Annotated in this window: 64 protein-coding genes and 3 pseudogenes (1 of these 67 running past the window's edge); 41 read left to right on the forward strand and 26 right to left on the reverse strand. The window is 55.2% G+C overall.

Annotated features, from left to right (window positions below):
* The first annotated feature begins 408 nt into the window (after window positions 1-408).
* Complete coding sequence (locus AC3CHX_RS31385) at window positions 409-696, forward strand: hypothetical protein (RefSeq protein WP_488645110.1); 288 nt, start codon at window positions 409-411, stop codon at window positions 694-696.
* Between the two features lie 117 nt (window positions 697-813).
* Window positions 814-1,320: a hypothetical protein gene (locus AC3CHX_RS31390; RefSeq protein ID WP_488645111.1), complete on the forward strand. Its 507-nt coding sequence runs from the start codon at window positions 814-816 to the stop codon at window positions 1,318-1,320.
* A gap of 221 nt (window positions 1,321-1,541) precedes the next feature.
* Here the strand turns inward: AC3CHX_RS31390 and AC3CHX_RS31395 are convergent, their stop codons facing one another.
* Entirely contained in the window at window positions 1,542-2,699 is a 1,158-nt protein-coding gene (locus tag AC3CHX_RS31395) for a hypothetical protein (protein WP_488645112.1), read from the reverse strand.
* Between the two features lie 59 nt (window positions 2,700-2,758).
* On the reverse strand, window positions 2,759-2,947 hold the full coding sequence (locus tag AC3CHX_RS31400; RefSeq protein WP_488645113.1) for a hypothetical protein: 189 nt from the start codon (window positions 2,945-2,947) through the stop codon (window positions 2,759-2,761).
* Window positions 2,948-3,229: 282 nt separating this feature from the next.
* On the opposite strand from AC3CHX_RS31400, the gene AC3CHX_RS31405 reads away from it, so the two are divergent.
* On the forward strand, window positions 3,230-3,400 hold the full coding sequence (locus tag AC3CHX_RS31405) for a hypothetical protein (RefSeq protein ID WP_488645114.1): 171 nt from the start codon (window positions 3,230-3,232) through the stop codon (window positions 3,398-3,400).
* Between the two features lie 5 nt (window positions 3,401-3,405).
* A complete protein-coding gene (locus tag AC3CHX_RS31410) occupies window positions 3,406-4,377 on the forward strand; it encodes a tyrosine-type recombinase/integrase (RefSeq protein WP_488645416.1) in 972 nt (323 codons plus the stop codon).
* A 242-nt stretch (window positions 4,378-4,619) separates the two neighbouring features.
* Here AC3CHX_RS31410 and AC3CHX_RS31415 read toward each other — a convergent pair whose 3' ends face one another.
* Entirely contained in the window at window positions 4,620-5,522 is a 903-nt protein-coding gene (locus AC3CHX_RS31415; protein ID WP_488645115.1) for a competence protein CoiA family protein, read from the reverse strand.
* A 26-nt stretch (window positions 5,523-5,548) separates the two neighbouring features.
* Here AC3CHX_RS31415 and AC3CHX_RS31420 point away from each other — a divergent pair, with 26 nt between their 5' ends.
* On the forward strand, window positions 5,549-6,613 hold the full coding sequence (locus AC3CHX_RS31420; RefSeq protein WP_488645116.1) for a hypothetical protein: 1,065 nt from the start codon (window positions 5,549-5,551) through the stop codon (window positions 6,611-6,613).
* Between the two features lie 54 nt (window positions 6,614-6,667).
* Here the strand turns inward: AC3CHX_RS31420 and AC3CHX_RS31425 are convergent, their stop codons facing one another.
* Window positions 6,668-7,369, reverse strand: a complete 702-nt coding sequence (locus tag AC3CHX_RS31425; RefSeq protein WP_488645117.1) for a hypothetical protein — start codon at window positions 7,367-7,369, stop codon at window positions 6,668-6,670.
* Window positions 7,370-7,631: 262 nt separating this feature from the next.
* Here AC3CHX_RS31425 and AC3CHX_RS31430 point away from each other — a divergent pair, with 262 nt between their 5' ends.
* From AC3CHX_RS31430 to AC3CHX_RS31440, 3 genes are all read left to right on the forward strand, one after another.
* On the forward strand, window positions 7,632-7,970 hold the full coding sequence (locus AC3CHX_RS31430) for a plasmid mobilization protein (RefSeq protein ID WP_488645118.1): 339 nt from the start codon (window positions 7,632-7,634) through the stop codon (window positions 7,968-7,970).
* A 62-nt stretch (window positions 7,971-8,032) separates the two neighbouring features.
* A complete protein-coding gene (locus AC3CHX_RS31435; RefSeq protein ID WP_488645119.1) occupies window positions 8,033-8,458 on the forward strand; it encodes a relaxase/mobilization nuclease domain-containing protein in 426 nt (141 codons plus the stop codon).
* A gap of 193 nt (window positions 8,459-8,651) precedes the next feature.
* Window positions 8,652-9,836, forward strand: coding sequence for an AAA family ATPase (locus AC3CHX_RS31440; protein WP_488645120.1), 1,185 nt, complete (start codon window positions 8,652-8,654; stop codon window positions 9,834-9,836).
* Window positions 9,837-10,301: 465 nt separating this feature from the next.
* Here the strand turns inward: AC3CHX_RS31440 and AC3CHX_RS31445 are convergent, their stop codons facing one another.
* Window positions 10,302-11,192 (reverse strand): LysR family transcriptional regulator, encoded by an 891-nt coding sequence (locus AC3CHX_RS31445; RefSeq protein ID WP_488645121.1) that lies wholly within the window; start codon window positions 11,190-11,192, stop codon window positions 10,302-10,304.
* Window positions 11,193-11,292: 100 nt separating this feature from the next.
* Between AC3CHX_RS31445 and AC3CHX_RS31450 the strand changes: the two genes are divergently transcribed.
* The 9 genes from AC3CHX_RS31450 to AC3CHX_RS31490 all read left to right on the forward strand — a co-directional run bounded on the left by AC3CHX_RS31450 (window position 11,293) and on the right by AC3CHX_RS31490 (window position 19,567).
* Window positions 11,293-12,285, forward strand: a complete 993-nt coding sequence (locus tag AC3CHX_RS31450; protein WP_488645122.1) for an aldo/keto reductase — start codon at window positions 11,293-11,295, stop codon at window positions 12,283-12,285.
* A gap of 9 nt (window positions 12,286-12,294) precedes the next feature.
* Window positions 12,295-12,876 carry an NAD(P)H-binding protein gene (locus AC3CHX_RS31455; protein WP_488645123.1) on the forward strand — a complete coding sequence of 194 codons (582 nt, stop codon included), beginning with the start codon at window positions 12,295-12,297 and terminating at the stop codon, window positions 12,874-12,876.
* Window positions 12,877-12,910: 34 nt separating this feature from the next.
* A complete protein-coding gene (locus AC3CHX_RS31460) occupies window positions 12,911-13,894 on the forward strand; it encodes an aldo/keto reductase (protein ID WP_488645124.1) in 984 nt (327 codons plus the stop codon).
* A gap of 46 nt (window positions 13,895-13,940) precedes the next feature.
* Window positions 13,941-14,768: an SDR family oxidoreductase gene (locus AC3CHX_RS31465; protein WP_488645125.1), complete on the forward strand. Its 828-nt coding sequence runs from the start codon at window positions 13,941-13,943 to the stop codon at window positions 14,766-14,768.
* Window positions 14,769-14,842: 74 nt separating this feature from the next.
* The gene (locus AC3CHX_RS31470; protein ID WP_488645126.1) at window positions 14,843-15,268 is read left to right on the forward strand and encodes a (R)-mandelonitrile lyase; all 426 of its coding nucleotides are present in this window, start codon (window positions 14,843-14,845) and stop codon (window positions 15,266-15,268) included.
* Window positions 15,269-15,401: 133 nt separating this feature from the next.
* A complete protein-coding gene (locus tag AC3CHX_RS31475; RefSeq protein ID WP_488645127.1) occupies window positions 15,402-16,253 on the forward strand; it encodes an aldo/keto reductase in 852 nt (283 codons plus the stop codon).
* A 37-nt stretch (window positions 16,254-16,290) separates the two neighbouring features.
* Window positions 16,291-17,448, forward strand: a complete 1,158-nt coding sequence (locus tag AC3CHX_RS31480) for an aldo/keto reductase (RefSeq protein ID WP_488645128.1) — start codon at window positions 16,291-16,293, stop codon at window positions 17,446-17,448.
* Window positions 17,449-17,639: 191 nt separating this feature from the next.
* Complete coding sequence (locus tag AC3CHX_RS31485) at window positions 17,640-19,205, forward strand: cation:proton antiporter (protein WP_488645417.1); 1,566 nt, start codon at window positions 17,640-17,642, stop codon at window positions 19,203-19,205.
* A gap of 80 nt (window positions 19,206-19,285) precedes the next feature.
* Window positions 19,286-19,567, forward strand: coding sequence for a hypothetical protein (locus AC3CHX_RS31490; RefSeq protein WP_488645129.1), 282 nt, complete (start codon window positions 19,286-19,288; stop codon window positions 19,565-19,567).
* Window positions 19,568-19,778: 211 nt separating this feature from the next.
* Here the strand turns inward: AC3CHX_RS31490 and AC3CHX_RS31495 are convergent, their stop codons facing one another.
* Together AC3CHX_RS31495 and AC3CHX_RS31500 are read right to left on the reverse strand one after the other, a co-directional pair.
* A complete protein-coding gene (locus AC3CHX_RS31495) occupies window positions 19,779-20,096 on the reverse strand; it encodes a hypothetical protein (RefSeq protein WP_488645130.1) in 318 nt (105 codons plus the stop codon).
* Window positions 20,097-20,239: 143 nt separating this feature from the next.
* Window positions 20,240-20,476, reverse strand: coding sequence for a hypothetical protein (locus AC3CHX_RS31500; RefSeq protein ID WP_488645131.1), 237 nt, complete (start codon window positions 20,474-20,476; stop codon window positions 20,240-20,242).
* Between the two features lie 88 nt (window positions 20,477-20,564).
* Between AC3CHX_RS31500 and AC3CHX_RS31505 the strand changes: the two genes are divergently transcribed.
* The 4 genes from AC3CHX_RS31505 to AC3CHX_RS31520 all read left to right on the forward strand — a co-directional run bounded on the left by AC3CHX_RS31505 (window position 20,565) and on the right by AC3CHX_RS31520 (window position 23,118).
* Entirely contained in the window at window positions 20,565-20,774 is a 210-nt protein-coding gene (locus AC3CHX_RS31505; RefSeq protein WP_488645132.1) for a hypothetical protein, read from the forward strand.
* A gap of 351 nt (window positions 20,775-21,125) precedes the next feature.
* Complete coding sequence (abiEi, locus tag AC3CHX_RS31510) at window positions 21,126-21,659, forward strand: type IV toxin-antitoxin system AbiEi family antitoxin (protein WP_488645133.1); 534 nt, start codon at window positions 21,126-21,128, stop codon at window positions 21,657-21,659.
* Window positions 21,659-22,579, forward strand: coding sequence for a nucleotidyl transferase AbiEii/AbiGii toxin family protein (locus AC3CHX_RS31515; protein ID WP_488645134.1), 921 nt, complete (start codon window positions 21,659-21,661; stop codon window positions 22,577-22,579). Before abiEi ends, AC3CHX_RS31515 begins: the two co-directional genes overlap by 1 nt.
* A 62-nt stretch (window positions 22,580-22,641) precedes the next feature.
* Window positions 22,642-23,118: a hypothetical protein gene (locus AC3CHX_RS31520; protein ID WP_488645135.1), complete on the forward strand. Its 477-nt coding sequence runs from the start codon at window positions 22,642-22,644 to the stop codon at window positions 23,116-23,118.
* 399 nt (window positions 23,119-23,517) lie between these two features.
* On the opposite strand, the gene ltrA (AC3CHX_RS31525) is transcribed toward AC3CHX_RS31520, so the two are convergent.
* Entirely contained in the window at window positions 23,518-24,909 is a 1,392-nt protein-coding gene (ltrA, locus tag AC3CHX_RS31525; protein WP_488645136.1) for a group II intron reverse transcriptase/maturase, read from the reverse strand.
* A 482-nt stretch (window positions 24,910-25,391) separates the two neighbouring features.
* Entirely contained in the window at window positions 25,392-25,775 is a 384-nt protein-coding gene (locus tag AC3CHX_RS31530; RefSeq protein WP_488645137.1) for a recombinase family protein, read from the reverse strand.
* A gap of 412 nt (window positions 25,776-26,187) precedes the next feature.
* Between AC3CHX_RS31530 and AC3CHX_RS31535 the strand changes: the two genes are divergently transcribed.
* Together AC3CHX_RS31535 and AC3CHX_RS31540 are read left to right on the forward strand one after the other, a co-directional pair.
* Entirely contained in the window at window positions 26,188-26,391 is a 204-nt protein-coding gene (locus AC3CHX_RS31535; protein WP_488645138.1) for a hypothetical protein, read from the forward strand.
* Window positions 26,388-27,173, forward strand: a complete 786-nt coding sequence (locus AC3CHX_RS31540) for a metallophosphoesterase family protein (protein WP_488645139.1) — start codon at window positions 26,388-26,390, stop codon at window positions 27,171-27,173. The genes AC3CHX_RS31535 and AC3CHX_RS31540 overlap by 4 nt, the downstream gene beginning before the upstream one ends.
* 303 nt (window positions 27,174-27,476) lie before the next feature.
* Here AC3CHX_RS31540 and AC3CHX_RS31545 read toward each other — a convergent pair whose 3' ends face one another.
* A complete protein-coding gene (locus tag AC3CHX_RS31545; protein WP_488645140.1) occupies window positions 27,477-27,605 on the reverse strand; it encodes a hypothetical protein in 129 nt (42 codons plus the stop codon).
* 143 nt (window positions 27,606-27,748) lie between these two features.
* Here AC3CHX_RS31545 and AC3CHX_RS31550 point away from each other — a divergent pair, with 143 nt between their 5' ends.
* Window positions 27,749-28,726, forward strand: a complete 978-nt coding sequence (locus AC3CHX_RS31550) for an IS481 family transposase (RefSeq protein ID WP_488645141.1) — start codon at window positions 27,749-27,751, stop codon at window positions 28,724-28,726.
* Here the strand turns inward: AC3CHX_RS31550 and AC3CHX_RS31555 are convergent.
* On the reverse strand, window positions 28,689-29,093 hold the full coding sequence (locus AC3CHX_RS31555; RefSeq protein ID WP_488645142.1) for an RES family NAD+ phosphorylase: 405 nt from the start codon (window positions 29,091-29,093) through the stop codon (window positions 28,689-28,691). The genes AC3CHX_RS31550 and AC3CHX_RS31555 overlap by 38 nt on opposite strands.
* Window positions 29,038-29,508, reverse strand: a complete 471-nt coding sequence (gene parS, locus AC3CHX_RS31560; protein WP_488645143.1) for a type II RES/Xre toxin-antitoxin system antitoxin — start codon at window positions 29,506-29,508, stop codon at window positions 29,038-29,040. Before parS ends, AC3CHX_RS31555 begins: the two co-directional genes overlap by 56 nt.
* A gap of 233 nt (window positions 29,509-29,741) precedes the next feature.
* On the opposite strand from parS, the gene AC3CHX_RS31565 reads away from it, so the two are divergent.
* The 5 genes and pseudogenes from AC3CHX_RS31565 to AC3CHX_RS31585 all read left to right on the forward strand — a co-directional run.
* A complete protein-coding gene (locus AC3CHX_RS31565) occupies window positions 29,742-30,461 on the forward strand; it encodes a phosphoribosyltransferase (protein ID WP_488645144.1) in 720 nt (239 codons plus the stop codon).
* Between the two features lie 564 nt (window positions 30,462-31,025).
* The gene (locus tag AC3CHX_RS31570) at window positions 31,026-32,048 is read left to right on the forward strand and encodes an IS110 family RNA-guided transposase (protein WP_488642509.1); all 1,023 of its coding nucleotides are present in this window, start codon (window positions 31,026-31,028) and stop codon (window positions 32,046-32,048) included.
* A 452-nt stretch (window positions 32,049-32,500) separates the two neighbouring features.
* Window positions 32,501-33,058 (forward strand): annotated as a pseudogene (locus AC3CHX_RS31575) (reverse transcriptase domain-containing protein); the annotation flags it as partial.
* Window positions 33,059-33,568: 510 nt separating this feature from the next.
* A complete protein-coding gene (gene ltrA, locus AC3CHX_RS31580) occupies window positions 33,569-34,867 on the forward strand; it encodes a group II intron reverse transcriptase/maturase (protein ID WP_488645145.1) in 1,299 nt (432 codons plus the stop codon).
* A gap of 115 nt (window positions 34,868-34,982) precedes the next feature.
* Window positions 34,983-35,813, forward strand: a pseudogene (locus AC3CHX_RS31585) (group II intron maturase-specific domain-containing protein); the annotation flags it as partial.
* A gap of 184 nt (window positions 35,814-35,997) precedes the next feature.
* Here the strand turns inward: AC3CHX_RS31585 and AC3CHX_RS31590 are convergent.
* A pseudogene (locus tag AC3CHX_RS31590) lies at window positions 35,998-36,278 on the reverse strand (aldo/keto reductase); the annotation flags it as partial.
* A 198-nt stretch (window positions 36,279-36,476) separates the two neighbouring features.
* On the opposite strand from AC3CHX_RS31590, the gene AC3CHX_RS31595 reads away from it, so the two are divergent.
* On the forward strand, window positions 36,477-37,070 hold the full coding sequence (locus tag AC3CHX_RS31595; RefSeq protein WP_488645146.1) for a hypothetical protein: 594 nt from the start codon (window positions 36,477-36,479) through the stop codon (window positions 37,068-37,070).
* 2 nt (window positions 37,071-37,072) lie between these two features.
* Here the strand turns inward: AC3CHX_RS31595 and AC3CHX_RS31600 are convergent, their stop codons facing one another.
* Window positions 37,073-38,233, reverse strand: coding sequence for a tyrosine-type recombinase/integrase (locus tag AC3CHX_RS31600; protein ID WP_488645147.1), 1,161 nt, complete (start codon window positions 38,231-38,233; stop codon window positions 37,073-37,075).
* A gap of 171 nt (window positions 38,234-38,404) precedes the next feature.
* On the opposite strand from AC3CHX_RS31600, the gene AC3CHX_RS31605 reads away from it, so the two are divergent.
* The 3 genes from AC3CHX_RS31605 to AC3CHX_RS31615 all read left to right on the forward strand — a co-directional run bounded on the left by AC3CHX_RS31605 (window position 38,405) and on the right by AC3CHX_RS31615 (window position 40,191).
* Entirely contained in the window at window positions 38,405-39,328 is a 924-nt protein-coding gene (locus tag AC3CHX_RS31605; protein ID WP_488645148.1) for a DNA-binding protein, read from the forward strand.
* A gap of 84 nt (window positions 39,329-39,412) precedes the next feature.
* Complete coding sequence (locus AC3CHX_RS31610; protein ID WP_488645149.1) at window positions 39,413-39,697, forward strand: nucleotidyltransferase domain-containing protein; 285 nt, start codon at window positions 39,413-39,415, stop codon at window positions 39,695-39,697.
* Complete coding sequence (locus AC3CHX_RS31615) at window positions 39,697-40,191, forward strand: hypothetical protein (RefSeq protein WP_488645150.1); 495 nt, start codon at window positions 39,697-39,699, stop codon at window positions 40,189-40,191. Before AC3CHX_RS31610 ends, AC3CHX_RS31615 begins: the two co-directional genes overlap by 1 nt.
* A gap of 278 nt (window positions 40,192-40,469) precedes the next feature.
* On the opposite strand, the gene AC3CHX_RS31620 is transcribed toward AC3CHX_RS31615, so the two are convergent.
* The 3 genes from AC3CHX_RS31620 to AC3CHX_RS31630 are packed head-to-tail and all read right to left on the reverse strand — an operon-like array spanning window position 40,470 to window position 41,330.
* Complete coding sequence (locus AC3CHX_RS31620; RefSeq protein WP_488645151.1) at window positions 40,470-40,712, reverse strand: hypothetical protein; 243 nt, start codon at window positions 40,710-40,712, stop codon at window positions 40,470-40,472.
* Window positions 40,713-40,728: 16 nt separating this feature from the next.
* Window positions 40,729-41,124 (reverse strand): type II toxin-antitoxin system VapC family toxin, encoded by a 396-nt coding sequence (locus tag AC3CHX_RS31625; RefSeq protein WP_488645152.1) that lies wholly within the window; start codon window positions 41,122-41,124, stop codon window positions 40,729-40,731.
* The gene (locus tag AC3CHX_RS31630; RefSeq protein WP_488645153.1) at window positions 41,121-41,330 is read right to left on the reverse strand and encodes an AbrB/MazE/SpoVT family DNA-binding domain-containing protein; all 210 of its coding nucleotides are present in this window, start codon (window positions 41,328-41,330) and stop codon (window positions 41,121-41,123) included. Before AC3CHX_RS31630 ends, AC3CHX_RS31625 begins: the two co-directional genes overlap by 4 nt.
* A gap of 177 nt (window positions 41,331-41,507) precedes the next feature.
* Here AC3CHX_RS31630 and AC3CHX_RS31635 point away from each other — a divergent pair, with 177 nt between their 5' ends.
* From AC3CHX_RS31635 to AC3CHX_RS31650, 4 genes are all read left to right on the forward strand, one after another.
* Window positions 41,508-42,911 (forward strand): ISKra4 family transposase, encoded by a 1,404-nt coding sequence (locus AC3CHX_RS31635; RefSeq protein ID WP_488645154.1) that lies wholly within the window; start codon window positions 41,508-41,510, stop codon window positions 42,909-42,911.
* A gap of 53 nt (window positions 42,912-42,964) precedes the next feature.
* The gene (locus tag AC3CHX_RS31640; protein WP_488645155.1) at window positions 42,965-43,378 is read left to right on the forward strand and encodes an MmcQ/YjbR family DNA-binding protein; all 414 of its coding nucleotides are present in this window, start codon (window positions 42,965-42,967) and stop codon (window positions 43,376-43,378) included.
* A gap of 15 nt (window positions 43,379-43,393) precedes the next feature.
* Complete coding sequence (locus tag AC3CHX_RS31645; RefSeq protein ID WP_488645156.1) at window positions 43,394-43,579, forward strand: hypothetical protein; 186 nt, start codon at window positions 43,394-43,396, stop codon at window positions 43,577-43,579.
* A gap of 111 nt (window positions 43,580-43,690) precedes the next feature.
* Complete coding sequence (locus tag AC3CHX_RS31650; protein ID WP_488645157.1) at window positions 43,691-44,041, forward strand: TfoX/Sxy family protein; 351 nt, start codon at window positions 43,691-43,693, stop codon at window positions 44,039-44,041.
* A gap of 157 nt (window positions 44,042-44,198) precedes the next feature.
* Here AC3CHX_RS31650 and AC3CHX_RS31655 read toward each other — a convergent pair whose 3' ends face one another.
* Window positions 44,199-45,107, reverse strand: a complete 909-nt coding sequence (locus AC3CHX_RS31655) for a LysR family transcriptional regulator (protein WP_488645158.1) — start codon at window positions 45,105-45,107, stop codon at window positions 44,199-44,201.
* A gap of 144 nt (window positions 45,108-45,251) precedes the next feature.
* On the opposite strand from AC3CHX_RS31655, the gene AC3CHX_RS31660 reads away from it, so the two are divergent.
* Window positions 45,252-46,004, forward strand: coding sequence for an SDR family oxidoreductase (locus AC3CHX_RS31660; protein ID WP_488645159.1), 753 nt, complete (start codon window positions 45,252-45,254; stop codon window positions 46,002-46,004).
* Between the two features lie 190 nt (window positions 46,005-46,194).
* On the opposite strand, the gene AC3CHX_RS31665 is transcribed toward AC3CHX_RS31660, so the two are convergent.
* The 7 genes from AC3CHX_RS31665 to AC3CHX_RS31695 all read right to left on the reverse strand — a co-directional run bounded on the left by AC3CHX_RS31665 (window position 46,195) and on the right by AC3CHX_RS31695 (window position 50,380).
* Window positions 46,195-46,806, reverse strand: a complete 612-nt coding sequence (locus AC3CHX_RS31665) for a recombinase family protein (RefSeq protein WP_488645160.1) — start codon at window positions 46,804-46,806, stop codon at window positions 46,195-46,197.
* Window positions 46,807-47,136: 330 nt separating this feature from the next.
* Window positions 47,137-47,718: a DUF7713 domain-containing protein gene (locus AC3CHX_RS31670; protein WP_488645161.1), complete on the reverse strand. Its 582-nt coding sequence runs from the start codon at window positions 47,716-47,718 to the stop codon at window positions 47,137-47,139.
* 14 nt (window positions 47,719-47,732) lie between these two features.
* Entirely contained in the window at window positions 47,733-48,719 is a 987-nt protein-coding gene (locus AC3CHX_RS31675) for a UPF0149 family protein (RefSeq protein ID WP_488645162.1), read from the reverse strand.
* 206 nt (window positions 48,720-48,925) lie between these two features.
* The gene (locus AC3CHX_RS31680; protein WP_488645418.1) at window positions 48,926-49,222 is read right to left on the reverse strand and encodes a hypothetical protein; all 297 of its coding nucleotides are present in this window, start codon (window positions 49,220-49,222) and stop codon (window positions 48,926-48,928) included.
* A gap of 66 nt (window positions 49,223-49,288) precedes the next feature.
* Window positions 49,289-49,537 (reverse strand): DUF2442 domain-containing protein, encoded by a 249-nt coding sequence (locus tag AC3CHX_RS31685; protein WP_488645163.1) that lies wholly within the window; start codon window positions 49,535-49,537, stop codon window positions 49,289-49,291.
* The gene (locus tag AC3CHX_RS31690) at window positions 49,521-49,763 is read right to left on the reverse strand and encodes a DUF4160 domain-containing protein (protein ID WP_488645164.1); all 243 of its coding nucleotides are present in this window, start codon (window positions 49,761-49,763) and stop codon (window positions 49,521-49,523) included. Before AC3CHX_RS31690 ends, AC3CHX_RS31685 begins: the two co-directional genes overlap by 17 nt.
* An 11-nt stretch (window positions 49,764-49,774) precedes the next feature.
* On the reverse strand, window positions 49,775-50,380 hold the full coding sequence (locus tag AC3CHX_RS31695) for a recombinase family protein (protein ID WP_488645165.1): 606 nt from the start codon (window positions 50,378-50,380) through the stop codon (window positions 49,775-49,777).
* A 226-nt stretch (window positions 50,381-50,606) separates the two neighbouring features.
* Between AC3CHX_RS31695 and AC3CHX_RS31700 the strand changes: the two genes are divergently transcribed.
* Window positions 50,607-51,623 carry an IS110 family RNA-guided transposase gene (locus AC3CHX_RS31700; RefSeq protein WP_488645166.1) on the forward strand — a complete coding sequence of 339 codons (1,017 nt, stop codon included), beginning with the start codon at window positions 50,607-50,609 and terminating at the stop codon, window positions 51,621-51,623.
* Window positions 51,624-52,134: 511 nt separating this feature from the next.
* Window positions 52,135-52,827: an IS6 family transposase gene (locus AC3CHX_RS31705; protein WP_488645167.1), complete on the forward strand. Its 693-nt coding sequence runs from the start codon at window positions 52,135-52,137 to the stop codon at window positions 52,825-52,827.
* Between the two features lie 495 nt (window positions 52,828-53,322).
* On the opposite strand, the gene AC3CHX_RS31710 is transcribed toward AC3CHX_RS31705, so the two are convergent.
* On the reverse strand, window positions 53,323-54,339 hold the full coding sequence (locus AC3CHX_RS31710) for an IS110 family RNA-guided transposase (protein WP_488645166.1): 1,017 nt from the start codon (window positions 54,337-54,339) through the stop codon (window positions 53,323-53,325).
* 81 nt (window positions 54,340-54,420) lie between these two features.
* Here AC3CHX_RS31710 and AC3CHX_RS31715 point away from each other — a divergent pair, with 81 nt between their 5' ends.
* Window positions 54,421-54,696, forward strand: partial view of an ATP-binding protein gene (locus AC3CHX_RS31715; RefSeq protein WP_488645168.1) — the start only. Its footprint extends 1,782 nt past the window's final position; 276 of the gene's 2,058 nt are visible here — the first part of the coding sequence; the start codon lies at window positions 54,421-54,423; its stop codon lies off the right edge, out of view.

A 54,696-nucleotide genomic window follows, 5' to 3' on the forward strand; every position in this document is an offset into this window, starting at 1 on the left:
ATTTGCAATTTGCAATTTGCAAGTTGCTATATCCGGCGAGGCCCGCCGTTGCTTCGTGCTTCACCAAATCAATTCTTCGGGGTATCACACACGCTTGCGCGGCGTAAGACCTGTAAAACATGAAAATAGTCGCGGCAACAGTTTCTAAATCGAAATTATGCGTAGGACGTGCTATTTTTTAAGTTGTTAGATATATACTCCCTGGACGCGACTGTTGCAGAATCATGCTTCCTGATGGATTTGAGTTGAGGTACGACTGCCGAACGTTGGCCAATTCAAACCTCCTAGGAAAAAGTTGCATTGGGCATTTTCCCATACCGGCACTTCGCGGCATCAGGGGAAAAGGGAGATAGAATTTTGAGCACAACGGCAGAACGAATAATTGACTTCTTAAGCAGTCTTCACGGGATGGACCGCCTCCAAACGCTGATTGAAACACCAAAGTATGCCGTGATCGACCTTCAAACGGCAGCGGTCATCGAGGCACACCCACAGTTCCCAGATGCGGAAATTTTGTTGGTCGAGTATCCCGGGGGGCTTAAAGCGGGAGTCCATACCCACAAGCTGGTTAAGCGGCTGTTAGTCCGCAACTCCAAGGCCATGGCTATTACGAACCCAGAAGGTGGGGGAGCCACGGACCATTACAGGCATATAGCTGATCATTTTTCACGGAAAACTGGATTCGGCGATCTGTAAGAAGGACTAGAGACATGTTAAAAGGCATGGGGCTGCGACGTCAAGATTGTCAACGGTATGGTAACCGCTCCCTCAAGCGGGATGCTGCAAAAGCGCGCCGTGCCTTAGCTTTACCTTATGCACCATTCTGTGCGCAGCGGTAGCCTCATCTTTGCAGCGGTCATAGTGGCTCTCCTGGGTGTGGGTGCAGCTCTGGGGTACGCGCTCGCCGGGCACGAAAAGCTTGTGCAATACAAGCTGTTGAACATCATCGGCATCACGTACGGGCTCATTGGGATATTGGTCTTGTCGGAGGTCGTGGCCAAGAGTGATTCACTGAAAAACTTCATGGTCCATTGGGTGGCTGGTGTCCTTCTCTGGGCTCACTCCGTCATTCCGCTCGGCGCTCTCATTGGTGCAGGTGTTGGTTACGCACTGCCATCCGCAGCCATCACCGCAAGGTTCTTTGCTGCATTCTTTGCGTACTCTTTGGGCGTCTTGGCAATAGTGGACTCGGTAGTTTTCTTTCCAAGGGTAAGACGTTTCCAAGTGCTCTCATCGCGTACACAGGCGTTCGGTCTCATCCTGCTCATCACTGGGGTTGTCGTGCAATTGATCGCAGCACTCCAAGATTTCAATGCGTGAGGTGACCATCTTTGTATTGCACCGTACTAGCCGCCTGACATCCCCGATAAAATTGCGCGAAGCACGTTTGTCACTCGGCGTTGATGGGACCGACAAGGTCTTGCCAAATGGCGAGCGAATGCGCCCATGTTTCGCGGCCCGCCAGAATGTCCATCCTTCTTCAACGAGATCATGGACGCATCGATCAATCGGGTCGTCTTTGCAGTAGCGCATGGATTCCCTCAGAATCGTGACGGACCAGGGTGGGCAATGCCAGCGATAGCCGCGATAGTGTCCGCTGATAGAACTGGATCCGGCTCAAACGGCGGGGTGTCTGGATCATCCCCGCCATCCTTCGGGAAGTAGCGAATCGGCATGCCACGCGCATCGCAGTTATTCCATTCTCGTGATGTGATTCCCTTGATGAATTGCTCGCGGTGCGCATGACGCCAAGGCGCCAACGCCAATTCGCCCGCCGGTGTGCACCACGTCAAGTCCACTCTGATTTCGATCACTTCGTCGCGCCATCCTAGTGCCCATATTTCCGGCTTGACTGGTTCCACTCTCAGAGCGATACCTGAAAAAGTCGTCTTTGCGCTCACGCGTGCAGCATCGATTCCCTTGAGGTAATCGACCAGTGACCACTTGAAATCAACCCGAAGTTGTTCAAACATTCTGGCGCCAAGAAATGCTATCGGTTTGAGCAGCGAGTCCTGGTAGAAACGTACCAACGGGAAATAGGCATCTGGATGAACAGGATAGGCATGTCCCTCAATCGCTACGATTTCGGCATTAGCCAATGCTTTTCGTTGCAATTCGCCCCAAACATGTCGATCCAGCATGTCGCTGAGCGGTGCCTTGCTAAAGGTGTCGCCGTTGCGTACCAAGGGGAAAAACCGGCATGCCGTAGTAAATTCATACAGCACCTGTCGTTCCCGATCTGGCGAATAATTAAAATAGTGAATCTCGAAAATAAAGGCCTGATGATCCCTGCGCAAAACAATTTTTCGGCGATCTGGTTCGTGCCACTTCAACAGTTGTTCAATCGGGCTGTTAAAGTTGAATGGAGACCCGTCAACGAGATATCCATATCCTCCGATAGCACCGCAAAACTGCACATGTTTTTTGTCGCAGGAACTTGGAGCTTCGTCGTACAGCCATTGGACAGGTAAAAAAGAGTCCATCTCCTCTTCCTTGACCGGACTCATCAACGCTTCCACCGTGACGCTCAAGTCGCTAGCAAGCTTATGGGCGGTGGCCAATGATGTGTTTTTCCCGGCTTTTATCCGATGCACCGTTTTGGCGGACATTCCATCCAATAACTGCTTGATGGGGATGCCGGAGCGTGTGATGAGGAGTTTGACCTTGTCCGGGTCCAACCTGATGGCTTCTCTTTTCATACCTATCCTGTGATTGAAGTCAGCAACCTGGAGGCCAGGTTGCTGGTTTGAGGCTGTACCTACTTTTTAGCGCCGACGGCCGGCACCACGCCGGCATTCACGTTGATCGCTGCGGCTGCTTGTGCCCGTGCGGTGAAACTTCCTTTTTGCACCGGTCCGGAGGTTTTTGTCGCATGGCTTTGAATTGCCGCTGCCCGTGCCGGCGTCATTGCCGTTTTCCCACCTTTGCCGCCACTTTTTCCCGACATGTCGTTCTCCTGTATGCACTGCAATCAAAGTGGCGAATTCACGCTGATTCGGAACTGCATGTCGCCACGGCATGAACAATAGTCTGCCGGCTTGAGAAAGTCATGTCTCCATGTGGGACATATAGGGACATGACATTTTGAGGAGGTAGGGGAGGGATATTTACTATTGATAAAAAGAGTTATCAAGAGTAAATGGGCGCGCTATTGATGTTGCATCAAATGCGGCGTCCTAACCCGTCGTGACCGCATAATGCCGGTAGAGCGAATACCGGTGAGGTCACGATGCAGTCAAAGAAAAAGCCTGTCTTGGAATATTTCCAGAAGGACCCCTGGCCTGTCCGCATGGGGGCGCTGGCAATGTGGTTGATTTATTTGCTGGTGGTGGCGGCTTTAATCTCGGGGTCCATCGCCAAATCGCCGTGGCTGGCATTTTTGCTGAAGAGGTTCACTTGAACGAGTTGAACGAGTTATTGGCTCCCCTCCCTGCCAGGGCTTCTTCGACATCGCTGACGGCGGCGCAGTTCCAGCAGCTGGCCGAGGTGCCGCCGGCGCTGACCTGGTTCGCCAACATCGCCAATCCGCAGACCCGGCGCGCCTACCAGAACGATCTGCAGGAATTCATGGCGTTCGCCGGCATCGGCCACCCGGCGCAATTCCGGAGAGTCACGCGTGCGCATGTGCTCGCCTGGCGCCGGGATCTGGAACACCGCACTTTGGCCGGCGCGACGATCCGGCGCAAGCTGGCCGCGCTGTCGTCGCTGTTCGACTATCTGTGCGAAGCCAATGCGGTTGTCAGCAATCCGGTTAAGGGGGTCAAGCGCCCGCCCACGGCCAGTACGGAAGGCAAGACGCCGGCGATCGGCGACCATCAGGCGCGCTCCCTGCTCAATGCACCGGACGCAACGACGCTGCCGGGCCAGCGCGACCGCGCCATCCTGTCCACGCTGCTGTATCACGGTTTGCGGCGCGCCGAGCTGTGCGCATTGACGGTCGGCGACGTCCAGCAACGGCGCGGCGTCGCCCATCTGCGCATCCACGGCAAGGGCGGCAAGCTGCGCTATGTGCCGCTGCATCCGGGTACCGCCGAGGTTATTGATGCGTATCTGCAGGCAGCCGGCCACGCCGGTGATGCCCAGGGCGCGCTGTTCCGGCCGCTGAAGAACAATATGCATGCCGATGGCCGGGCATCGATTACGGCGGACGGCGTGTACAAGATGCTGGCCGGCTATGCCGCTTCCCTGAAAATTGCTGTCGCCGGGTTCGGACCGCATGCGCTGCGCGCGACGGCCGCTACCAATGCGCTCGATCATGAAGCCGATATCGCCAAAGTCCAGGAGTGGCTCGGGCATGCCAACATTGCGACCACGCGCATCTACGACCGAAGAAAAATGCGGCCGGAGGATAGTCCGACTTTCAAGGTCGCGTATTAATTACGCCACCACCACATGGCGGACCATGTTCTCATTTGTGAGAACAATATCGACTAGTTCCCGCGAAATGAGGGATCATTTTTTCGCTTTGCCGGACCTGTTGAGCATCGCGCCAAGCCCGGCATGTCTAATACACGGTCTTGGGCGCACGGTTGATGCGCCCGCTGCCGTCGGACGTTTTCATTATCTGTATCCATGTTTTTTCAAATACTTGGCAGATTTTTCATGTTTTGTGGCCCCGATTACGCGGTGGCCAACGCTTCGACAAGATGTACCTTTACCCACAATGGGAGGAGCCAGTTGCGGTATTTCGGCTGCCATTTCCCGCCAAAACGCTTGAGGATCTTGTTGATTTCCGGATTGTACGGAGACCACGCCACGAGGCCGAAGTCATGTTCTGTGATCCAAACATGAATGCCGCGCCAGGAGAGCTTCGTCCTGCTTTGCACCGTCGGCAACGTTAATATTGGCGCGGAGATGTTCTCGGCATCAGCCAGTGCTTTCGCCTGCGCACTCGCTTCAATGCCCAGTTCCGCTTCTTTGGGATAATGCAGCCAGGATTTATTGCTGGTGTTATTGACGACCTCCTCCTCAAGGGTCTCCCATGTCCAATGCTCGCGAAGATCAATGTCGATGGCAATCTCCAGGGCCGCGTAGTTCATATCTTTGATCAAGGCCCTCTTGCCTTCGTCGACAAAGTGCGTAACGGCGATTTCGATCAAATACCGGTCCTCCGCTGTATCGCAAATCACATCTGGAATAATTAATCCTATCGGTTGTTCCAGGAAAACCTGATCGAAGCTCACCCATTTTTCGGGATGGGTGGCGTGGCCGCTGTGGACTGTCCCGCTCTTCTGGTTAATGACCTCCCTGGACACGATGATGGATGGGAAAACCAGTTCGCGCTTGGTAAGCAAAAGTTGTTTTGCCGCGAGATGTAATGCCGACTCACCAGCGCCGGCGCAATCCGCTCCGCTCTGATGAGAAAAATGCCATACTTTCACGTCTCCTTGCTTTGCGACAACAGACTCCTGGCAGCTAGGGCAAAAACAGGCGCAAGCGGCGCCCCGATCAGCATGCTCGATTGAAACTGCCATCCCGCAGTCATTCATGGCAAACGACATCAACACTTTTTGATTCGACATATCACCCCCTATTAGATAGACATTAAATGGAAACCAACGAACCAACTGTAGAGGCGAACTGTGCGAAGAACCCCACCACAACCCCGCCCATCCCGGTTAACGGGGTACTTGAGCCCGTATTACGGTGTTTGTTGGCCTGGTTGGAGCAAAAAAATAATGGGCAAAAGAACCACCAGATCCTCATCGCGCTGGCCAGCGAATCACTCAAAAAAATCAACGGGCCCGAGACGTCGCGGAAGTTTGACAAGAGAGACATCTGGTCCGCCTGTCAGACGGACGGTGAAAAAGACTTGGGATCGTGGCTGAAATGGCCGGATATTGAAAAATATTGGAAGGTAAGGCAAGACGATTTTTTGGACTTCGCTGATTCTTGCGGGATGGACCATTACCCCGTCCTCGAGCGTAAAGCCACGACTGGAAGAAATGAAACGCTGTACTGGATATCGGCACGGCCAATCGCCGAGCTGAAGCGGAGCGAAGCCGAGGAGGGGAGCGAGATCGGTGCCACGCTAGAGAAGGGCGCGCAAAGCAATAAGAATCCCGGCTTGGAACTTGGCTACCAATGTACCCAGCCCGGAGACATCGCGTGCGCATTCCTGTTAAAGCCTTGGCTAAGCAATGGAAAAGTTGTGCTGCAGGGGTGGCGCGCCTGGTCGGTTGCCTTGCCATTGCTCGCGCTCGGCATGGCTATGCTTGGCGTTATCTGGTTGGCGTTGGCACAGGTAGGGCGGGGGGATGTGGGCAGTAACGCAATAATTTCATCTTTGTTTCTTCTTGGCTTTGCCTATTTGTTATGGATATTTTGTATTCGCCCTATGAAGCACCTTGGTGAGGACCGCATCATTTGTGCCGAAGGGGCCGAGTCGTTTAAGGAGCAGCCGGGGCAACTGGAGCTAGTACGATCAAACGGGATTCGTACCATCCATCTGATCCGCTATTCGTCATCCTGTGCGGTATGCGGCGCCTCCGTGACGGTCGAAAAAGGGGAGCCCGACTTTCCTCGCAGATTGGTTGGCCGATGCGCAGAAAGTCCGAGGGAACATGTTTTCAGCTTCGACAGGGTGACACGCAAAGGCAAGGCATTGCGTTAAAAATGTCGACCAGCCCAATTGTCCCGAACTTGAGAAGTCTTGCGCGTATCTTCCTCATGGCCACGTGCGGGTGACGGTTTCTGGATTGGAGCCGATGGCTCTTCTTTCATAACCCTTTTTTGAGAGCCTGTGACCGGCTGTGGTTTGGGCGCAGCTTGGCGATTCGCCCGTGTGGTAATTCCAAGATTGCTGGCTATGGGATGCGGTTTTCACCGTGCTTGCCTCTGTTGAGATGCTTTCGGTACGCGCGCCAACATCAGATAATGCATTGACGCGCCTTGCTCCAGGTCGTTCGCGAGGTACATGATTTTCTGACAGCAGCGCAGCGTGCTCTGTGTGTTGATCCAGCAACTTCCGTTCGATCGCCTGGCGTATCTCCGAAACCTTCCTGGCATGCTGTATTGCCTCAGCCGCAAGTTCATCTTGCGTTTTCAACTCAACGTAATACGATCGCAACGTCTCAACGGTCAACTCCAATCCTGCCCCAGCCAATATCTGAGCGATCTTCTCGAACGCCATCCCGCGCTCGCGTGCGGCAATCAACGTGCTCATCAATTGTTTGAGCTCCTGTTTCTTCACATAACGATCGTCTGGCTGTTCGCTAAAGATCGCCGCCAGCAGCCTCTGCCGAGCCTTCTCGATGTCCTCTTTTCGGAGCCGCTTTGGCGTGGCCATCTCAATCCTCTCGCTAACGCGCAGTACAATTGTTCTATTGTCATATAAAAACACCACAATAGCATACTGAAAAAGCACCATGAAACCATCCCCGGTCAATCACACGAAAGCTGACACCTATGACACCACCAATTCTTCTACTTCGGCTTCAGCGCCAGCGTCCACTGGAGAATCCACTGAACGCCAAGACAGTCCAAGGACAGGATATGAAATGTATATACGCGACAAGTCGCGCACATACACCGGGGAAAAGCTCTCGGTTGCCTTCGGCCCCCTGCGCGCTTTTCCCCTTTTCCCCTGCTCAGGGCTTCGCCCCGAGACCCGTAATTAAAGTGAGTTAAAAATGTCAAAATCGAGAGTGCTGATAAAGTCCGCGCAGATGAATCTACGAATGGCGCCGGCAGACAAGCTGGCGATAGAAGAAAAGGCGCGGGAAAGGAATTTGACCGTCGTCGAGTTTCTCACTCGTGCCGGCTTGGGGCGAGCGACCCGTCAACGCGCCGACGTCGACGCGATCAATGAATTGCGGTTCTGCGGAGACGAGTTGAAGGGGATACACCACACCCTGAAACGCATAGCAGACGGCGACAACCTCATCACGCCGGTGACCATGGACGAGCAGATGCGCGCGATTACTTCCGCAATACAACGCATCTGGAATAACGGGGGAAATAAAGAATAATTGTCATAATTGCACCAAACCGCCGCGACGGAAAATCGTCGTTCAAGGACCTGGCCAAGTACATGACCGAAGGCATCGAGCAGTCTGGCGTGGCGCCGACCAAGACCAGTTGGGATAACCTGACGCAGTACATCACTGCGGAAAGCGTGCTGAACGCACTTGGCGAGAATGTCGAAAAGACGATCAACGTTGAGATTGGAAACGTTTCTTCACTGGCCACCGCGGCAACGGAAATGTGTGCAGTTGCGAACAAGGCAACACATGTCAAGAATCCGGCCTGTCACCATATCCTTTCGTGGCCGGAGCATGAAAGGCTGGCTACTCAAGACATCTTCAGCGCGGCCCGGGATACATTGCAGGCGCTAGGGATGGCAGATCACCGGTACATCATTGCGATCCACGCCAATACCGACAACCTGCACGCCCACATTGAAGTCAATCGGGTGCACTCAAAGACAGTCAAACCACCACACCTTGCTCGGGACTAGGCGCGCGTTGCGTTCAGTTCAGTTTTACGGTCTCTCGACTGGACCTTTCGCTCCTCCAACAGTCGATACTTCAATTGATGCAACAGAGCCGTACAGCGCCAATGCGACTGTTTATATCAATCTATACCGATGTATACGATAAAGTGGTATAAATAGGTATAAATTGATATAAATTGATATAAATGAGATGCACATGGACAAAATCAAAAATCCTTTTTCACCCGGTGCGGGATCTCCTCCGCCTGAACTTGCTGGACGGGATGGCGTTCTGGAACAAGCCCGCGTGCTGTTAGGACGGGTCCTGGCGAAACGCCCCGAGAAAAGCCTGTTGCTGACCGGACTGCGCGGGGTGGGCAAGACCGTTCTGCTCAATGAAATTGAGCGCATGGCACAAGACACAGGCTATCGCACCATTCTGGTGGAGGCACATGAGGGGAAGTCCTTGCCCGTATTGCTGGCGCCACTCTTGCGTCGTCTGTTGCTCGATCTGGACCGCATTGCCGGGGCCGGTGACAAAGTGCGGCGTGGCCTGGCGGTACTCAAAGGCTTTGTGGGCGCGATTAAAATCAAGGTTGGCGATGTTGACATCGGGTTGGATATTGAGCCTGAGCAGGGTGCAGCCGACAGTGGAGATCTGGAGGTCGATTTACCCGGCCTATTCATGGCGGTAGGGGAGGCGGCCCAAGAGCGTCGTGCGGCGGTCGCCATCCTGATCGATGAAATTCAGTATTTCAGTTCGTCGGAGTTGAGTGCGCTGATCATGGCCATGCACAAAATGCAGCAGCGTCAGCTTCCTTTGGTGCTGATTGCCGCCGGCTTGCCCATTTTGCCCGGGTTGGTAGGCGAGTCGAAATCCTACGCCGAGCGACTGTTCAGCTTCCCGGATATTGGTCCGCTGCCGGAACCGGATGCAATCAAGGCGCTGCAGGACCCGGCGAGAGAGGCCGGAGAGGCGTTTGAGCCGGCCGCGTTAGACGAAATTTTCCGACTGACCAGGGGTTATCCCTATTTTCTGCAGGAGTGGGGTTACCAGGCATGGAATCACGCTGTCGCCTCGCCGATCAGTCTGGCAGTAATTCATGAGACCAGTGATTTGGTTTCCCGGCGCTTAGATGAAAATTTCTTTCGTGTCCGGTTTGACCGGCTGAAACCTCGGGAAAAGAAATATTTACGCGCCATGGCCGAACTGGGGCCGGGTCCCCACCGTACCGGTGATGTGGCTGACAAATTGGGGGTAAATATCAGTACGTTGGGGCCCGTGCGCGCGAGCTTGATCAAGAAAGGGATGGTGTATAGCCCATCGCATGGAGACATGGCTTTTACCGTGCCATTGTTTGATGAATTCATGCGCCGAGCCATTCCCCATTTCGAAGCGTGATTGCCATGTCTCGACTGCATCAGTGCCGTGTGGGGTAGTGCGCACGCAGCTGCAATTCACGCCACGTTGACTAGACACATCAAACCGGTCGGAAAATGGATTTTAATTGCACAAAGCATCCTTTGTGCCACGACCGTGGAACAGCTGTAATACATGGTTTGGCTAGTTGCGCAAACCGGGGGCATTGGCAAATAGAATGGCAACAGGTATGCGCAAGCTCACCCAGCTAGCTTTGCGCTTGCCAATCGATTCAAGCTGACGCCTTGCTCTGCCGCCTTCATCGTTTCAAGTTTCTCGATTAACTCTCCTGCAAGGCTATCCCCATCCTTGTACGCAAAACCACCATCTCAGTGGCGCGCCAAGGAATTCCCCGTTTCTGAGGGAGTAAGCGCTACTTGTTGTAGCGTGTGTATTGCCGTTGCTATATCGTCGGCCGAGTTGATGACAATGCGCTGATAGGCAGGTTCAGCGCGACTTTGGAAGTCGCAAGGCATCGACAACAAGCGACAGCGCTGATGAGGAGCGACGACTTGCATAGTAGAGGTGATATCCGGGAAAGGTGATCTCCCAGTCATCGAGAGTCGTCACGAGCAGCCCTGCAGCGAGATGCTCACGGACCATGTCGTCCGGCAGCCAGGCCAGCCCATTCCCGGCCGCTGCGGCATCGGCCATCAAGTCGCTCCTGTTAAACACGAGGCGGCCCTCGACGTGGGCGGTAGTGATTTGCTCGCCATGCTTGAATTCCCAGGCCAACGAACCGCCGTATGTCGGCAGGCGCAAACCAATACAGTCGTGCTCGCTCAGCTCCTGCGGCGTCTGCGGCGGCGGATTGCGTTTGAAATAAGCCGGACTTCCCACGACCACCATGCGCATGTCCGGCGCAATGCGCAACGCAATCATGTTTTTGGCAACGTCGCCGCCAAGGCGGATGCCGATGTCGAAGCGCTCCGCCACGATGTCGACAAATCGGTTGTCGCTGCTTATCTCGATCTTGATTTCGGGATAGTTTGGTAGCCACGGCAAAAGTCTGGGCCAAACGATTGACCGCACCGCGTGTTCGGTCGCTGTGATCCGAACAGTGCCAACGGGCCTGCCGCGCATGTTGCCGAGGACTGCCAGCTCGGCTTCGATCTCGGCCAGCCGAGGCTCGACAGTTCGGAACAACTGCTCGCCCGCTTCCGTGGGTGCAACGCTTCGCGTCGTGCGGTTGAGCAACTTCAGATCAAGCCTGCGCTCCAGCGATCGGACTGTTTGGCTGAGAGCGGACTGTGTAACGCCGATCTGAGCGGCTGCGCGGGTAAAGCTCCTCGCCCGCACCACGGCAGCAAAGGCTGCAAGGTCGTCGAAAACTGCCATTGATTAGATCTCCTAATAATTGAATGTCGTTTTAACAGGCTAGTCATTGAATGTCAACTGACCTAACCTAGATGGATCGACACAAGACAGGAGAAACATCATGAAAACACGTCAACTGGGCCGCAACGGCCTTACCGTTTCTGAACTCGGCCTTGGCTGCATGGGCCTGAGCTTCGGGCTCGGCCCCGCCTCCGACAAGGCAGAAGGCATCGCCATGATCCGCGGTGCTTTCGAGCGCGGCGTGACCTTTTTTGACACGGCCGAAGGATATGGCCCGTTTACCAATGAACTCCTCGTCGGTGAGGCAATCGAGCCGATCCGCGAGCAGATCGTCATAGCGACCAAGTTCGGGTTCAAGCTCGACGCGAACGGCGCGATGGTCGGCCTCGACAGTCGCCCTGAACATATTCGTGAAGTCGTTGAAGCTTCATTGAAGCGCCTGCGCACCGACCGTATTGACCTGCTGTACCAGCACCGCGTCGATCCAGCCGTGCCAATTGAGGACGTAGCCGGTGCGGTCAAGCAACTGATCGCCGAGGGCAAGGTCAAATATTTTGGTCTTTCTGAAGCAAGCGCTAAGACTGTGCGACGTGCGCACGCGGTCCAAGCCGTTGCGGCGATTCAGAACCACTACTCACTTTGGATGCGCGAACCCGAGATTGAACTGTTAACACTCTGCGAAGAACTCGGCATCGGCTTTGTCTCGTGGGGGCCGCTCGGCCAGGGCTTCCTGACCGGTCAGATCACACCGGATACTAAATTCGACGACGCGACGGACTTGCGCGCTACCTTCCCGCGCTTTACGCCGGAGGCGCTTAAGGCAAATTTTGCTGTGGTTGATTTTCTCCGGACGATGGCGGCCAGCAAGGGCGCGTCGCCCGCACAGATCGCGCTCGCCTGGCTGCTTGCTCAAAAGCCGTGGGTCGTGCCGATCCCTGGCGCAACAAAGCTTGCGCATCTCGACGACAACCTGGCCGCATCCGATCTGATCCTCACGCCTGAAGACTTGCGACACATCGATGAGGCATTCGCAGCCATCGACGTGAAAGGCGCTCCGCTATCGGAAGGCCTCACCTCAATTGCTGACCGATAGGAGGTAGAAATGACCCGCGTTCTTATCCTCGGTGCAAACGGTCAGGTCGCTCGCCACACGACCGCGTGCTTTATTGAAAACACAGATGCAGATCTGACGCTGTATCTGCGCCATGCGAGCCGACTGAAGAATCCAGACCCACAGCGGGCAACAATCCTCGAAGGTGATGTCCTCGACCGCGCAGCCTTGATCGATGCGATGAAGGATCAGGAAGTTGTGTTCGCCAGCCTTGCCGGCGATATGGCCACGCAGGCCCGGAACATTGGGACGTCAATGAAAGAAGTCGGCCTGAAACGGCTGATCTTCATCAGCTCGATGGGCATCTATGGCGAAGTGCCGGGGGAGAAGTACCGCAGCGTACTGGACCCATACCGTGACGCCGCCGCCGTCATTGAGGCTTCAAGCCTGGACTACACGGTTCTGCGTCCCGGCTGGTTTACGCATAACCCGAAAGTCGACTACCAAATCACGCAGAAGGGAGAACCGTTTCACGGACACGACGTGTCGTTGAACAGCCTGTCCGATCTGATCGTCAAGCTGGCTCTCGATCCAACGCTGCACGTCCGCTGCAGCCTCGGTGTAAGTCTGTGAACGCAATCTAAACGCGTCATCAAAGGAACAAAAAATGCAAAAACGAAAACTTGGTAAAAGTGGTTTAGAAGTCTCCGCCCTCGGGCTCGGCTGTATGGGCCTGAGCTACGGCTACGGACCTGCAACCGACGCCGCTGATGCCATCACGCTGATTCGTGCAGGCGTCGAGCGCGGCATCACCTTCTTCGACACAGCTGAAGCCTATGGCCCGTTCATCAACGAGAGCGTAGTTGGCGAAGCGCTTGAGCCGATGCGTGATCAGGTCGTGATCGCAACCAAGTTCGGCTTTCGGGACGGAGACACGACCAAAGGGCTCGACAGCCGGCCGGAACGCATTCGGCAGGTTGCCGAAGAGGCGCTGAAGCGCTTGCGTACAGACCGCATCGATCTGTTCTACCAGCACCGCGTCGACCCGGCTGTCCCGATCGAAGATGTGGCCGGCGCAGTCAAAGAGCTGATCCGCGAAGGCAAGGTGAAGCATTTTGGCATGTCGGAAGCTGGCGTTGAGAGCATTCGTCGTGCTCACGCGATCCAGCCCGTCACCGCTCTGCAGAGCGAATATTCGCTGTGGTGGCGTGAGCCCGAAAAGGAGATCCTTCCGGTCCTTGAGGAACTCGGTATCGGCTTCGTGCCGTTCAGTCCTCTTGGCAAGGGATTCCTGACCGGCGCTATTGATGCCGAGACATCGTTCGGCGCAAAAGATTTCCGCAACACCGTACCGCGCTTTGCACCGGAGGCGCGCCAGGCGAACCGGGCGCTCGTGGACGTGCTGGCAGGCATCGCCACCCGCAAGCAGGTCACGCCTGCCCAGCTCGCGCTCGCGTGGCTGCTTGCGCAGAAACCGTGGATCGTTCCGATTCCCGGCACGACCAAGCTGCATCGTCTTGAAGAAAACGCTGGCGCTGCGACGGTCGTGCTGTCACCCGACGACCTGATCGAAATTGAAGTGGCAGTTTCCCGCGTCCCGGTTCAGGGCGCGCGCTATTCGGCAGACCGGCAAAAGCTCGTCGGTAAGTGAAAACGCCGCGCTAAAGAACATCACCCCAACCAAGAAGGAATAGACCATGACTAACGTTGTTGTTGTTATCGGAGCCGGTTCAATCGGCCAGGCTATCGCACGCCGCGTCAGTGCCGGCAAGCATGTGCTGCTTGCAGACCTGAAGCAAGAGAACGCGGACGCTGCCGCGAAGGTTCTTGCTGACGCCGGCTTCGACGTGACGACGGCTGTCGTGGATGTGTCGTCACGCGCATCGGTTCATGCCCTTGTTCAGATCGCTACAGGACTCGGAAGCGTGACCGGCTTGATCCATGCCGCTGGCGTTTCGCCGTCGCAGGCCTCTGCGGCCACAATCCTCAAGGTCGACCTGTACGGCACCGCCCTTGTGCTGGAAGAGTTCGGCAATGTCATCGCGGAGGGTGGCGCGGGCGTGGTCATCGCATTGCAATCGGGGCACCGCTTGCCTGGCCTGAGCGCTGAGCAGAACGCAGCTCTCGCAACCACGCCAGTTGAAGAATTGCTGGCGCTCTCCATGCTGCAGCCTGACCAGGTTAAAGAGTCGCTGCATGCTTATCAGCTCTCGAAGCGCGGAAATTCTCTGCGGGTCATGGCCGAAGCGGTGCGATGGGGCAAACGCGGCGCGCGCATCAACACGATCAGCCCGGGCATCATTTTCACGCCCCTTGCCAGGGACGAACTGAGCGGTCCGCGCGGTGACGGCTACCGCCGCATGATCGATCTGTCGCCCGCCAAACGCGGCGGCACCCCGGACGAGGTCGGGGCTGTCGGCGCACTGCTAATGGGGCCGGATGGTGGGTTCATCACCGGCAGCGACTTCCTTATGGACGGCGGTGTGACGGCATCTTATTGGTACGGAGAACTCGCTCCGAAGTGACCGGCAGGTATGTCGGCGTTACGCGTCTTACCCCAAAAACTGGAACCCGCAATCAACCTCAAAGGAGACTTCTCATGCAACTCAAACGTCCAGGCTCACAGCCATCAGCCAAAGGCCCCGAGGAATATTTCACCGGGAACGTACGCGTCGACATGCTCAACGTCGCGCCCGCGCCCTCACGCGTCTCATGCGCGAGCGTCACATTCGAACCTGGTGCCCGCTCTGCGTGGCACACGCATCCACTTGGACAGACGCTGATCGTCACCGCAGGGTGCGGATGGACTCAGTGTGAAGGTGAACCGATCGTTGAGATCAGAGCCGGCGACGTAATCTGGTGCCCTCCCGGTCATAAGCACTGGCACGGTGCCACGCCCACGACTGCGATGACTCATATCGCAGTCCAGGAGGCGATTGATGGAAAGAACGTGAACTGGATGGAGAAGGTCACCGATGCGGAATACTTTGCAGGCTCGTCCGCACCAGAAAAGAACACCAAGTAATTCTCGCCATCTCGCCGCAGAGGGAGAGCAGCATCGAACAAATCAGCCACCCGGGCGAGAAGACCATGAATCGCGTCACTGCCTGGATGACGGCAGAACCAACCTCACCGCGGTAACTTTGAAAGGAACTACCATGCAAAACGTCACCTTGAACAATGGTCTTCAGATGCCGATCGTCGGCTACGGCGTCTTTCAGATCCCCGATCACGCGGAATGCGCACGCTGTGTCGTAGATGCCATCGGGGCCGGCTATCGACTTATCGATACAGCAGCCTCCTATATGAACGAAGAGGCCGTCGGCAAGGGACTGAAAAATTCCGGCGTGCCGCGCGATAAGCTGTTTGTTACATCCAAGCTTTGGGTGCAGGATACTGGATACGAGCGCACCTTAATGGCCATTGACAAGTCGCTTCGCCGGCTGCAGCTTGACTTTCTGGACCTTTACCTCATCCATCAGCCGTATGGCGACGTTCATGGCTCATGGCGCGCGATGGAAGAAGCCTACAAGGCCGGCAAGCTGCGCGCCATTGGGGTCAGCAATTTTCAGCCTGATCGCCTGATGGACATCATCGCCTTTAATGACGTGGTCCCTGCCATCAATCAGATCGAGATCAACCCCTTCCATCAGCAGGAAGAGAGCGTGAGCTTCATGCGCGATAACGGCGTGCAGGCAGAAGCCTGGGCACCGTTCGCCGAGGGGCGCAACAACTTGTTTCAGAACGAGGAGCTGGTCGCCGTGGGCGAAAAGTATGGTAAATCAGTTGGTCAGGTCGTTCTTCGTTGGCTCGTTCAGCGCGGCGTCGTATCCCTTGCCAAATCCGTCCGGAAGGAGCGAATGGAAGAGAACCTCGACGTTTTTGATTTTGCGCTGGATGACGCCGACATGGCGCGGATTGCGATGCTGGACAAAGCGGAAAGTAGCTTCTTCTCGCACCGCGATCCGGCAATCGTCAAGTGGATGAGCGAGCGAAGGCTCGATGTTTAAAGCATACAGAACAGAACACAAACACGAGGAGCCAGTCATGGCCCCAGTAATGCATACAGAGTTGGGACGCCGAAGCTTCCTCGGCTTGGTTGGAGGCTTGGCTGCCACACCGTTGCTCGGTATGTCCGCTACGCCGGAGTCAGCGCAGACGCTGGGTCTGGCAACCCCAGTTTCGGCACTTGGGACGGAGCGGCGCAAGCTCGGATCACTCGAAGTATCCAGTCTTGGGCTCGGCGTCCAGAACATGAGCCGCACCTACCAGACTACGGTACCGAGCCGGACCGAGATGATCAGGATCATTCGAACAGCGTTCGACAACGGCGTTACGTTCTTCGATGCAGCCGAAGCCTATGGGCCGCATGAGGTGGAGCGCATCCTCGGCGAAGGCGTGGGGCCAATCCGCGACAAGGTCGTGATTACCTCAAAATTCGGGTGGGACATCGATCTTAAGACCGGCGAGCGCCGCCCGGGGCTGAATAGCCGTCCGGAACATATCAAGTTGGCGGTGGATGGAATGTTGAAGCGCTTGCGCACCGATCGGATCGACCTGCTTTACCAGCACCGCGTCGACCCAAACGTCCCGATCGAGGATGTTGCCGGCGCGGTCAAAGATCTCATGGCTCAGGGTAAGGTCCTGCACTGGGGCCTCTGTGAGATGGGCCCCAAGACGCTGCGCCGCGCGCATGTCGAGCAGCGCCTCACAGCCGTTCAGAATGAATACTCTCTGCTGTGGCGAGGTCCGGAGAAATGGGTGCTATCTCTTTGCGATGAGCTCGGCATAGGTTTCGTGCCCTGGAGTCCCTTGGGGGTAGGTTTCCTCGCGGGTGCTATCGACGTCAAGACGCGGTTTGCCGAGGGCGACATTCGCAAGATTGAAACAAGGTTTTCGCCTGAGAACCTGCCGAGAAATTTGGCACTCGTGAAACTCTTGAAGAGTTGGGCCGACCGAAAGAGTTCGACCCTGGCCCAAGTCGCGTTGGCTTGGCTGATGGCCCAGAAGCCGTGGATCGTACCAATCCCGGGTACGACGCAAGTGCAACATTTGCTCGACAACATCGGCGCTATTGCAGTCCGGTTTTCACCGTTAGAACTGGCCGAACTGAACTCCGCTGCGATGGCGATTCACATTGAAGGTGCCCGGCTTCCTGATAGCGTACTGGCTTTCTCAGATATTGAGGCGCCGCCGAGACGCTGACGCCGTGGCATCGCTGTGCCCCCACAGCCCGGAGGGCATCGGTGCGGATCGCGGACGGCCGAGCTTTCCGGGGGTGTAGTCGTCCCCTATCGCGGCAATTTTTTCACTTGCTTCGCCCGCTGTTAGAGTGTCGTGGGCAGGATGGAGAGGGCCTCACCAGTAAGGCAAACCGGTCAAGGAGGACTGCAGCCATGGAAATTTTTGAATGGATCATCGCTTTGTTGCTGGGTGCGGCACTGCTCGCGGTCCTGGCACAAAAATTAGGCGCTCCCTATCCGACTTTTTTGGCGCTCGGGGGCGTTTTGCTGGCATTCATTCCTGGAAGTCCGAACTGGACGCTGGACCCGCATCTTGCCCTGACGCTGTTCGTCGCGCCGGTGCTTCTTGATGCTGCCTATGACACTTCACTGCGTGACCTTCGTGCGAACTGGCGGCCCGTGGCCGGCCTGGTCATTGCGGCAGTCGGAACCACAGTGATTGCGGTTGCAATTGCGGCCAAGTGGCTCATACCCGGGATGCCGTGGCCGATCGCTATTGCCCTCGGCGCCATCGTTGCGCCGCCAGACGCGGCAGCGGCAACGGCGGTGATGCGTCAGGTCAAGCTGCCGCACCGGCTTCTGAAGATCCTCGAAGGCGAAAGCCTGCTCAATGATGCGAGCGCGCTTCTCGTGTATCGCCTTGCGATCATGAGCGCGATAACAGGAACATTCGGGGTAAGCATCTTTGCGCCCGTGTTCCTGTTGACTGTCTTTGGCAGTCTTGCCACAGGCATCGCCTGCGCTTTTGCCATCCGCCCTTTGCTCAGTTTCGTGCGGGACGTGCCGATCTCTGTGATTTTGCAATTCGCATGCACCTTCGGCGTCTGGATCGCGGCGGAAGCAATTGGCCTTTCCGGCATCCTGACCCTGGTTGCCTTTGCGATGACGATGGCACGACACATCGGGCCGAATCTCCCGGCACGCATGCGAATCCCAGTCTTTGCGATATGGGAGACGGTCGTCTTCGTCTTGAACGCTTTTGCCTTTGTGCTGATCGGCTTGCAGCTGCGGCCCATCTGGGAGCGGCTGGAGGGAGGCGGCGCGCGCATAGATGCGCTGTTGACAGCCGGGGTTGTTCTGATCGTCACGATTTCGGCGCGGTTTGCTTGGGTCATGACTTACACCGCTCTCAAAAGACGGTTATACGACCGCGCCAGTACCAACGAAAGTGTCAAGCCAACTTTTGGAAGCGGCGTCGTCGTATCGTGGGCTGGCATGCGCGGCATTGTCACACTCGCCGCAGCCTTTGCGATTCCGGAGACATTGCCGAACGGCATGCCTTTCCCGTACCGCGATCTGATCCTGATGTGCGCATTTGCAGTTGTGCTTGGCACCTTGGTGCTGCAGGGTCTTACCATCAAGCTACTGATTCGACGACTCGGCCTCACCGATGACAACCCCGTAACGCGCGAAGTCCGCTTTGGCCGGGCGCGTGCCTACCAAGCGGTGCTTGATTCCCTGAAGGACAACGATTCTCTTCCTGCAAAACTGCTGCGCAAGGAATACGCCGCATTGCTCGATCTTAACACTGGGAACACGTTAGATGCACCGGTTGATGACGTTCCGGGCGGCCCGCTGAGGCGCGGTGCTATTATGCTTGCGCGCCAGGAGGCGACCGAGCTGCGCCGCACCGATATTATAGGCGACGACGCTTACCGCATCTTGATCAGGGAGCTTGACTGGGCCGAACTGAGCGCGGGCGGCGACCGCGAAATTTGAAGTTGGAGCGTTCTAGCTGGTGCCGCCCCTTTTAGGCTCAACCGGCTGGCTGAAAAGCTTGCTGGCCGGCGCTAACGCGATTGCGAATAGACAGCAGCCAGAGCACGCAAAAAAATACACAGTCTCCATGGGATGCGGATTTTCTATACTTCATGGTGCGCGAGCCTTTTCCCAGCAAGACATCCGCTGCGTCGCTGGTGTCCGGTAAGATCGCCCAGCATTCTCAGCTGCGGATGACGTCGCTGATGCCAGAGAACGGCGTGATTTTCAGCGATGGGATCGAAAATGCTTACCTCGAGTTCAATTCTGGAATCGTGGCAGAACTCGGCATTGCTGAGAAAAAGGGGCATTTGGTAGTTTGATACTTGTCTTGTCATCCCGCCGACTTACTCTAGCAAAGCCGCGCTCGCAAAGGGCTCGACAGACTATGTTGTCCGTTTTGACTAAAAATTTAAAAATCGAAGGTGCCCCGACAGACTTTGCCGTCAATCTCCTGATTTTTCTTCACCATAAAAATCAGATACTTACGAAATCCGTTTCCGACAGACTTTATTGTTCGCTTTCAATACCTGGCTAAAGGAGCATTTCGGTATTAAAACAGCTCCGTTGAGCCACGAGCAACACAGTCGGTCGTGCTCGCAGTGCACGCCAGGCAGTAAGTTTTTGATTTGCCAGGGCAGTTGCTTCCTCAATGGTTGACGCAACGCCGTACCACGTTGGCCTGTCCCAGGCGCCGCCATCCAGGCAAAGCACACGCATGGTCCCATCTTCTTGTAATTGTGCGAAAGGATGATCCCACCAAATAGCAATCTCTTCGTCGCTGCGGTTTTCGTTCGGCGTGGAAAAGAAATCAATCGACAGTGCGGGATTGACTGGGAGTGTTGTATTCATCGTTGTTCTTCCTAGATATTCGCGCTTATCCAACATCCTCTGGCTGCGGTCATTCGTTGCCAAAGTTACGATCCACGACTTTCATGAATTCGCTCAACGCTGAAGCTGTATGTAAAACCGGTAACCCGCTCGTCAAAATTTATTCAACCCCATATTTTATACGGGTACGGAATGGCATAATACACAGTGCCGTTTTCACGGCGATAAATGAGCGAGAGCGTAATGCCTGTATCAAAGAAAAGAAAGCCAGCGGCGGCCAGAGTCACAAGACCGGCGGCCAAAACCGCGAAGCTGACACTGGTAAAAAATAGCCCTACGACACATAAGACTGAACTGTCTTTTTTCGCCAAGCTTGCCAAAAAGCTAAATATTTTCAGCAAGTAAGCGCGCGCCGAGAATCAGCGGCGTATCAGTTACCAGTTTAGCTATTCTGGACTGTTCTTCAGTTTGAAGAGCAGCAGCGCACTGATGCAGAACTACGTCGTATTTGTTGTTTCGCCGAACCTTGGTGGATCATTTCCTGGCTTAAAGCGCTTCGAACGCGACGGCAGTTTGATTCGCGCCGTGGAGCTTGAGTGCTGCGATCAGCTGTTCCACGGTGTACGGCGGATCACTAGGTCGAACAGCATGACGGACAAGCGCACCGGGATCAGCACGCACGTATCCAACACAGCATAAACGCCGCCGACGCTGGGTTGACTGAGAGCCCACTCATTTGCGGGTAGCGTTCTTCGCTACTGGGGCGCGGAACGGTCCGCTATCTGGACGTTTGGTCGCTACGACGTAATCACACTCCGATACCGCGTACATGTCCCCCAGCTTTACCTGCCGCACGGTAGTCGGTTCACCCAATCCCCCAATGTGATCGAAATGCCTTTGTGGTAGCCTCGGGATCGTGAGCATCAAGTAGTCTTAAACCCTAATAAAAAGTAGGGTTAATCACCACATATTGACATATTCAAGTCGCAGTCCCCATAGTGTGCAAGCTAAAAACCCTAACTGTTAGGGTTCGTAACTAATGGCGGCAACATGAAAAAAATTGACGCTCTTAAAGCATTGCAAGATTTGGATCGGCGCGGAATCTATGTGCTGACCAAGGGTGACCTTGCAAAGCTCTTCCCCGAAGAGCAAGAAAAGGCGTTCGAGAAATCTCTCCAACGCCTAGTGACAGATGGCATTTTGGAACGGGTCACCAAGGGTGTGTATCTCAATCCGATGGCCATGTCGAAAAAAAGTAACATCGTGGAAGACATTGCAGTGGTGCTGCGCCGCGCGTGTTTCTCCTACGTCAGCATGGAATCCATTTTGTCTGAATACGGTGTTATTTCTCAGGTGCCGATCCGACGCGTCACGATCATGACCACGGGCGCCAAGGGTGTCTATGACACGCCCTACGGCACGATCGAATTCACGCACACCAAACGCCGGCCGGCAGAAATTATCAGGCGGACATTGCCGGTGAAAAATCGTCCGTTGCGGATCGCTTCCAAGGAAGCAGCTGTGCAGGATTTGGTTCGCGCAGGACGCAATATTGACATGATGATTACAGCGGAGACCTCATAATGGACCGGCAAGATTTTAACGAGCTAGTCGCCCTTGCCATGGCACAGCCGGGCCGGGCTGCAATGAAGCCCGTAGTGGAAAAGGAGATTCTCCATTACGACATTTTTCATGCACTGGATAAAGCAGGTCTGCTCAAAGACCTCGTCTTTCAGGGCGGCACTTCGCTGCGGCTGTGCCGCGGTTCCAGCCGGTTTAGCGAAGATCTCGGTTTTGCCGGCGGGAAGGACTTTACGTCCTCAAAAATGCAGCCGATCAAGGCATGCCTTGAGACGTACATTGGCGCACGTTACGGGTTGCATGTGGAGGTCAAAGATCCCAAAGAAATGGCACTCGCGCCAGAGTACGAAGGCGTCAAGGTGGATAAATGGCAGATCAGCGTTGAGACGGCGCCACAGCAGCCGAATTTGCCACGGCAAAAAATCAAAATTGAAATCGCTAATATTCCGGCCTACACACGTGAGTTGGTGCCCCTTCGAGCAAATTACGATTTTCTGCTGGGGTATGGCTCCGTGCTGGTGAATACGGAGTCCTTAGACGAAGTCATGGCGGACAAGATGCTTGCGTTTCCCGCCTCGACAAAATACATTCGACATCGAGATATTTGGGATCTGGCCTGGCTCGTCCAGCAAGGCGCCAAGTTAAATCCGGCCCTGGTCGAGCTGAAAATTGCAGACTACAAAATTGAGGATTATCCAGGCCTTCTTCAAAGCGCCATTGCCCGTCTACCTGAGATCGTGTCCAGCAAACCTTTCAAGGACCAAATGCTGCGCTTTATCGATTCCGATACGATCGCCAAGACACTTGACAATCCTCAATTCCTCACTTACCTGGTCAAGACCGTGAGTGGACTCTTTTCTACCATGGCGAATCATTTGACCGACCAGCCTACTGAAGGTGAAGAAACCACATTCAAAATGTAGCGCTAAAAAACGTAAGAATTTCCTCTGGTATCGCGTTTATTTACCATTACTGAGATCAAGCGATGACGCTAAAAGTATTTCTCGACACGGAATTTACCGATTTCATGGACCCGCATCTGATCAGTATCGGGATGGTGGCGGACTCGGGCGAAGAGTTCTATGCTGAGGTACCGTACCCAGATAAAGGGTGCAGCGCATTTGTGCGCGAAGCGGTTATCCCGCTACTTGGCCGGGTGCCGAATGCAGCATGTGCTTTCGACGACCTAGGCGCCCAGATAACAACGTGGTTAGAACTCATCAAACGTCGTGATGAAGAAGTGGAAATTTGCGTTGATTTTCAGACCGATTGGGATTTATTTTCCGACGCTCTTGATGGCCGAATCCCACCATGGTGTCGGCGCCGCATGGTGTCTCGCAATATCAATGAACTCCTTCGCTATGAATTCCATCAGAAGCATAAATTGCCAGAGCATCATGCGCTTTACGATGCACAAGCGAATCGATATGCGTTTCGGGAACGGCCAAGCGTCTCAATATAGATGTCATGTGAATTCTCAAGCCGAACATTTTTACGCTGGCGATGCGAGCGTGAACTGCTGGTCCAAAAATAGCTTCACAATACATGATTGGGCGCGATCATGAATGCAGCCATCACCATCCCTGCCACTTTCCCGTTGCGTTATCTGGGGGGAATGGCGGCATTGAACCTGCCCTCGCCCACGGGAGCTGGGGACCGGCAGTTGGAGCAGAGCGGCGCAGGCATTCCGTCAAAAAAGAGGGTCGGACAGTATCCTTGTTCCAGGTATCTGTAAAACTACAAGAAAATGAAGCGTTTCATTAGCGGCGAGGAAGTGGCGCCGCGCGATCGAGTAGGGGACGGAGTTACCCCCGTCGCCCTCTCACACCACCGTACGTGCGGTTCCGCATACGGCGGTTCATTAAACACTCTGGAAGCGCCGCTGGATATCCAACAGCGAAACCAACCCTAATACATCAAAGAAGCGTTTAGGATACGCCACGTTCATATGGCTCGCTCCGGCGTTCCACCAAGGGCCACGTCCGTTGCTTGCCGACTTCCATGCGCGCGTCTTATCCAGTCCTTGTGCTTGCAGCCTCTTGTTACGGGTGGCCGGTCGCTTCCAGTGCCGCCATAGCAGGCAGCGCAGTTTGCGCCGAATCCATCCGTCCAATTCCTCCAACACACCTTTTACCTCTGTCAGGCGGAAGTACGATGTCCATCCACGCAACACCGGGTTGAGCGCTGCGATCGTTTCGCCGAGATTGCGCGAGGCGTTCCCGACCACGATTTCACGCACCCTGTCTTTCAATCGCTTCAGACTGCTATCGGCGATTTTAAGACGGACTTGCTTATGCCAAGTGACGCTGTAACCCAGAAACTTCCGCTGCCAAGGTCGTGCGACGGCGCTCTTGTCCCGGTTGACCTGAAGTTTTAATTTCTTCTCTAGATAGCCGGTAATCGCAGCCATCGCATGCCGTCCTGCCGCTTCGCTTTTGACGTAAATGTTGCAGTCATCGGCGTAACGGCAGAACCGGTGTTCCCGCCGCTCCAGTTCGCGGTCCAAGTCCGTCAGCAGGATGTTCGACAACAACGGTGACAGCGGGCCGCCCTGCGGCGTACCCTCCGTCCTCGCGCTGACGATCCCTGCCGACATCATGCCCGCTTCCAGATAACGACGGATCAGTTTCAATACCCGCTCATCCTCGACCCGGCGCGCTACCCGCGACATCAGAATGTCGTGGTTCACCCGGTCGAAGAATTTCTCCAAGTCGAGGTCGACCACCCAGCGGCGGCCTTCCTTGATATAACCTTGCGCTCGTTGCACCGCTTGCCATGCATTGCGGCCCGGTCGGAACCCATAGCTATGTTCGGAGAATTCAGGTTCGAACTCTGGTTGCAGAACTTGCAACAGCGCTTGCTGGATCAGGCGATCCAACACCGTCGGGATGCCCAGTGTGCGTACCCCGCCGTTGGGCTTGGGTATCTCCACTTTGCGGATCGCCGCCGGCATATAGTTGCCTGCCAGTAGCGCTGCCTTGACGCTTGGCCAGTGCTGTTGCAGCCATGCCTTGAATTCGAACACAGTGAGTCCATCGACTCCCGCTGCGCCCTTGTTCTGCATGACCCGCTCATACGCTCGCCACAGGTTGTGACGTTCGACCACGGCGTCCATCTGCCGCAGTCCTTCCGCTTTCGTTTGCCCATCCGCCGCCGTGCCAACCTCGGCACCCGGCCCGGCCATCGACGAAATCCGTTCGTCTCTCTCCGTGTCGGGCGCAGTGGCCTGCCTTGTTGCGTCATCGATTTGCATCGAGGTCGGATGTCCTAATCGCGTTGTTCAATGTTCAGGCCTTCAGTCATGGCTCTCTCCGGCTCGCCGCCTCGTCCTCGACCTACTATGCCCTCTGCTGACTTCTGCATGCGCATCCCGACACCTCTCGATGTCGGTAGCACTAGGCACGCATGCAAATCTCCCCGGGTATTGCGCACCTACCTTCACGCTTATGCCTGTCGGATCTACGTCATAGCCTTCCGGACAAGTATTGGGCTTTGATGATATTTGACATCTCACCCGGCTACGCCGCCTCATATCCGCTTCCTGTTCGTCAGGCCAGCGCTTTGCCTTCGGCTTCCTCCAGATTCGCAGTCGCCCGCGACACCCTTGCCGTCAGCTAACTCTTCCCCTTGTCGGGCGAGTAGAGGACTTCCACCTCCAAGTAAGCACGCCCTGCCGGGCGCACAAATAAAAAGCCCGCTGTCGATCACGACGCGGGCTTCTCTGTCTCCTCACCTTCAGGCAATGGATTTATTGTGTGCGAGATAGTGCGGTAAATACGCCAAGAAGTCATTGTGCGGCGCACTATCTGTTGTTTTAATGAAAAAAAAGCCCGCGGCACCTTGCGGCGGCGGGCTCAATCCAAACCTTGGGAGATTCGAAGAGACATGATTATTGTACCGCAGTACACAAGTCTTTGCCGGCGCCTTACTTTGTGTTAATAAATTTCTATTCAAACAGGGCTCCATTGCCTGCGCCATGTCAGGTCGCCGGATCTTCCCACTGGCACCTGCATCCGCAATCCAAAAAGCAACGTTGTATCCCGCCTGCTCAAATTCGCGCTTTGAATTCCCGGTCGTTTGCTCTTTCGTGCTGACGCGCCCGTAAGCGAAGAAGGCCATTCTTCTGATGACGTATCGGAAATCGATCGGTTGAGAACAAGGCAAACTTATGCACAGTTTCTGTGGACAGGCTTGTGGATAACTCACCGCAATGCCATCCTTGGCCACCACCGGTGCGGGTCTCTGGACCTGCCTTCTATCTAGGCGTGCTTGGACAGGTACCCGTAAAGGCTCACCATCACTGCTCCTCCTGAAGGAAACATGCGCCTCTTCACGCGCTTTTCAGGCCGCAACGTGGCAATGAGCATGGGTCGCGGCCGGTCGCGCTGCGCGCCGTCGAGCTGCACGGCAAAACGCTGGAAACGCAGCTGGCTGACATGGACCGCCAGAGTAACGAGCTCAAGGAACAACTTGCCGGGCGATCAAGACTGCCGGCGGATTGGCAAAACAGGTTCGCAGTCTCGAACTGGCGTTGGCTGCAACCCAAGCCAAGCTCGACGCGCAGCAGGGAATCGCATCAGAACTGCGCGCCTACCTGGAAAGGCAGGCGCGGCCGTCGCCGACAGCGGCTCCCGGATCCACATCAGGATTCAAGGTCAACCGTAGGTTTTTGCGCGACAATAACGGTGGCTTCTCGATGGATAATAAACGGACTTTGCCAGGAAAATTGCGATGAGATTGTTGATACTATCGGACCTGCACATCGAGCTTTGGCGTGATGATGGTCCACAGGTGAACCTGGAATTAGCGGCGCCAGATGTCATCATTTTGGCTGGCGACATCCACACCAAGTCGCATGCGGTGCAATGGGCGGAAAACAAATTTCCGCATCTCCCTGTCCTCTACGTGATGGGTAACCATGAGGCCTATGGTGCGAATCTTGATGACGTCGAGAAGCATCTGTCACTGGATGCCCAGAATAGCGCCAATGTCACTTTCCTCAATAAGCGCGAAAAGGTCATTGCAGGGGTGCGCTTCCTCGGTTGTACATTGTGGACCGATTTCAACTTGTTTTCCGATGAGCCGGCAGACAAGCATATTGCCATGAGCGAAGCCGGCACAGTCATGAATGACTATAAACGCATCCGTTTGGCCAGCAAAGGATACCGGAAGTTGCGACCTGGCGACACTGCACTCTTTCATGCAGAGCAGAGAGCCTGGCTGAATGCCAAACTGCGCGAGCCATTCGATGGCAAGACCGTTGTGATCAGCCACATGGCGCCATCAGTGAAGAGCGTTCCGGTTGAATTTGCGACGGACCCGGTATCTGCGGCCTATGCGTCCAATTTGGAGTCGCTCGTCGAATTAGCGGACCTGTGGGTACATGGGCACATGCATGATTCAAGCGACTATCGGATAGGTAGATGCAGGGTCGTATGTAATCCCCGAGGCTACATCAGCCGGTCTGGCGGAGCTGAGAATGCTGAATTTAATCCCAATTTCGTAGTAGATATATAGCGGATTGCTGTTTGGCAAGCTGGGGGTTGGGAACCTGGGACACAAAATCGCGGACAGCCGACGGCCCTCAATACGCTCAGATTTTTCCCTTAAGCTGACCCATGCGTCCGAAAAGCAGAGCGCACCAATTTGCACGAAACAGACGATTACGCCCAACATGCAAAATCAGGAACGGCCGCCAGCGGCGGGGAAGCGTGTCAATTTACGAAAAGTGCGATTACCCCAAGGTAACGGGTTGGCAATTTCTTCGGTGACACGTTCGTGATGGCAATGCAGTGCACGCCAAAGCGGTGAAAGATAACGTCACTTGAACAGGCGGGCATCAAACGAAAACCCCCGCACGATCTCGACCGTCACATGACGATAAGCGGGATGCGCCGGGTTGATCACAGCATTCAGGGACTCAGGAATAATGGCCGACGGCACCAGCATGACCAGTTGCTTAGCTGTTTAGTCCCGTGCGATCATATTCCTCGTCGTAGCTGGCCTCTGTTTCGAGCGAAGGCGGTTCTCGGCGAGTTGATTGCGGGCCGTCCACGGCAGCAGTTGAAACAATCATTTAAGCAGTCGAGAGCATGAGTACACGAATTCATCCACAGGCCCGCACCACCCCAAAGATCCGCCAGGAGATCAAGAACTCCGGCCTCTCGGATCGCGAGGCTGCCAAGGTCTTCAACATTACCCGGGCGACAGCGGCCAAATGGCTCAAGCGCGATGATGTGCAAGATCGTTCGCACCGCGCTCACACCTTGCATACAACTCTGACTGCCACGCAGGAGGCTGTCGTTTTATCTCTGCGCCAGACACTCTACCTGCCACTCGACGACCTGCTTTACATTACCCGGCAATACATCAATCCGGCAGTATCCCGTTCCGGTCTGGCACGTCTTCTGAAACGAGAAGGCATGGCACGGCTGGAAGACGTAATACCGAAGGCCGAAGGGGAAACCATCGCTCCCAAGAAGACCTTCAAAGACTATGAGCCGGGCTTTGTTCACATCGATATCAAATACCTGCCGCAGATGTCGGACGAGACGTCACGGCGTTATCTGTTCGTCGCCATCGACCGCGCCACGCGCTGGGTATTCCTGCACATTTATGGCGATATGACCAACGCCAGCAGCGTCGATTTTCTGCGCCGTCTAAAGCTGGCTTCGCCAATCAAGATCGTCAAGATTCTGACCGATAACGGCTCGCAATTTACCGACCGCTTCGCAACCAAAGACAAGAAGCCGAGCGGCAAGCATGCCTTTGATGTGGCATGCGCCGCCATCTCGATCGAGCATCGTCTGGCACCCCCGCGGCACCCGCAAACGAATGGCATGGTCGAGCGTTTCAATGGCCGAATCAGCGAAATACTGCAACAGACCCGCTTCGATAATGCAACGGACCTGGAAACGACTTTGCTGAACTATTTGAAGCTGTACAACCACCATATTCCGCAACGCGCGATCAACGGTCGAACACCAATTCAGGCGCTCAAGGAGTGGCAACGGAAGAAGCCAGAATTATTTGTTAAACGCGTCTATGATCAAACGGGACTGGACACTTAGCCGACTCAAGCCATCGCCGGCCAAATTCCTGTGCGCTGGCAGAAGCAGGCAAATCGGACCAGTCGTGCGGAAGATCTGCCAGCGGCGGCTGGATGAACAAGGCCGCGTCGTCCGGTACTTCCACGGAAACCAGCATTAGGGGAGGGTGCGCCGACCCGGCCAGGTGTACAAATTTCTCCAGCGCGCAAATCTCGATGGTGGTGCCGGCATACATGACCGGATACGCCATCGGATTCCACCGCCCACCTTTCAGCCGTGCGCCGTCGCAGAGAGTATCGAGGGCCCATTTTTTGTCGTGATCCGCCAGAGCTTCAAGCGACGCCGCCTGTGGCGATCGCGTTGAGCACCTGGCGCACGGACACTGCACCCGGTTCGGTATCCATCAGGTCGAGCGGTGCCGTATTACCGAGTGCGCGGTTAGGCTGGCGCATCCAGTCGATCGCTGACACTTCGCTTTCAAAGACCGCGATCGCCATACGTGTGACCGCGCCCATCCTGAACACGCGTTCGGTGGCAGCAGAGTCGATATTTGCCTGTTTTTTTTCGAGTCGGCTGGCAGTGGAGGCGGGGACATGGGCAATGTGCTGTATGCGCGCATCCGGTACGCCAAAAAAGCTGCTGGCCGCCTTCAATATCCGCGCTGAATAGCCATCCCGAATCGACTTGACGGCCGCGAAGCCAGCCAGCGGCTCCCCCAACACCATTTGAGAGAACAGGTTCGCATCACCGCGTTTCTTCGCCAGGGCGGTCTTAGCAACATCCTTCTTTACGGCCGGCATCATCTTTCTCCATTTGATATTTTATAATACACCAAATGGGGTAAATTGCGACGATGCATGCTGCATTTGCTCCTGACATCGGCTGCCAATTACTCCTTGAACTCATCTTGTTTGCGCTGCGGCACTATCCCTTTTTCAAGGGTCTTGTTCGCTGACGAAGACCAGCCGAAACTTGGCGAGATGCGTATTCATAAAATTGGTTCATAATATGCAATCACTTAAATGCAAAGAAAAACGTGCCAGTTCGCCCTTTTCGATTCCCGTGGGACGATGAATTTCCAAACGTGTTGATTCATTCGCCCGAATTAGTTGTAAAGAAACATCCTTCCTATTTGGAGGCAAAAGCAGGCGACGTAAACGCTGCATTTCCTTTAGTGACGACAACGCTGAATGACGACATCATTCTGGAATTGGTAGAGCTTGGGGACGGTAAGGAGCCGATTTTGGTGAGCGTTCATGCTGAAGAAGCAGTTGGCGTAAATGCAATACCAGAGGTAATGGCAGACACACTTTCCGTTATCCTAGATTGGGAGATAGAACAGTTTGTGGTTCAGGCAAATGTCGTTAACCATACAGGGGCCGGCGGTTTTGCCAGAATGGCCAGACAAGCCGTCTTTGAAGGCGATATCATTCGTGGACGGAATTATGTAATCGTCGATGACTTCATTGGACAAGGCGGAACAATTGCTAATCTGAGGGGTCACATTAAAGAACAAGGCGGGGTTGTCATAGGTGCAACCGTTTTGACCGGCAAAGATTATTCTGCCATACTGACATTAGAGAATGACCGACTGAACGAGTTAAGAGCTAAACATGGACAAATCGAAGATTGGTGGAAAGAGCGCTTTGGGTTCGGTTTCGACTGCCTTACCGCATCGGAAGCTCGATACCTTATCAATACTCCAGAAAGCGAAACAATCCGCACTCGAATCAAGGAAGCGGATGTTGTGCATTGACCTATCTACAAGTCAATTTGTGGTGCAGGTGAAAAGCACAAAGTTGTCGAGAGGGGTCGCCAGGATGCTTACTCAAGCAGAAATCGAGGAGCTGCGGCAAACGAAACACTCGATTGCCGAGCGCGCCATGAACGCTTTTAAGCGAGCTGCTTAACGAGAAAAGATAAAATTGATTTTCAGAAAACGCTGCCTTGCGCAGCGTTTTTTTATTTGTGCGCCCGGCAGGGCGTGCTTACTTGGAGGTGGAAGTCCTCTACTCGCCCGACAAGGGGAAGAGTTAGCTGACGGCAAGGGTGTCGCGGGCGACTGCGAATCTGGAGGAAGCCGAAGGCAAAGCGCTGGCCTGACGAACAGGAAGCGGATATGAGGCGGCGTAGCCGGGTGAGATGTCAAATATCATCAAAGCCCAATACTTGTCCGGAAGGCTATGACGTAGATCCGACAGGCATAAGCGTGAAGGTAGGTGCGCAATACCCAATGGAATGGACGCTCCCACCCGTAACGGCATCAAATGTGCCAAAGTGGAAATGTCGAATAACCACTTGAACCGAGGGGAGCGTCATCATGCAGATTACGACAATTGGCATCGATCTGGCAAAGAATGTGTTTCAGGTCCACGGCGTCGATGCGCAAGGTAAGGTTGTGCTCAAGAAGCAGCTTAAACGTGATCAGATGGCAAGCTTTTTTGTGAAGCTGCCGCCGTGCCTGATTGGTGTGGAAGCTTGCGGCAGCGCGCATTACTGGGCACGCAAGCTGCAGGCACTTGGCCATACGATTAAGCTCATGGCGCCGCAATTCGTCAAGCCCTACGTCAAGACGAACAAGCATGATGCGGCTGATGCCGAGGCGATATGCGAGGCGGTGTGCCGGCCGAACATGCGGTTTGTGCCGATCAAGAATGTTGAACAACAGGCTGTGCTGGCATTGCATCGTGTACGGCAGGGGCTGGTGAAAGCGAGGACTGCGCAAGCCAATCAGATCCGCGGCCTGTTGAGTGAATTCGGCTTGATCGTGCCGCAAGGGATAGCGTTCATCCATCAGCGCGTGCCGATGATGCTCGATGACGCGAAAGACGAGTTGCCGGGCGTATTCCGGGAATTGGTACTGCGCTTGCTGGATCATCTCAAGGATCTGGACCGACAGGTGAAAGAGATGGAAGTGCAGATCCAAACTTGGCACCGTTCCAATGCACTGTCTCGTAAGCTGGAGAAGATCCCAGGCATTGGCCCAATCACGGCCAGTGCGCTAGTGGCGTCGATTGGAGATGCGAAGAACTTTGCGAACGGCCGACAACTGGGAGCGTGGCTTGGGCTTGTGCCCAAACAGCACTCAACAGGTGGGAAGACGAATTTGCAGGGAATTAGCAAGCGAGGCGACACGTATTTGCGCACATTGCTTATACACGGCGCCAGAGCAGTAATTCGGTATGCCGAGGGGAAGCCTAACGAGCAGGGATGGCTTCATAGACTGCTGGCCCGGCGTAATAAGAATGTCGCGGCGGTCGCGCTAGCCAACAAGAATGCCAGAACTGTGTGGGCGTTGCTTGCGCACGATAGGGAGTTCCGCCCCGGTTACGCGGCCGCGTAATCGGAGCGGCTCAAGGAAATAAGGCAGGCAGTAACGGCAGCACCAGGCAGTTGATTCTACCGATTGCACAGGCAATCAAGAATGATGGCAAACAGGTTAGACCGTGGTTGGTAAAGTCCTAGTCTCCCCAGGCACCATGAGTGCGATTACCCGATTGAGACACCAACCAGCACATTCCATCAGGGACAGTGGCAGAAGCCACAGCTAAAGTCCGAATGTACGGGTGCAATCTTTACTTCGCGTCATCATGAATTGAGGGCTTGGCAAACCGGGAGCGTCCATGTACGGGGAGATCTGCATGCGTGCCTAGTGCTACCGACATCGAGAGGTGTCGGGATGCGCATGCAGAAGTCAGCAGAGGGCATAGTAGGTCGAGGACGAGGCGGCGAGCCGGAGAGAGCCATGACTGAAGGCCTGAACATTGAACAACGCGATTAGGACATCCGACCTCGATGCAAATCGATGACGCAACAAGGCAGGCCACTGCGCCCGACACGGAGAGAGACGAACGGATTTCGTCGATGGCCGGGCCGGGTGCCGAGGTTGGCACGGCGGCGGATGGGCAAACGAAAGCGGAAGGACTGCGGCAGATGGACGCCGTGGTCGAACGTCACAACCTGTGGCGAGCGTATGAGCGGGTCATGCAGAACAAGGGCGCAGCGGGAGTCGATGGACTCACTGTGTTCGAATTCAAGGCATGGCTGCAACAGCACTGGCCAAGCGTCAAGGCAGCGCTACTGGCAGGCAACTATATGCCGGCGGCGATCCGCAAAGTGGAGATACCCAAGCCCAACGGCGGGGTACGCACACTGGGCATCCCGACGGTGTTGGATCGCCTGATCCAGCAAGCGCTGTTGCAAGTTCTGCAACCAGAGTTCGAACCTGAATTCTCCGAACATAGCTATGGGTTCCGACCGGGCCGCAATGCATGGCAAGCGGTGCAACGAGCGCAAGGTTATATCAAGGAAGGCCGCCGCTGGGTGGTCGACCTCGACTTGGAGAAATTCTTCGGTGCGCCAGGGTAAGCCCGGCGCTTTCAGCGGGTGAGATTCCCGCCCCGGAAAGGGAAAGAGCCGCCCCACCGGGAATCGAGTCTTGGGCTCATGAAGGTAACGACATGGGTTAAGCGTAGACAGAGCGATGTCCAGGCCGTAACGCAAGTGAAGCGATGGAGCCTCGTTATACATCCGGAGGCCGACAGGGTCGAAAACCTGGAAGGCTACAGTAGACGACCGCAATGGGCGATGGTCGTCGGAGACTCCGGCGGGGTCTGAGAGCACGGCATGGACAGAAAAGGAAGCGTCATGGAACCTGGGAGATCCACCGCCACCTTGGACTGGCTGTAACGGACCGAGTATGCCAACCGAAAGGACCATCCTGAGGGCGGCAAACATGACGGTGGAAGTCGGACCTGCTGATAGTACTCGGAGCGCGGGAAAGCCGCGTACATGGGGAAGCGGCGGGGCAGGTTGAGTTGCTGGTTCGGGGAAACATTCCCTGCACGCAGAGGTAGGAGAAGAATGTCCACACAACTGAATCAGATCGCGGAGAAAGCAAAGTCAAACCCGAAGCTTCGCTTCACATCGTTGGCGCATCTGCTGACGCCAGAATTTCTAACGGAAACCTGGATGCAGATGAACCGGCGGGGTGCGAGCGGTGTCGATGGTGAGACGACAAGGCAGTTTGAACAACAGCTCGCAATGCGAGTTCAAGTCCTATGTGAACGTTTAAAGCGTGGGGCATATCGCGCCCCGCCGGTGCGCCGGGTGGAGATTCCGAAAGGCCCCGGGAAGGCCGGTACGAGACCGTTGGGTATTCCGACGGTCGAAGATCGGCTGGTGCAAAGAGCGGTTGCACGGATACTTGAATCAGTATTCGAGGCCGATTTCCTGGAATGCTCGTATGGGTTCCGGCCTGGACGTAGCCCTCACGACGCCCTGCGGGCGTTGCGTATGGCCATCGTCACGAAGAAGGTAGGTCACTTGTTCGAGGCCGATATCCGGGGATATTTCAACCACATCCAGCATGAATGGCTGCAGAAAATGGTGGCCCACCGAATTGGTGACCCTGTCATCTTGCGCTTGATCGGCAAATGGCTGAACGCGGGTTTCATGGCGGGCGGGGTTGTGACGCGAACCGAAGAAGGATCGCCTCAAGGCGGGCCAATCAGCCCAATTTTGGCGAACATCTACCTTCACTACGTGCTGGACCTCTGGTTTGAAAAGAAGGTCAAGCCGATGTGCTATGGGGAGGTGTATCTGACGCGGTTTGCCGATGACTTCGTGGTGAACTTCCAATACCAGGGCGATGCGAAAGAATTCGAAAGGAAACTTGCGGATCGATTCGGGAAATTTGGATTGGCATTGGCGGAAGAAAAGACACGGCTGATACGGTTCGGACGCTTCGTCAGGACTGACCTGGCAAAGACCGGCGACAAGCCGGACACGTTTGACTTTCTGGGTTTCAAGCATGTATGCGGAGTCGATCGGGGCGGAAAATTTGCCTTGGTGCGGATTCCCTGCATCAAAAGCTGTCGAAAGTTCTTGGCCAAGACCAAGGAATGGCTCAAAGGGCATATGCATTGGAAGAGGCGCGACCAACAGCAGCAATTGAGACGGATGCTGCAAGGCTTCTACCAGTACTTCGGGCTGCACCATTGCAAAGCAAAACTGGACGGCATTCGTCTGGAGGTGCAACTGCAATGGATACGCACTCTGCGACGGCGCAGCCAGCGGCACCGGCTGTACTGGAGCTACCTGAACAGTCGTTCCTGGTTCGAATTGCCTTATGCGGTATCGACACGTCATGCAACGGTATGACGCGCACTTTGCGAGTGCAACCTGGGGAGCCCGTTGCGGGAAATCCGCACGGCGGGTTCTGCGAGGGGGGACGGATGCAAGAGGCGTAGCCTCAAGGTCCGTCTCTACCCACCACCGGGTGAACCACGACATTCTGATGTCGCGGGTAGCGCGCCGGGTCGAGGATGAGCGGGTATTGAAACTGATCCGTCGTTATCTGGAAGCGGGCATGATGTCGGCAGGGATCGTCAGCGCGAGGACGGAGGGTACGCCGCAGGGCGGCCCGCTGTCACCGTTGTTGTCGAACATCCTGCTGACGGACTTGGACCGCGAACTGGAGCGGCGGGAACACCGGTTCTGCCGTTACGCCGATGACTGCAACATTTACGTCAAAAGCGAAGCGGCAGGACGGCATGCGATGGCTGCGATTACCGGCTATCTGGAGAAGAAATTAAAACTTCAGGTCAACCGGGACAAGAGCGCCGTCGCACGACCTTGGCAGCGGAAGTTTCTGGGTTACAGCGTCACTTGGCATAAGCAAGTCCGTCTTAAAATCGCCGATAGCAGTCTGAAGCGATTGAAAGACAGGGTGCGTGAAATCGTGGTCGGGAACGCCTCGCGCAATCTCGGCGAAACGATCGCAGCGCTCAACCCGGTGTTGCGTGGATGGACATCGTACTTCCGCCTGACAGAGGTAAAAGGTGTGTTGGAGGAATTGGACGGATGGATTCGGCGCAAACTGCGCTGCCTGCTATGGCGGCACTGGAAGCGACCGGCCACCCGTAACAAGAGGCTGCAAGCACAAGGACTGGATAAGACGCGCGCATGGAAGTCGGCAAGCAACGGACGTGGCCCTTGGTGGAACGCCGGAGCGAGCCATATGAACGTGGCGTATCCTAAACGCTTCTTTGATGTATTAGGGTTGGTTTCGCTGTTGGATATCCAGCGGCGCTTCCAGAGTGTTTAATGAACCGCCGTATGCGGAACCGCACGTACGGTGGTGTGAGAGGGCGACGGGGGTAACTCCGTCCCCTACTCGATCGATGGCCCAACAACTGTGAATGGTCAGAATGCATTACCGTCTCGGCGGGACTGGCATCAATCGAGTTCAGACCTACATTCAGCGGCTTTTTTGACTGGGAATAACAGATGGCCGACAAATCGACAGCTGCCGCACCGACGTTATCTTCCAGGCGATGCAGCTTGGTGGATGCCAGGAATCGGCGCGATTCACGGCTTCTGCGCCGGCAGCCAAGCGATCATGATCTGCGCCCGTGGCGTCCTTGCCGTGGGCGATCCGGCTGAGCACCTCGATGATGCCCGCATTGGCCTTGCGGTTTTCCTCGGAGAAGCGCGGCACGATGTTGCGGAAGTCGGTCTTGTCGAACGAGGTGTTCGTGTCGATTGCGCCGGTCAGGAACGCTCCACCAAGGAGCCGTGGTTGCATCCGACCCACTTCGGGACATCCTGACAACGGCAATTGCTTTGCGGAAGCGGCAATTCTGACGACATATGCACCGTCCTCCACTTTCAGTCGGAGATCGCGCATACCCTAAGCCAAGAGCTGTTGCGGACGACCGAGGTTTGGGTTCATCGCTGCTATTGGAACTATGTAGAGCTATCCGACGCGATGCGCGATGATAAAGAACTCGCCGCCGGTCGCGCGCAGGTGGAGGCTGCTGCGCTTGCGTTCCACGATATCGTAAACGCCATGCCCGACTTTGTAATTTACAAAACGTTAGTCGGATACGATTCGGTGTTTTCGCCTGCCTGGCACGACAAAGAGTCCTGCTATAAGAAACCGACAGAGTATCGGGCCGAGCAGGTCGAAGCGCTACTTAGCTCGGTCGACGAGGCTAACGCGGATGCGTGGTTCGACAGGATTAGCCGGAATGCGCGGACCGAGTCCGACGACTTCGCCACCTTTCCCGGGTTCGGAAATTTCCTCGAAGGACTGGCGGTGGCTAAACCGGCAATCGCTTTAAACGACATCGAGCGGATCGAAGGGCCGCTCGCACACTTCTTGTCTCGCATGTTGGCCGGGCTGATGCGAAGCACCGAACGTGCGATAGCGTTTGCACGGATTGACGGCATGGCTGCATGCAGGTGTGCATATCGGCCAGATGCATGGTATCTGCGTTTCGCAGAGCCGTTCGATGAAGCTCTGCTTCGACGTACTCTCGGCAGTGCGGTCCAGCCGCGGCGGCAACCGTATTCACACTGACGTTAATCTATTTTTGGCTTCTGGCGCGAACCCATCAGCTCATCATGGCGCTCATGATCGGTCTTGTGCAGATAGCGGGCCGTCGTGGCGATATTCGCATGACCGGCCGTATCCTGCAGCGTTTTCAATTGCACGCCGTGATTGGCGTGATGGGTCAACATGGAGTGGCGCAGCCAGTGCGCCGACGCCGCGCGCAGGCTGGCTGCCGTATCGTTGTCGCCACGCACGGCCGCGCTGTCGGCCGCGGCCGCGAACAGCGCCTTCAGCGCCTGCGCCGCCGTCTCATCGGTTACGCCTACGAGATCTTTTCGCCGCGTCGACAGCACTAGCGGCGTTGCATCGGCCCGGTGCGTCTGCGGTGTGAGGCCAAACGCTTCCCGATAGCGCCGGAAGACGTCCAGCATCTCCGGCGACACCGGCAGCCGGCGCGGTTTGTTGCCCTTGCCGAGCACGTCGAGCCACCAGCGGCCATCGCCCTCATTGTAGATGGAGCCCATGGTCGCCCCAACGATCTCGGACAGACGGGCACCGGTCGCTGCGTACGCGACCAGCAGGAAGCGGTCGCGCGCCTGCCGTTTCCGGTCCAGCGGCGGCTCGCACGCGGCAAGCGTCGCCAGCGCCAGGTTGATCGCGTCCTGGGTCAGGTAGCGCGTGATGCGCGCCCCCGCCTGCGCTTTCACATTTTTCACGAGGGCGCCCGGATCGCGCCGCAAATAACCGGTCTTTTCGGCGTAGGCGAGCAAGCCTTTGACAGCCACCAGCGCCTGCCGACGCGAGCCATCGGACAGCGGGCCGCTGAAAGGGCGGTAACGTTCGTCGGTGCGCGGCCATTTTGTCGTCGACACCCAGTCCGCCGGCGGATTTTTCAGAAACTCTTTATAAGCATTCAAGTCGGCCACGCGTAAGGCGCGCAATGGCTTCCCGGCTTCCTCGCGGCACCAGGTCAGAAAGCGGAACAGCTCCTTTTGCGCATTCGCCCGTGAGCTCGGCGTCAATTCGGCCCGCCCCAGGTATTCGCGGGCGATTTCCGCGTCCGAGCGGGCGCTGGTAATGGCGTCCGGCGCGATCCCGAAATGTTCCACGGCAGCGGCGCAGTGTTGATCCGCGCGCGCCAACTCCAGTGCCGGCGCGGGTGTCAGGTCGATCAGGTCGAATTTGATCATATTGTTCCACGCCGAATGAATTGGTCAGATCGCCATTCTATCACTGCCCTCTTACTAATCGACAATATAAGCAGTAATCTCGAATGAGTGCCCTATAAAGTAAAAATACTGACGACAATCATAAAATTAGATATGATATTTAAAATTCAAACAATGCATAGCGGAGGGTTCATGGCAGTCGGCAAAGTCGTAGATCGCAAGCACCTCGTGTGGGCCGCCTGCGATGAACTGGCCAAAAAGGGCATCAAGCCGTCGGTGTCGGCCATCAAGCGCGCGGGACTGCCGCTACGTGGTTCCGACCCGGATGTGCAGCGCGATGTGAATGACTGGTTTGAAGGCGTGCTTCGAGCCCATACCAACAAGCATGAGGTGGCCGGAATTCCCCAGACCTTGACCACGCTGCTGGCGGGTGTAGTCGAGGCCATCAGAGAGGAAGCCCGGCGAGAATTAGAGTTGGATCGCCAAGCGATGGATGAGAAAATCGCCGTTGCCGTCGACATGTCGGTGCACGCGGATGTTAGAACTGCCGAAGCGTTAGCCCGGGCGCGTGATTTGGTCGGCGAGTTGGCCGTGGCCAACGAAAGTATTGCTGGCCGAGATGAAACCGTTCGGCGCCTGGAGGAAGCGCTGACGGCAATGCGTACCACCGCTGCCGCGATCGAGGAGCGTCACGCTGGCCAGCTTCAGACACGCGACGAACGCATCGCTGCCCTCACCGCCGACTTCGCCCGCAAGGAAGCCGACTACGCGGCGCGCATCGCCGAGCTCGATGGCGTCCGCAAGCACGCGCTGCGCCAGATCGACGAGTCGCGCACCGAGTCGCGCCACTGGAAAGCGGAATTCGATCGCGTCGACGCTGAAAACAAATCCAGTGTCGTCACCTATCGGCAGCGTGCATCGGCGCTCGATGCCGAACTGGCAGGCGTGCGGGGGCGGCTTGGCGCTGTCGAGGAGTCGCTGGCGGCGTCACGGCAGCGTTGTGCTCTTCTCGAAGGCGAAGTGGCGACTACGCATGGCCGCGACCCGGCCGCAGTACCGAGACGCCTTGGGGCCGGCAAGTTACGTGGAGGGACCACGATGAAACGCAGGAAGTGATAAACCAAAAAATGCTACTCTCGCGTCGCACGGACTGATTGGCGTCATAATTCGTACTGTGTAATTCATTACTCTGGAAGCGTCATGAGACTAACAAGCGCGGAAACGACCGTCATTAAAACGATACTCTCCCACATCGATCCATCGGGGGAAATCTATCTGTTCGGCTCGCGCGCGGATGACAACCGCAAAGGGGGTGACATTGACATTTTTTTCCAGGCCTCGAAGTACATCGACTTCAAGGAAAAATTGCTGCTACAGCACAGATTAACGGCAGGATGCGACACCAAGGTCGATCTGGTCATCAAGAACCCTGGCGATAGTGAGCAGAATATCCATACAATTGCAAAGATGGGAGTAAAACTTTGATGGACAAGACAAGCATAGGCCACAGAAAATTTCTGATCGAAAATGTTGCAGCGTGCGGCGAAAGAATTAAAAGTCTTTCTTATTCCATTGAAAAAAACAGCGCGCTGTTTCCTTTGAGTTTGGGCTCGCTGGATGCACTCAATGAAGACCAAAAGGAATCGATCGATGCGTTGATTCTGCGTTATTCCCAATGTGTTGCCATGATCCAGGATCAGATTTTCCGTGGTATTCTTCTGGCTGCACAGGAAGATGTCAGTGATAAATCGAATCGCGACAAATCACTGCTAATGGAAAAACTCGGCGCCATTAAATCCGCAGACGAATTCGGCGTTGCCGCGGTTCTTAGAAACAAATTTGCGCATTTTTATCCGGAACAAAGCCAGGACCAGCTGGAAAAACTTAATCTCGTTATTATTGAGTCGCGTTTTGCTGTCGACACGTTTGCCATGATTATTTCCTACGCAGAAGAAAAAGGATTGCTCATCGTTGATTAAAACGATGTGCGACGCTTAGGTTCGGCCGTCTGAGAGCAGTTATTCCTGGTTTGCGAAGATGGATTGCAGGTTGGCGCGATTAATTGCAGGTTCATTTACAGCTAATGTCGGTTTGCGGGGTGGATACTTGCAGTTAATTCTGGCTCAAAATAGCGTTGATTGCTGGTCGGGCCGGTTTTGATTTCAGGTCGTTACAGCTAGCGCCCTCGTGACGCAAATCGTGAAAGCGCAACCCCACCATAAATTTTGGATCCGGTTTTACCCCTTTTCCTCGACTATCAGTGAACATTGCGGGTCAAGACTTCAATATCCTGGCTCATACCTTGATTAAATCGTTTGATCGCATGCGTTGCGTTATCTTCTTTTGATCCATGACCATGTGTAGCTGCCTGGGCAGAGAGCGTTTTACTCGCCACGCCGAATGCTGCAACCGCTTCATCCCAAGAGAGTCCCGACGCCATCGCTAATTTGATAGCGTCAGCAGCCAGCGTGCCAATCAACTCTTTTAATTTTTGTGACATGCTCATTTTCCTCTTGTCAATTCACGAGCCGCATGCCAGCAGTTTTGGCTGCGTTTCCATCAAATGTAACGGTATATTCGCAACCTACCTTGTTCGCGGATCGCTCGATGAGGCAATCCGAAAAATCAGCTTTTGACCCTGCAAAAATATTCAGCGCCTTGATCGCTGTTTCAGCGTTTTCCACCACCAACTCTTGGGTTCGAAGCAGCATTTCAAGAATTTCGACGATCTCAGGCTTGGTCGCCTCGTAGCAGCCCTGCATTACCCACACCAATTCAACCAGCGACACGAGTGTAATGAATCCCGGTTCTTCGTTGGACAGAGCATTGATTACGGCCGTAGCGCGTGGTGACTGCTTCGGGTCGTCCTGAGCGATGTATCGCACCAGGACATTGGTATCAAGACCTATCATCGCGCCTTGGCTCCATGCGAGGCAATTGCTTGGTTCATACTCTCGATCGACACAGGCACAACAGGTTTGCGCAGCATGCCCTTCAGGGCTAGCACGGGGCTAGTGGCCGGGACGATTGCGTACTTGCCCTTTTCGGTTTCAACAAACTCGATCCGGCTGCCGGCGTCGAGCCCAAGTGCCGTCAACCGAAGCAAATCTGCAAACAAGTCGAAATTCGTAAGTCACTGAATTTACAGTGATGGCTCTTTTTTTGTGGGACTGTTAAAAATGTGGTGGGTAATTGCCTATAATCATGATGAGCAGAGTGTTCGGGTGTTGGAAATGAGGGGTGAGTAAGCAACTCGGGGGAGAGCAACATTAAGATCGTCGTTCGGGCTGAACTGGTGACGGATTGGGGCGATACCACAACAATCGAAGTGGCGCGATTTGACCGCCCTGTCCACTTACTCGACCCAGAGTCGATTGGATTATCGCTTGCCGATGGAAAGCAACTGCTCTCCGGGTTGCAACAAGTAGTAATCCCGGCGCAAGCGGACGAGTACTGCGAAACCCGACGCGTGTGCAGTAATTGCCGACGACAGACGCAACTGAAGGACTATAGACGACTCAAGATTGATACCGTATTCGGTACAGTCAGCGTTCGTAGTCCGAGACTAATGTCGTGTCCATGCGAACCACCCTTCTATTTGGAGGTCCTGTTTAGCCCGTTATCGAAAATCCTACCGGAACGTGCAGCACCGGACCTGCTCCTGCTGCAGTCAAGGCTGGCCGCGAAGATGTCATACCGGCAGGTAGTCGTGATGATGAAAGAATTCTTGCCTGGGACTGAAAAGCTAAATCATGTGACAGTACGGAATAGGACATTACGGGTAGGGGCAAGGATAGACGCTATTGAATTGGCACCCGGCGAAGCACTATCACCGGACACGGAGTGGTCAATCGCGGTCGACGGCGGATTCGTGCGAGGACAAGAGGAGGTACGGCCGGCCTCGTTCGAGATACTGACGGGACGTCTTGCTGCTTCAGGGGTGAAGCCTCGCGTTTTCGCTTGCGTGCGTAGCGAAGTTCCGTCGATTGCAGACAGATTTGCCGCATTGCTTCAGACATGTGCAGGAACCACGTCTCCAAAGGTTTGTGTGATGACGGATGGCGGCAATGGCGTCCAGAGCATACATCGTCAGTTGCCGTTCCCCGTAACGCCCATCCTGGACTGGTTCCATATCTCTATGCGTATCCGATATCTGGAGCAAATCTCGAAAGGTATGCAGGCACGGTCCGAGACAGAAACGCATACAAAGAATCTCCTGCATCGACAGATGACAAAGCTGCGATGGTGCTTTTGGCATGCCAGCTTCGAGAAAGCTGAGGATAAAATCCGACAGGCGCTTGTGCTGTGCCGAATCATCGTCGCAGAAACGCCTGCCTTTGAAGAGAGCATGCGTCATCTGGACTATCGATTGCGAGATCTTTGGGCATACATAAAGGGCAACAAGACTTCACTTGTCGCCTATGCAAAGCGACAGAAAGCAAACAAGCCGATTTCAACAGCGATGGCAGAATCTGCGGTCAACCAAATCATCAATGCCCGAATGTGCAAGCGCCAACACATGAGGTGGACAACCCGCGGGGCGCATTTGCTTGCACAAGTACGGTGTGCCGTGATCAATGACGATCTTCCGGCGAAGCTTGCCGCTTATTACAAGAAAATGAGCGAATTGCCGGAGCACATAAGCCGATTCCTTGAACTTTTACGTCAGGGTGCTGAGCAAGAACCCCAGCCTTTTTAACAGTCCCGACAAAAACACGCGAGTCCTACAGGCTCAAGGAGAAAGGTGTTCGTATGAACGTGCGCGATTCCGGCGACCAGAGGTTAGGTACAAGAGGCGCTTCGAAGCGCCAACTTCAGCCGCTGGCGCGAAAAGTAGCGGCATCGTTGCCAGGTGTGAGCCACGGCCGCCCATTCGTGGAAAAGCTGGACGTATACAAGGTCGGCGACAAAATTTTCATGATCGTGACCGACGATCCCGACGAAAGAATTATCACACTAAAAGCCGACCCGCATCATGCGAGTGCGCTGCGGGATCACTTCCAAACGGTGACTTTTGGACGTTACCTGGACAAGGGGCACTGGATCTCCGTCGGCGCGGGCCACGGCATCACCCCGCAGTTGATCACTGAACTGGTCAATACATCCTATCAGTTGGTCGTCGAAAGCATGCCTGTGCATGACAGGCCGAAGAAGAGTAGGACGTAAGCAAAGAGCCAAGAGGTGATCCAAGCTGTCGAGGTGCGTGGCGACCGGGTGCTCAAGCTGAAAAACATCGGCGTATCGATCTCGGTGAGCACTCGATTCCAGACGCTCACCGCCATTAGGCTGGGCGACATCACGTTGGGTAAAACCACCCCGTCGCCTTTCGGTGGAGAGGCCCACTGGCGCTCTCACCCAGATTGCTGAGACGTCAAATAACTCGATCCAGCGTTACTTGCTGGGTGTCGATGGATCATCGAAGGCACAGCCTCCAGGCCAAGGGCCGGACAAACCACCTCAAGAAAATGGACCCAAGCAATGACCCAGCAATCCCGGAAGGCCCAAGAACTTGCAGATCATTACGTAGATCAGCTCTCCTCCTGGGCGAAGATCACTACGCGGCCGTTGTTCGGTGCCGTCGGACTCTATCGGCACGATCATGTCTTTGCCATGGTTTGGCATGGGGGACTCTACTTCAAGGTTGATGACGACTCGCGCAAAAATTACGAGGCCGCAGGTTCCCATGCCCTGGGCTACGTGAGCAAAGGCGAAGAACATGCGCTGAAATCTTACTGGGAGGTGCCCGCCGACGTGGCCGAGGATCATGAGCAACTGCAGCAGTGGGCTGAGCGCGCCGACCGCGCGGCGGCCAAGAGCGCGAAGGGTTGATTCACGGCGATGGCGCTCCTGGACGCTGCTAGGGCCGATTCGCTCGAACAATTTGCGCCAGCCACGCGTTCTTGGTTCAGCGAGACGTTCCCATCGTCCACTTCCGTGCAGGCAGCAGCCTGGGCGGCTAGCGGACAACCACTTCCTGTCGATAGCATTATTGCGCTACTTGCAGCTGAGGGGCGTTAAGAGCGGGAACCTTGGAAAACGCCTCAGCGATGAAATCCATGAATACAACTGCCCGAGTTGGAAGCAGGCGGTTTGCAACATAAATGATTTGAACCGGCACCGGAGGTGCAGTGTGTTGCATCAGCAGTAATTGCAAATTGCCGTTCCTGAGACCTTCCTCAAATAGCCATTCCGGCCCATGGCCGATTCCCAGTCCTGCATTGACCGATTCGCGCACGGCCTCAGGCGAGTTAACCCGGAACCGGCCAGATACCGGAACTTCGGCACCCCGGAAGCGCCATGTCGCACCTGACGACAGCAAGGTGTAGATGACGCAATCGTGGCTGCGTAGATCCTCGGGTATGACGGGGACGCCGCGCTGAGCGAGATACCCCTTGCTGGCGACGAACACGCGCTCGAACAAGCCGATGCGCCGCGCGCGTAGCGCGCTGTCGTCCAGATGGCCGATCCGAATCGCCAGCTCAGCACCCTCATCGACCAGATTCACATAGCGATCATTGATCTGGAGATCGAGCGACAATGCTGGATAGCGTGCCAGGAACGCCGGGACATGCGGCAATACGAATGCGTGGGCCAGAGCGGTCGGGCAGGCAACGCGCAGCAATCCGGAGGGATCGACGCTCTGCCTGAAAGACGATTCTGACTCCGCCACCGCGTCCAGGATGCGCCGGACTTCCGCATAGTAGCGTTCGCCCTCGGGTGTCAGCGCGAGCTTGCGCGTTGACCGGTGCAGCAATCGCGTTTGTAAATGCTCCTCCAATGCCGCGACATAGCGGCTGATATTCGGCTGTCCCAAGCCCAGGTCACGGCCGGCGGCGGAAAAGCTGCCTGTTTCCACCGCACGCGCGAAGCATGTCATCACAAGAAATCGGTCCAAAGTTAAATCCTCCATTCATACGCTACGAGCATGAAACATATACAAAGATATGATCTTATAGAATTTCAAGCATGAGCGCATAGTTCTCCCCACGGCAGGTCAGCCAACGTTGGTTGACCATGAATAATCGACAGGAGAATTTTTATGTCCCGCTTGCAAGGCAAACGTACTCTCATCACCGGCGGCACCAGTGGCATTGGCCTCGAAACAGCCAAGCAGTTCCTCGCCGAAGGCGCACGCGTCATCGTCACCGGCGTCAATCCGGATTCCATTGCGAAGGCCAAGGCGGAACTTGGCACCGAGGTTCTGGTGCTGCGCGCCGATTCAGCCAACGTGGTCGCTCAGAAGGAGTTGGCGCAAGCCGTCCTGTCTCACTATGGTCAGCTCGATATCGCCTTTCTCAACGCCGGCGTATCCGTTTGGGCGCCGATCGAAGAGTGGACGGAAGAAATGTTCGATCGCTCGTTCGACATCAACGTCAAGGGGCCCTACTTCCTGATCCAGGCGCTGTTGCCTGTCTTCGCGAACCCCGCATCGGTGGTGCTCAATACGTCGATCAACGCGCACGTCGGCGCGGCGCATTCGTCGGTATATGCCGCGACCAAGGCTGCATTTCTGAACATGTCGAAGACGCTTTCGAGCGAACTGCTCGGACGCGGCATTCGCGTCAACGCCGTCAGTCCTGGCCCGGTTGAAACGCCGCTGTACGACAAGCTCGGCATTCCCGATGCCTACCGCGACCAGGTCAACAAGGACATTGCCGCAACCATTCCGTTCGGCCGCTTCGGCACGCCGGAGGAAGTGGCCAAGGCGGTGCTGTACCTCGCTTCCGACGAGTCCCGATGGACTGTCGGCTCCGAAATCATCGTTGACGGCGGCCGCACGCTCAACGGCTGATTGCAGACGACACCTGAAGGAGCGCTCTCATGACGACTCTTTCTACCAGTCTTTGAGCTCTCCTTTGTTCGTTTTTTTTACTTCTGCGCGCGTTTCATCGGTACATGCAGCCGAGCAGGGTCTGGACAATGTATTACCTTGTGGGGGTTGTACGCCCAAATCCACGAAAATTTCAGAGTTCCCATTTTTCTCAGCGTCCCAGCATCTTTTGACCGTCTTGGCGCAGCGCGCCGTCAGGGCCAAGATGCCGGTAAAGGGTCTGACGCGTGACCCCCAACTCCTTGCATAGTTCGCTCACGACCGTTTCCTTTTTACCCATGGCGGCCATGGCCAGGCGCAATTTCGCCGGCGTCATCTTGTACTGGCCACCTCCATTGCGTCCACGCGCGCGGGCTGACGCCAAGCCCACCTTGGTACGTTCTGAAATCAGCGCCCGCTCAAATTCAGTCAAGGCCGCAAAGATGCCGAACACCAGTTGACCTTCAGGCGTCCTAGTATTGATGGAGGCGCCATGACCCGTCAACACTTGGAAACCAACACCTTTGGTTGTCAACTCGTGCACCGTGTTGATGAGGTGACGCAAATTGCGGCCGAGACGATCAAGTTTCCACACCAGCAGCGTGTCGCCTGCCCGCAGCGCTTTCAGGCAGCTGATCAGTCCAGGCCGTGCATCCAGGCTTCCCGATGCCAAATCTTCATACATGTGCTCAGCCTCAATGCCGGCGGCCAGCAATGCATCTCTTTGCATGTCCAAAACCTGGGAGCCATCCGCCTTGGAAACGCGCATGTAGCCGATCAGCATCGTGTCACCTGAACGAACGTTTGCGTGACATGCGCCAGATGGGTCGATTGAATACAAAAATATGTCACTTTGCTAGTCACTTAGTCAGTGTATCGTGAACCATTGAAGATTTTGACTATATTACATTCCCATGCATACCAACCATATCCTCTTGAAGGTCCCACATGCGCGGTGACCACAATGCGCGACTGACAATCCTTTCAGAGGCCGAAAAAAACGCCCTCTACGGCATTCCAAATTTGGCTATTAATGCCCAACCCCTCGAAAAGGTAAAATTGGCTATTCAAGCTCGTCCTCGGCGCATTTGCGATGAACGGGACTTATGCAGGTTCAGACGTCCTCACTTGGATCAGCGAGGTGCAGTCTGAATTGCCAGCCCTCAAAGGTCATTAACATCTCACCGAACTCTTCCCAAGATATTTCTCGGCCGTCGACCACTACCAGCGGCATGCGGACGTCGGCGTCCAAATCAGATTCGATGCGCCCGCGCACCGTTTGGTCGATAATTTGCAGCCCGAGTTGGCCGCCCTCTACATGTTTGACGGCAAGCGCACGGCGCATTTTTTGGATGAGACGCCCCAGCAGGGAAAATAAGTCTTCTTCAGGGTCGGCTACCTGTTGAAACAGGTAGCCGCCAGGGCTTCCATTCTGAAGCTCAAAAGCCTCTATCGACACAATGTGCCCCATCAGACGCGTACGAAAATGAAACTCGTGCTTCTGGCCGGTACAGTCGTCGATACCAATCGGTTCGAGCCGGATGTTCTCAAAATCATCCAGACCGCAGCGTTTGGCGACCTCTGCGTTGTAGCATCGTGTGCAAAGCTGTCGATAACCGCTATCCGTTGAACCATAGTGGATGATGTCGTAGCTGGGTGAAATTTCGTTGCACCCAGCGCAATGGATTTGCTGCATGTTGATCTTCCGCTTCAATGTAAAGATGGTGTGGTGCCGTCCGCGACGCAACATTTTTTGAATTTCTTTCCACTGCCGCAGGGACACGGATCATTGCGTCCAATCTTCGGACCACCACGAATTATGGTTACGGCCTCTTTCTGCGCATCGAAATCAAATGCGCCTCTGAACTGCCCAAGCGGCTGATTACCGCGATTGTATTTCCAATATTCATGAATTTTCATGAGCGATGATTCGATTTCGTTCATCCACTTGTCGGCATCGTTAGCGCTTTCGGTAATCGCGATGCCATCATCGGTTCCCAAGCGCAGGAATGGCGTCAACCATGCAGGCTGCCCAACGGCTAACAGGCTCCAATCTTGTTCGTTGAACTGGAAACCGAGAAGGAAGCCTTCGCACCATTCTGCCGCACCCCAGCAAACATCTCGCCAGAATATTGGTTCAAATGACGCAGGATCAGTATTGAAAGTATCCATCACCGAATTATAGTGACGCATGATTAGCGACATGATCCGGTTTGCCTGCTCCTCGTCTTTGAATGCCGGTTCGGCTTCGCCTTCCTCCATGTCCCAGATCCAAAACAACCACTCCGATGGCAACGCAATCTGTGGACCAATGGCAATGGCGGTCAAAAAGCCATCCAGCGTGGAGACATCCATCGACGTTTTCTCGATATCCTCGTCGCCAAGGAAGTCGTCAAGTTCCTCCAATTCGGCGTTCGACAACGGATGATCCAGTGCCATCGCCGCTATACCATCGGATGGCGAACCAATCAACGAATCGATTCCTTCCTCATCGATCGTGTTGAATGCTTTATTCAGCGCATCTCGGTCGCTTCCAAACGAAGCGTCCCAGACGGTGGAGTTGCCGTATTCATCGACCACTTCCAGAAGCCAGCCGCCTTCGCCGTTTTCGTATATTTCGACTTGTACGGTCTTTCCGTCGCGTGTCACTGACTGACTAAGTGGTGAATCGGTTGGGACTTGGTCGAGATTAATCATTTCTTGGAAATGCTGCCCATGTCCAGGTGCCTCTCTCTTCGGTGTCAAACGGATATACTTCTTCAATCGTTTCGTTATCAGGTTGGGTCATTTTTTTTCTTAAGCAATTTGGCACACGGCATCACAAATTCGGTCGTCATTGCGTTGTGCCGCCCCACAACCAGGTCGCGCTCAAATGCGGAATTCAAGTTTCATAATCCGACGGACTATCCGTTTTCAAAATCCTCATCTGGGTCAGGCATTAATGTAGCGATTTGATCCATGGTTTTACGCACGGCTTCAAGGTTGCGAGGCCACTCCCAGATCGCCATGGAAATCTCTTCGGCGTACTCCCAGATTGGATATTCCGGCGGTGGTCCATCAGGGCTGGCATCATTGATCATGTCATGCGCCATGCTGTGCAGCTTCAGCAGTTCATCCCGTAAGTCATCGATCCGGCACCGTATATCATCGATCTTGTCGATGGCATCCAAAATATTTCTGCTATCGAACTCCTCACGCAGTCGCTACAACGCGGCTGAATCAACTGGACCATAACGGGTAACAGTGGCCATGCAGCACTGCTCCCGTTAAGCGGCAATCATTGTGGCGCGCGTAGAGTCACCGCGCCCGGCCAAAAGCCCAGCCACCGAAATATCTTCGTCAAGTTCGTCCCAATGAATGCCGTTGATCGACAGTTCACATTTTTGGCGTTGCTCCGGCTTAGCATGCAGGAGTCGCGGAAACCAAGCCAACGGAATGCCGAGTGCACGGCCATCCGACAACTCGACCCACATGCTGTTTTCGTCAAACCGCACTGATTTAGCAGAAGTGTTCATTCCATGCCCTTTCAATAACCGCTGTGTTTTGCTCAACCGCTTCTGCCAGTTCGCGCAAGGTTCTCGCATCAAAACCATCACTGTTGCCCAAATGAACCATCGGATGCAACCAGAATTTCGCTTCGCCATCATTACCGCGAACATGCACGTGTACCGGTTCTCGTGGACTGCCTTCATTTGAGTAGAAGAAGAACCGATAACCCTTATAACGAAATATGACTGGCATTGCGTTCCTTGTTAGGCGTGTGTCATTTCTCGTTGCTGCGCGAGATACGTAAAAAATATTCGTCGTCCGACGCCGACAACCTTACAGACTTCGTCAGCCGTTTTCCCGGAATTTTCATAGAGCACTTTGGCATTTTCCAATTTCACGACGTCGGTTCGTGGCCGGCCTCCCGTTTTACCGCGCACTTTTGCTGAGGCTCGGCCCGCAGAGGCGCGTTCAGCGCGCAACTCACGTTCCATCTGGTGGATAGCGCCCATCATCGAAAGGAAACATCGACCGGTGGCAGTGCTGGTATCAATATTTTCACGCAATGAAACCAAATTGATCTGCTTCTGCTCCAGTAATTGCGCCGTTTCCAGCAGGTTGATCAAGGAGCGCGTCATACGGCTCAGTTCCGTCACGACCAGCGCGTCGCCAGGACGGACATATTCCATCAGTTGATCCCAGCCGGGGCGATCCATTCTGGAACCAGTCATCTTGTCGGAGAATATTTTCTTGCAACCCGCCTTTTGCAAGGCATCCAACTGCGAATCCAAATTTTGGCCGACGCTACTGACACGCGCATAGCCAATTCGATGCGGTGCCTGGTTCGAGAGAACGGATTTGTGAGCTTCCATAGTGCAAAAAGGTAGCACATATCGGCAGAAATTGCATTTTGTTTTCCGCAACGGTTTTCGCACTGGAAACCAGCCTGCCGGTACAATACAAAGCCCTTAAAACGTGCCGTGCAAAAAGTATACTTTTTGCGGTTCTGATAATCATATAGCCGACCTCCCTCCTAGCTGAGAAAGCAGCCGGAGTAGAGTCAAGGTTCGCAAAGACTTTGACACAAAGGAGGCCGACATGAACAAGTTTAGCGGAATTGATCTTCATTCGAACAACAGCGTGGTGGTCATTAGTGATGAGGCGGATCGGATCCTGTACCAGCGGCGCCTGCCAAACGATTTGAAACAGATTCAGGCAGCGCTGGCGCCCTTTCGTGAAGAGCTGGTCGGCGTGGTCATCGAATCGACGTTCAATTGGTATTGGCTTGTGGATGGGCTGACGGAAGATGGTTACCAGGTGCATCTGGCGAACCCCGCGGCGATCAAGCAGTACGAGGGATTGAAATACAGCGGGGACTTTGCGGATGCGGCGCATCTCGGGCAACTCCTGCGCCTGGGTTTATTGCCGGAAGGCTATATCTATCCACCGGAACAACGTCAGGTACGCGACCTGTCGCGCAAGCGGATGCAACTGGTGCGCTGTTGTACGGCCCAGATACTGGCGATCGAGAACATATTGGCACGGCAGACAGGCGGACGGATGACGAGCAAGATGATCAAGCGTCTGGGCGACGAACAAGTTGACGGACTTGGTTTTGCGCCGGATGTGACGCTCGCGATGAAGGCCAATCTGGCAGTGATGCAGACGCTCCAAAGCGAGATCGGGATACTGGAGCAGCGGCTCGCGGAACGGGTGACATTGCGTCCGGACTACGGGTTATTGCAGTCGGTGCCGGGCATTGGCCCGATATTGGCGACAACGATCATGCTGGAAACGGGAACCATCACACGCTTTGCCGAAGTGGGCAATTTCAGTTCGTACTGCCGCTGCGTGAACAGCCGGCGGGAAAGCAACAGCAAGACGAAGGGACAAGGCAACACGAAGAATGGCAACAAGTATCTTGCCTGGGCGTTTGTCGAGGCAGCCAATTTTGCCATTCGCTCATGTCCCGAGGCGAAGCGCTTTTACGAACGCAAGAAACGCAGGAGGAACGGGATAGTCGCGATCAAGGCGCTGGCGCACAAACTGGCACGTGCTTGCTACCACATGTTGCGAGAGCAGAAGCCGTTTGATGTAACGCGCTGCTTCGCGTAAAGGTTTGGCGCAAAGGGGACGAGCCAGTAATGCGACTGGTGAAAATTCATGGTTCTGATTGGACGTTCCCTTTGCGCCACCGACTGTTTGCCAATGACTGGGTCGCCCAGGCGATGAGCCACTCATGACTGGCGTTGCGACAGCGACAGCCACGGCTCTGTGAAAGCAATCCATTGGACATCGTCTGGCACCAACGTTTCTCTGGGGCGGCAACAGCCGCCAGGGCAACCGTGAGCAATAGCGCGGCGTGCTTGATCTCGATGGGTGTCTGGTGCGATTCAGTTTGCAACCAGTTGAGAGAAAACGGATGCGATTTCGATTGGAAAGCAGTAAGGCAAAGAACAGAAAGGATTTCGCTTGATTGCAGTGGTGATGAAAAATCCATCGCCACGGCAATCAAGCGATGGATGAATTCGTACCTTGACGGCGGCCGGCTAATGGGTGTCGCATTAGCCAAAGCTGCATGCCGATCAGGTAGACTACTGCGTCCTTGGCTAATAGACTAATTGATATGCTCAATTTCAAAGGGGTGCGTTTTCCGATCGACGTGATTTTGGTCTGCATCCGCTGGTATGCAGCCTACCCGTTAAGTTACCGTCACCTTGAGGAAATGATGGAAGAGCGCGGCGTGTCGGTCGACCATTCATCGATCAACCGGTGGGCGATCCGTTTCCTGCCGCTGATTGAAAAGTTGGCGCGCAAACACAAGCGCAAGGTCGGCACCAGCTGGCGCATGGACGAAACGTACATCAAAGTTAAGGGTGTCTGGAAGTATCTCTACCGTGCAGTCGACAAAGAGGGAAAAACCATCGATTTTCTTCTCAGGGCACACCGTGACATGGCTGCGGCCAGGCGGTTCTTCGACAAGGCCATCCATGAAAACGGCGCTCCGGACAAAGTCACGATGGACAAGAGCGGCGCCAACAAAGCTGCCATCGACGAGATCAACCGCTACCGGGATGTCCAGATCACCGTACGCCAGGTCAAATACCTCAACAACATCGTCGAACAGGACCACCGTGCGATCAAGCGCGTGACCAGGCCGATGCTCAACTTCAAGTCCTTCCGGTCTGCAAGTAATGTACTGGCCGGTATCGAATTCATGCACATGATCCGCAAGGGTCAGTTCGCGGTCGATGGCGCCACTGCCATGTCGTTCGCCGACCAGTTTTATGCGCTGGCGGGACAAATCCGTCCACTGTAATCGGGGGCCATGTCCTGCACAGGAAAATCCCTCTCGCGCTCAACAATGCGACACCCATTAGCCGGCCGCCGTCAAGGTACGAATTCATCCATCGCTTGATTGCCGTGGCGATGGATTTTTCATCACCACTGCAATCAAGCGAAATCCTTTCTGTTCTTTGCCTTACTGCTTTCCAATCGAAATCGCATCCGTTTTCTCTCAACTGGTTGCAAACTGAATCGCACCAGACACCCATCGAGATCAAGCACGCCGCGCTATTGCTCACGGTTGCCCTGGCGGCTGTTGCCGCCCCAGAGAAACGTTGGTGCCAGACGATGTCCAATGGATTGCTTTCACAGAGCCGTGGCTGTCGCTGTCGCAACGCCAGTCATGAGTGGCTCATCGCCTGGGCGACCCAGTCATTGGCAAACAGTCGGTGGCGCAAAGGGAACGTCCAATCAGAACCATGAATTTTCACCAGTCGCATTACTGGCTCGTCCCCTTTGCGCCAAACCTTTACGCGAAGCAGCGCGTTACATCAAACGGCTTCTGCTCTCGCAACATGTGGTAGCAAGCACGTGCCAGTTTGTGCGCCAGCGCCTTGATCGCGACTATCCCGTTCCTCCTGCGTTTCTTGCGTTCGTAAAAGCGCTTCGCCTCGGGACATGAGCGAATGGCAAAATTGGCTGCCTCGACAAACGCCCAGGCAAGATACTTGTTGCCATTCTTCGTGTTGCCTTGTCCCTTCGTCTTGCTGTTGCTTTCCCGCCGGCTGTTCACGCAGCGGCAGTACGAACTGAAATTGCCCACTTCGGCAAAGCGTGTGATGGTTCCCGTTTCCAGCATGATCGTTGTCGCCAATATCGGGCCAATGCCCGGCACCGACTGCAATAACCCGTAGTCCGGACGCAATGTCACCCGTTCCGCGAGCCGCTGCTCCAGTATCCCGATCTCGCTTTGGAGCGTCTGCATCACTGCCAGATTGGCCTTCATCGCGAGCGTCACATCCGGCGCAAAACCAAGTCCGTCAACTTGTTCGTCGCCCAGACGCTTGATCATCTTGCTCGTCATCCGTCCGCCTGTCTGCCGTGCCAATATGTTCTCGATCGCCAGTATCTGGGCCGTACAACAGCGCACCAGTTGCATCCGCTTGCGCGACAGGTCGCGTACCTGACGTTGTTCCGGTGGATAGATATAGCCTTCCGGCAATAAACCCAGGCGCAGGAGTTGCCCGAGATGCGCCGCATCCGCAAAGTCCCCGCTGTATTTCAATCCCTCGTACTGCTTGATCGCCGCGGGGTTCGCCAGATGCACCTGGTAACCATCTTCCGTCAGCCCATCCACAAGCCAATACCAATTGAACGTCGATTCGATGACCACGCCGACCAGCTCTTCACGAAAGGGCGCCAGCGCTGCCTGAATCTGTTTCAAATCGTTTGGCAGGCGCCGCTGGTACAGGATCCGATCCGCCTCATCACTAATGACCACCACGCTGTTGTTCGAATGAAGATCAATTCCGCTAAACTTGTTCATGTCGGCCTCCTTTGTGTCAAAGTCTTTGCGAACCTTGACTCTACTCCGGCTGCTTTCTCAGCTAGGAGGGAGGTCGGCTATATGATTATCAGAACCCTCGACAGCGAGACCGAGGCCTTCCTCGGCTTTCTCGGCGAGAGCGTGGCCAACGCCCGCATCCTGCTGCTGGTCAATTACCGGCCCGAGTACCGGCACGACTGGCGCCACAAGGGTTACTACACCCAACTGCGGCTGGATTCGCTGGGCGAAGCCGAAGCCCGGGAACTGTTGCGAGCGCTGCTGGGCGATGCCGCCGGGCTCACCCCGCTTGCGCACCTGATTCTGGCGCAGACCGAAGGCAATCCGTTCTTCATCGAA

It is taken from the genome of Glaciimonas sp. OK215, assembly GCF_057787885.1.

Coding starts and splice junctions, on each gene's coding strand:
- AC3CHX_RS31625 (WP_488645152.1), bottom strand. CDS start 41,124: ATGATAGGTCTTGATACCAATGTCCTGGTGCGATACATCGCTCAGGAC.
- AC3CHX_RS31675 (WP_488645162.1), bottom strand. CDS start 48,719: ATGATTAATCTCGACCAAGTCCCAACCGATTCACCACTTAGTCAGTCA.
- AC3CHX_RS31435 (WP_488645119.1), top strand. CDS start 8,033: ATGACCGAAGGCATCGAGCAGTCTGGCGTGGCGCCGACCAAGACCAGT.
- AC3CHX_RS31700 (WP_488645166.1), top strand. CDS start 50,607: ATGAACAAGTTTAGCGGAATTGATCTTCATTCGAACAACAGCGTGGTG.
- AC3CHX_RS31650 (WP_488645157.1), top strand. CDS start 43,691: ATGACCCAGCAATCCCGGAAGGCCCAAGAACTTGCAGATCATTACGTA.
- abiEi (WP_488645133.1), top strand. CDS start 21,126: ATGAAAAAAATTGACGCTCTTAAAGCATTGCAAGATTTGGATCGGCGC.
- AC3CHX_RS31470 (WP_488645126.1), top strand. CDS start 14,843: ATGCAACTCAAACGTCCAGGCTCACAGCCATCAGCCAAAGGCCCCGAG.
- AC3CHX_RS31595 (WP_488645146.1), top strand. CDS start 36,477: ATGCGCGATGATAAAGAACTCGCCGCCGGTCGCGCGCAGGTGGAGGCT.
- AC3CHX_RS31395 (WP_488645112.1), bottom strand. CDS start 2,699: ATGAAAAGAGAAGCCATCAGGTTGGACCCGGACAAGGTCAAACTCCTC.
- AC3CHX_RS31460 (WP_488645124.1), top strand. CDS start 12,911: ATGCAAAAACGAAAACTTGGTAAAAGTGGTTTAGAAGTCTCCGCCCTC.
- AC3CHX_RS31665 (WP_488645160.1), bottom strand. CDS start 46,806: ATGCTGATCGGCTACATGCGCGTTTCCAAGGCGGATGGCTCCCAGGTT.
- AC3CHX_RS31540 (WP_488645139.1), top strand. CDS start 26,388: ATGAGATTGTTGATACTATCGGACCTGCACATCGAGCTTTGGCGTGAT.
- AC3CHX_RS31445 (WP_488645121.1), bottom strand. CDS start 11,192: ATGGCAGTTTTCGACGACCTTGCAGCCTTTGCTGCCGTGGTGCGGGCG.
- AC3CHX_RS31550 (WP_488645141.1), top strand. CDS start 27,749: ATGAGTACACGAATTCATCCACAGGCCCGCACCACCCCAAAGATCCGC.
- AC3CHX_RS31455 (WP_488645123.1), top strand. CDS start 12,295: ATGACCCGCGTTCTTATCCTCGGTGCAAACGGTCAGGTCGCTCGCCAC.
- parS (WP_488645143.1), bottom strand. CDS start 29,508: ATGATGCCGGCCGTAAAGAAGGATGTTGCTAAGACCGCCCTGGCGAAG.
- ltrA (WP_488645136.1), bottom strand. CDS start 24,909: ATGCAAATCGATGACGCAACAAGGCAGGCCACTGCGCCCGACACGGAG.
- AC3CHX_RS31405 (WP_488645114.1), top strand. CDS start 3,230: ATGCAGTCAAAGAAAAAGCCTGTCTTGGAATATTTCCAGAAGGACCCC.
- AC3CHX_RS31530 (WP_488645137.1), bottom strand. CDS start 25,775: ATGGCCTTCTTCGCTTACGGGCGCGTCAGCACGAAAGAGCAAACGACC.
- AC3CHX_RS31475 (WP_488645127.1), top strand. CDS start 15,402: ATGCAAAACGTCACCTTGAACAATGGTCTTCAGATGCCGATCGTCGGC.
- AC3CHX_RS31640 (WP_488645155.1), top strand. CDS start 42,965: ATGAACGTGCGCGATTCCGGCGACCAGAGGTTAGGTACAAGAGGCGCT.
- AC3CHX_RS31420 (WP_488645116.1), top strand. CDS start 5,549: ATGGAAACCAACGAACCAACTGTAGAGGCGAACTGTGCGAAGAACCCC.
- AC3CHX_RS31480 (WP_488645128.1), top strand. CDS start 16,291: ATGGCCCCAGTAATGCATACAGAGTTGGGACGCCGAAGCTTCCTCGGC.
- AC3CHX_RS31545 (WP_488645140.1), bottom strand. CDS start 27,605: ATGCTGGTGCCGTCGGCCATTATTCCTGAGTCCCTGAATGCTGTGATC.
- AC3CHX_RS31615 (WP_488645150.1), top strand. CDS start 39,697: ATGGACAAGACAAGCATAGGCCACAGAAAATTTCTGATCGAAAATGTT.
- AC3CHX_RS31570 (WP_488642509.1), top strand. CDS start 31,026: ATGCAGATTACGACAATTGGCATCGATCTGGCAAAGAATGTGTTTCAG.
- AC3CHX_RS31465 (WP_488645125.1), top strand. CDS start 13,941: ATGACTAACGTTGTTGTTGTTATCGGAGCCGGTTCAATCGGCCAGGCT.
- AC3CHX_RS31430 (WP_488645118.1), top strand. CDS start 7,632: ATGTCAAAATCGAGAGTGCTGATAAAGTCCGCGCAGATGAATCTACGA.
- AC3CHX_RS31505 (WP_488645132.1), top strand. CDS start 20,565: ATGCAGAACTACGTCGTATTTGTTGTTTCGCCGAACCTTGGTGGATCA.
- AC3CHX_RS31600 (WP_488645147.1), bottom strand. CDS start 38,233: ATGATCAAATTCGACCTGATCGACCTGACACCCGCGCCGGCACTGGAG.
- AC3CHX_RS31390 (WP_488645111.1), top strand. CDS start 814: ATGCACCATTCTGTGCGCAGCGGTAGCCTCATCTTTGCAGCGGTCATA.
- AC3CHX_RS31425 (WP_488645117.1), bottom strand. CDS start 7,369: ATGGTGCTTTTTCAGTATGCTATTGTGGTGTTTTTATATGACAATAGA.
- AC3CHX_RS31400 (WP_488645113.1), bottom strand. CDS start 2,947: ATGTCGGGAAAAAGTGGCGGCAAAGGTGGGAAAACGGCAATGACGCCG.
- AC3CHX_RS31670 (WP_488645161.1), bottom strand. CDS start 47,718: ATGCAGCAAATCCATTGCGCTGGGTGCAACGAAATTTCACCCAGCTAC.
- AC3CHX_RS31485 (WP_488645417.1), top strand. CDS start 17,640: ATGGAAATTTTTGAATGGATCATCGCTTTGTTGCTGGGTGCGGCACTG.
- AC3CHX_RS31705 (WP_488645167.1), top strand. CDS start 52,135: ATGCTCAATTTCAAAGGGGTGCGTTTTCCGATCGACGTGATTTTGGTC.
- AC3CHX_RS31685 (WP_488645163.1), bottom strand. CDS start 49,537: ATGAACACTTCTGCTAAATCAGTGCGGTTTGACGAAAACAGCATGTGG.
- AC3CHX_RS31690 (WP_488645164.1), bottom strand. CDS start 49,763: ATGCCAGTCATATTTCGTTATAAGGGTTATCGGTTCTTCTTCTACTCA.
- AC3CHX_RS31610 (WP_488645149.1), top strand. CDS start 39,413: ATGAGACTAACAAGCGCGGAAACGACCGTCATTAAAACGATACTCTCC.
- AC3CHX_RS31515 (WP_488645134.1), top strand. CDS start 21,659: ATGGACCGGCAAGATTTTAACGAGCTAGTCGCCCTTGCCATGGCACAG.
- AC3CHX_RS31695 (WP_488645165.1), bottom strand. CDS start 50,380: ATGGAAGCTCACAAATCCGTTCTCTCGAACCAGGCACCGCATCGAATT.
- AC3CHX_RS31440 (WP_488645120.1), top strand. CDS start 8,652: ATGGACAAAATCAAAAATCCTTTTTCACCCGGTGCGGGATCTCCTCCG.
- AC3CHX_RS31660 (WP_488645159.1), top strand. CDS start 45,252: ATGTCCCGCTTGCAAGGCAAACGTACTCTCATCACCGGCGGCACCAGT.
- AC3CHX_RS31385 (WP_488645110.1), top strand. CDS start 409: ATGGACCGCCTCCAAACGCTGATTGAAACACCAAAGTATGCCGTGATC.
- AC3CHX_RS31605 (WP_488645148.1), top strand. CDS start 38,405: ATGGCAGTCGGCAAAGTCGTAGATCGCAAGCACCTCGTGTGGGCCGCC.
- AC3CHX_RS31710 (WP_488645166.1), bottom strand. CDS start 54,339: ATGAACAAGTTTAGCGGAATTGATCTTCATTCGAACAACAGCGTGGTG.
- AC3CHX_RS31415 (WP_488645115.1), bottom strand. CDS start 5,522: ATGTCGAATCAAAAAGTGTTGATGTCGTTTGCCATGAATGACTGCGGG.
- ltrA (WP_488645145.1), top strand. CDS start 33,569: ATGTCCACACAACTGAATCAGATCGCGGAGAAAGCAAAGTCAAACCCG.
- AC3CHX_RS31520 (WP_488645135.1), top strand. CDS start 22,642: ATGACGCTAAAAGTATTTCTCGACACGGAATTTACCGATTTCATGGAC.
- AC3CHX_RS31620 (WP_488645151.1), bottom strand. CDS start 40,712: ATGTCACAAAAATTAAAAGAGTTGATTGGCACGCTGGCTGCTGACGCT.
- AC3CHX_RS31450 (WP_488645122.1), top strand. CDS start 11,293: ATGAAAACACGTCAACTGGGCCGCAACGGCCTTACCGTTTCTGAACTC.
- AC3CHX_RS31495 (WP_488645130.1), bottom strand. CDS start 20,096: ATGAATACAACACTCCCAGTCAATCCCGCACTGTCGATTGATTTCTTT.